At 64.0% G+C, this 45730-nt stretch carries 38 protein-coding genes; 7 read left to right on the top strand and 31 right to left on the bottom strand.

Annotated elements, in window-relative coordinates:
- Positions 1-142: 142 nt before the first annotated feature.
- The 19 genes from larD to ACTQ1Z_RS07600 all read right to left on the bottom strand — a co-directional run bounded on the left by larD (position 143) and on the right by ACTQ1Z_RS07600 (position 20486).
- Positions 143-889, bottom strand: a complete 747-nt coding sequence (larD, locus tag ACTQ1Z_RS07510) for a D/L-lactic acid transporter LarD (RefSeq protein WP_441859940.1) — start codon at positions 887-889, stop codon at positions 143-145.
- Positions 890-999: 110 nt separating this feature from the next.
- Positions 1000-2277: a nickel-dependent lactate racemase gene (gene larA / locus ACTQ1Z_RS07515; protein WP_441859942.1), complete on the bottom strand. Its 1278-nt coding sequence runs from the start codon at positions 2275-2277 to the stop codon at positions 1000-1002.
- A 251-nt stretch (positions 2278-2528) separates the two neighbouring features.
- Positions 2529-3533 (bottom strand): GGGtGRT protein, encoded by a 1005-nt coding sequence (locus ACTQ1Z_RS07520; protein WP_307975502.1) that lies wholly within the window; start codon positions 3531-3533, stop codon positions 2529-2531.
- Positions 3534-3551: 18 nt separating this feature from the next.
- Complete coding sequence (locus tag ACTQ1Z_RS07525) at positions 3552-4286, bottom strand: iron-sulfur cluster assembly scaffold protein (protein WP_441859944.1); 735 nt, start codon at positions 4284-4286, stop codon at positions 3552-3554.
- Positions 4287-4557: 271 nt separating this feature from the next.
- Complete coding sequence (locus tag ACTQ1Z_RS07530) at positions 4558-4836, bottom strand: DUF4160 domain-containing protein (protein ID WP_441859946.1); 279 nt, start codon at positions 4834-4836, stop codon at positions 4558-4560.
- On the bottom strand, positions 4836-5102 hold the full coding sequence (locus tag ACTQ1Z_RS07535; RefSeq protein WP_293814949.1) for a hypothetical protein: 267 nt from the start codon (positions 5100-5102) through the stop codon (positions 4836-4838). The genes ACTQ1Z_RS07530 and ACTQ1Z_RS07535 overlap by 1 nt, the downstream gene beginning before the upstream one ends.
- A gap of 37 nt (positions 5103-5139) precedes the next feature.
- Positions 5140-6813, bottom strand: coding sequence for an NAD(P)/FAD-dependent oxidoreductase (locus ACTQ1Z_RS07540; RefSeq protein WP_441859948.1), 1674 nt, complete (start codon positions 6811-6813; stop codon positions 5140-5142).
- Positions 6807-8174 (bottom strand): aminoacetone oxidase family FAD-binding enzyme, encoded by a 1368-nt coding sequence (locus tag ACTQ1Z_RS07545; RefSeq protein ID WP_441859950.1) that lies wholly within the window; start codon positions 8172-8174, stop codon positions 6807-6809. Before ACTQ1Z_RS07545 ends, ACTQ1Z_RS07540 begins: the two co-directional genes overlap by 7 nt.
- Position 8175: 1 nt before the next feature.
- Positions 8176-9102 carry an Mrp/NBP35 family ATP-binding protein gene (locus tag ACTQ1Z_RS07550; protein ID WP_441859952.1) on the bottom strand — a complete coding sequence of 309 codons (927 nt, stop codon included), beginning with the start codon at positions 9100-9102 and terminating at the stop codon, positions 8176-8178.
- 200 nt (positions 9103-9302) lie between these two features.
- Complete coding sequence (locus ACTQ1Z_RS07555) at positions 9303-10037, bottom strand: HAD family hydrolase (protein WP_441859954.1); 735 nt, start codon at positions 10035-10037, stop codon at positions 9303-9305.
- Between the two features lie 604 nt (positions 10038-10641).
- Positions 10642-12669 carry a class I tRNA ligase family protein gene (locus ACTQ1Z_RS07560; protein ID WP_441859956.1) on the bottom strand — a complete coding sequence of 676 codons (2028 nt, stop codon included), beginning with the start codon at positions 12667-12669 and terminating at the stop codon, positions 10642-10644.
- Between the two features lie 192 nt (positions 12670-12861).
- Positions 12862-14466: an ATP-binding protein gene (locus ACTQ1Z_RS07565; protein WP_441859958.1), complete on the bottom strand. Its 1605-nt coding sequence runs from the start codon at positions 14464-14466 to the stop codon at positions 12862-12864.
- Positions 14467-14470: 4 nt separating this feature from the next.
- Positions 14471-15181 carry a response regulator transcription factor gene (locus ACTQ1Z_RS07570; RefSeq protein WP_320680512.1) on the bottom strand — a complete coding sequence of 237 codons (711 nt, stop codon included), beginning with the start codon at positions 15179-15181 and terminating at the stop codon, positions 14471-14473.
- Between the two features lie 9 nt (positions 15182-15190).
- The gene (locus ACTQ1Z_RS07575) at positions 15191-15880 is read right to left on the bottom strand and encodes a phosphate signaling complex PhoU family protein (RefSeq protein ID WP_441859960.1); all 690 of its coding nucleotides are present in this window, start codon (positions 15878-15880) and stop codon (positions 15191-15193) included.
- Position 15881: 1 nt separating this feature from the next.
- Positions 15882-16676, bottom strand: coding sequence for a phosphate ABC transporter ATP-binding protein PstB (pstB, locus tag ACTQ1Z_RS07580; RefSeq protein WP_441859962.1), 795 nt, complete (start codon positions 16674-16676; stop codon positions 15882-15884).
- 4 nt (positions 16677-16680) lie between these two features.
- Positions 16681-17529 carry a phosphate ABC transporter ATP-binding protein gene (locus ACTQ1Z_RS07585; protein ID WP_441859964.1) on the bottom strand — a complete coding sequence of 283 codons (849 nt, stop codon included), beginning with the start codon at positions 17527-17529 and terminating at the stop codon, positions 16681-16683.
- Positions 17526-18623, bottom strand: coding sequence for a phosphate ABC transporter permease PstA (gene pstA, locus ACTQ1Z_RS07590; RefSeq protein ID WP_441859966.1), 1098 nt, complete (start codon positions 18621-18623; stop codon positions 17526-17528). Before pstA ends, ACTQ1Z_RS07585 begins: the two co-directional genes overlap by 4 nt.
- The gene (gene pstC / locus ACTQ1Z_RS07595; RefSeq protein ID WP_441859968.1) at positions 18616-19518 is read right to left on the bottom strand and encodes a phosphate ABC transporter permease subunit PstC; all 903 of its coding nucleotides are present in this window, start codon (positions 19516-19518) and stop codon (positions 18616-18618) included. Before pstC ends, pstA begins: the two co-directional genes overlap by 8 nt.
- A gap of 29 nt (positions 19519-19547) precedes the next feature.
- On the bottom strand, positions 19548-20486 hold the full coding sequence (locus ACTQ1Z_RS07600; RefSeq protein WP_441859970.1) for a phosphate ABC transporter substrate-binding protein: 939 nt from the start codon (positions 20484-20486) through the stop codon (positions 19548-19550).
- 420 nt (positions 20487-20906) lie between these two features.
- Between ACTQ1Z_RS07600 and ACTQ1Z_RS07605 the strand changes: the two genes are divergently transcribed.
- The 4 genes from ACTQ1Z_RS07605 to ACTQ1Z_RS07620 all read left to right on the top strand — a co-directional run bounded on the left by ACTQ1Z_RS07605 (position 20907) and on the right by ACTQ1Z_RS07620 (position 26491).
- On the top strand, positions 20907-21467 hold the full coding sequence (locus ACTQ1Z_RS07605; RefSeq protein WP_320680583.1) for a MarR family winged helix-turn-helix transcriptional regulator: 561 nt from the start codon (positions 20907-20909) through the stop codon (positions 21465-21467).
- A gap of 98 nt (positions 21468-21565) precedes the next feature.
- On the top strand, positions 21566-23422 hold the full coding sequence (locus ACTQ1Z_RS07610; RefSeq protein WP_441859998.1) for an ABC transporter ATP-binding protein: 1857 nt from the start codon (positions 21566-21568) through the stop codon (positions 23420-23422).
- Positions 23415-25319 (top strand): ABC transporter ATP-binding protein, encoded by a 1905-nt coding sequence (locus ACTQ1Z_RS07615; protein ID WP_441859973.1) that lies wholly within the window; start codon positions 23415-23417, stop codon positions 25317-25319. The genes ACTQ1Z_RS07610 and ACTQ1Z_RS07615 overlap by 8 nt, the downstream gene beginning before the upstream one ends.
- 425 nt (positions 25320-25744) lie before the next feature.
- Complete coding sequence (locus ACTQ1Z_RS07620) at positions 25745-26491, top strand: acyl-[acyl-carrier-protein] thioesterase (protein ID WP_320680574.1); 747 nt, start codon at positions 25745-25747, stop codon at positions 26489-26491.
- Positions 26492-26737: 246 nt separating this feature from the next.
- On the opposite strand, the gene htpG is transcribed toward ACTQ1Z_RS07620, so the two are convergent.
- Positions 26738-28750, bottom strand: coding sequence for a molecular chaperone HtpG (gene htpG, locus ACTQ1Z_RS07625; protein WP_320680572.1), 2013 nt, complete (start codon positions 28748-28750; stop codon positions 26738-26740).
- Between the two features lie 879 nt (positions 28751-29629).
- Between htpG and ACTQ1Z_RS07630 the strand changes: the two genes are divergently transcribed.
- Positions 29630-30340, top strand: a complete 711-nt coding sequence (locus tag ACTQ1Z_RS07630) for a hypothetical protein (RefSeq protein ID WP_441859975.1) — start codon at positions 29630-29632, stop codon at positions 30338-30340.
- 119 nt (positions 30341-30459) lie between these two features.
- Here ACTQ1Z_RS07630 and uvrB read toward each other — a convergent pair whose 3' ends face one another.
- The 9 genes from uvrB to ACTQ1Z_RS07675 form a co-directional block, all read right to left on the bottom strand.
- Positions 30460-32721: an excinuclease ABC subunit UvrB gene (gene uvrB, locus ACTQ1Z_RS07635; protein WP_441859977.1), complete on the bottom strand. Its 2262-nt coding sequence runs from the start codon at positions 32719-32721 to the stop codon at positions 30460-30462.
- Positions 32722-32988: 267 nt separating this feature from the next.
- A complete protein-coding gene (gene coaE, locus ACTQ1Z_RS07640; RefSeq protein WP_441859979.1) occupies positions 32989-33597 on the bottom strand; it encodes a dephospho-CoA kinase in 609 nt (202 codons plus the stop codon).
- Positions 33598-33603: 6 nt separating this feature from the next.
- Positions 33604-34035, bottom strand: coding sequence for a hypothetical protein (locus tag ACTQ1Z_RS07645; protein ID WP_441859981.1), 432 nt, complete (start codon positions 34033-34035; stop codon positions 33604-33606).
- Between the two features lie 205 nt (positions 34036-34240).
- Entirely contained in the window at positions 34241-35437 is a 1197-nt protein-coding gene (rpsA, locus tag ACTQ1Z_RS07650) for a 30S ribosomal protein S1 (protein ID WP_320680562.1), read from the bottom strand.
- A gap of 326 nt (positions 35438-35763) precedes the next feature.
- A complete protein-coding gene (locus ACTQ1Z_RS07655; protein WP_441859984.1) occupies positions 35764-36861 on the bottom strand; it encodes an ABC transporter ATP-binding protein in 1098 nt (365 codons plus the stop codon).
- Positions 36854-37840, bottom strand: a complete 987-nt coding sequence (locus ACTQ1Z_RS07660; protein ID WP_441859986.1) for an ABC transporter ATP-binding protein — start codon at positions 37838-37840, stop codon at positions 36854-36856. Before ACTQ1Z_RS07660 ends, ACTQ1Z_RS07655 begins: the two co-directional genes overlap by 8 nt.
- Before the next feature lie 6 nt (positions 37841-37846).
- Positions 37847-38749, bottom strand: a complete 903-nt coding sequence (gene nikC / locus ACTQ1Z_RS07665) for a nickel transporter permease (protein ID WP_320680559.1) — start codon at positions 38747-38749, stop codon at positions 37847-37849.
- A gap of 5 nt (positions 38750-38754) precedes the next feature.
- Positions 38755-39771 carry an ABC transporter permease gene (locus tag ACTQ1Z_RS07670; RefSeq protein ID WP_320680558.1) on the bottom strand — a complete coding sequence of 339 codons (1017 nt, stop codon included), beginning with the start codon at positions 39769-39771 and terminating at the stop codon, positions 38755-38757.
- 227 nt (positions 39772-39998) lie between these two features.
- Positions 39999-41594: an ABC transporter substrate-binding protein gene (locus ACTQ1Z_RS07675; protein ID WP_441859991.1), complete on the bottom strand. Its 1596-nt coding sequence runs from the start codon at positions 41592-41594 to the stop codon at positions 39999-40001.
- 717 nt (positions 41595-42311) lie between these two features.
- On the opposite strand from ACTQ1Z_RS07675, the gene ACTQ1Z_RS07680 reads away from it, so the two are divergent.
- Both ACTQ1Z_RS07680 and ACTQ1Z_RS07685 read left to right on the top strand, forming a co-directional pair.
- Positions 42312-43772, top strand: coding sequence for a PTS fructose transporter subunit IIC (locus tag ACTQ1Z_RS07680; protein WP_320680553.1), 1461 nt, complete (start codon positions 42312-42314; stop codon positions 43770-43772).
- A 208-nt stretch (positions 43773-43980) separates the two neighbouring features.
- Positions 43981-44433 carry a PTS sugar transporter subunit IIA gene (locus tag ACTQ1Z_RS07685; RefSeq protein WP_441859994.1) on the top strand — a complete coding sequence of 151 codons (453 nt, stop codon included), beginning with the start codon at positions 43981-43983 and terminating at the stop codon, positions 44431-44433.
- A gap of 237 nt (positions 44434-44670) precedes the next feature.
- Here the strand turns inward: ACTQ1Z_RS07685 and ACTQ1Z_RS07690 are convergent, their stop codons facing one another.
- Positions 44671-45429, bottom strand: coding sequence for an SDR family NAD(P)-dependent oxidoreductase (locus ACTQ1Z_RS07690; RefSeq protein ID WP_441859996.1), 759 nt, complete (start codon positions 45427-45429; stop codon positions 44671-44673).
- Between the two features lie 185 nt (positions 45430-45614).
- A complete protein-coding gene (locus ACTQ1Z_RS07695; protein ID WP_441860000.1) occupies positions 45615-45728 on the bottom strand; it encodes a hypothetical protein in 114 nt (37 codons plus the stop codon).
- Positions 45729-45730: the final 2 nt, after the last annotated feature.

A 45730-nucleotide genomic window follows, 5' to 3' on the forward strand; every position in this document is an offset into this window, starting at 1 on the left:
CCACGCACGCCGCCGGTCGCCCGCACGCGCCACGCACGCCGCCGGCCGCCCGCACGCGCCACGCGCCAACCTCCGCGCGCAACAAAAAAGCGCCGCCACCCGCAAGGGGTAGCGGCGCCACGAAGCGTCACGCAAGCAAGCGCTAGAACAGACCGAGGAACCCGTGCACGAACAGCGCGGCCACGGCAGCGCCCACGAACGGCGCAATGCCGGGCACGAGCAGGCCGTACTTCCAGTTATTGTCAGCCTTGTTCTTGATAGGAAGCAGCTGGTAGGCCATGCGCGGGCCGAGATCGCGAGCCTGGTTCATGGCAAAACCGGTGATGCCGCCCATGCCCATACCGACGGCCCACACGATGAGGCCCACGCAGATAGCGAGCATCAGAACGTTCTCGCCAGCGCGGCTCGCGGCGGCCAGAATTGCGGAGATGAACACGAAGGTGCAGATGGCCTCGCAGAAGAAATCACGAGCGAAGTCCGTGCCTTCCTTCGTGGGGTTCGTCGAGAAGATGTTGCGCTGGGCAACCGGGTCAATGACGCCCTCGGAGGCCTTGAACTCGTCGGCGTACATGAGCCAGGCGATGCAAGCGCCCGCGAAGCCACCGAGCATGTCGGCCACCATGTAGGGGATGCAGCTCGCCCAGGGGACGAGACCCACGATGCACTGCGCAAGTACCATGGCCGGATTCATGCACACGGCGCCGCCAAAGACGAACAGGCACACGGAGATGCCGAACGACCACGTCGTGATGGCGAACATGTGGCCGGAACCCTGGTACTTCGTGCCCTTGAGCACGGTGTCGCAGTGGACGCCCACGCCAAAGACGATCATGAGTGCCGTGCTGCCAAACTCGCACAGCATATGGAAAAGCAGATCGTTGCTGATCACGTGCAAAACTCCTTCGAACGTACTTCCTTCTGTTCCCTATCGACAGGCCGCGCCCCCGCGGCCGCATAGGCTAATGCCGGGCAACAACCGCGCCCCCGCGGCCGAATAGGCTAGTGCTGGGCAACGACCACGCCGAGGCCGTCCGGGATGACGGCGACCTTGGCGTCGGCGCCCTTCATCTGGAAGGCGAGCTCGAGGGCCTCCTCGACGGTGTTGACCGGCGTCATGTGCATGTCGCGCAGCATCTGGTGGTCGCAGAGGTCCGTGACCATGATCACGGGGTGATGCGCCAGGATGCGGGCAAAGATCTGGCTCGTCCACTGGTCGGGCAGGGTCTCGTCCTTGGGACGCTCGATGCAGGCACGCTCGAACTCGGCCGGGTCGTTCTCGGCGATGTTCTTGTAGAAGCCCTCGCCGCCGTGACCGTCGGCGCAGCCGGCGACGTCGATGATCACGCCGCCCTCGGGCAGGGTCGCCTCCGCGGCGCACATGCCCTTGACCGCCTGGTAGATGTTCTGATCGAGCGGGTAGCCGCCGTTGGTGGTGACGGCGATGTCGCACGCCACGGGCTCCACGCCGGCGAGCTTCCTCACAAAGTCGCAGCCGGCCTCGTGGGCCTCGTGGATGTCGCCGGCAAACGAGCCGATGACCTCGTGCTTGCCGTTCAAGACCACGTTGAGCACAAAGGCGAGGTGCGCCATCTCGGCCGCGGCGAACATGTCCTCGCTCACGTGGTTGTGGCAGAGGTTGCCGGCACGGGAGTGAGAGTCGTTTACGAACTGACCGTTGTGGTTGTACATGATCGTCTTATAGCTGGCCACGCCCGGCAGCACAGACTTGCGGCTGCCCGAGAAGCCCGCGAAGAAATGCGGCTCGATGAAGCCCTCCGCAAGCAGCAGGTCGGCATCGGCCGCGACCTTGTTGATGATGCACTCGCCGCCGGAGGGCAGCGTGCCGATCTTCTCCATCATGCTGTCGTCGGTAGCGACGTGCATGACAATCTCCTCGTTAGCGACGATGTCCTCGCCGTACTTGTTGACGAGCTCCTCGTGCGTGGAGGGACGGTGCATGCCCGTGGCCACGAGGATGCGCACGCGTGCCTCAGGCGCCGCGGCGTGGATGCGGCGAAGCAGGATGGGCATCGTCACGCGCGAGGGCACGGGACGCGTGTGGTCGGAGCTGATGATGACTATGTCACGCTTGCCCGCGCAAAGCTCCTCGAGCTTGGGAGAGCCATAGGGGTTGTCGAGGGAGTCCTCGACGAGCTGCTCCTGGCTCTCGGACGGCTTGAAATCATTCTGGTGACCCTGCATGAGGCCGGCGAAGTTCTTGTCCTCGAGACGAATGGTCATCGTCTTGTGGTCATACGGCAGTTCGGTCTCGAACATAGTTCGAATCGCTTCCCTTTTTCCTTGCAGACGCGCCTTATGTAAGGCGTGCCCTGTGGTGTAGATACCGCGTTGCAACGGGGTGCCGCTTGGGCGCTGCCTAGGGTACACCGCGCAAGAACTACCGTCCACGACAAATTTGCTACCGTTTGCCAAGTTCAGAAAAAAGAAAACCGCTGCCCGAGAAGCCCGAGCAGCGGTCTCATCTCACGTCAGAAACCTGACACGAGAATGATTCTGTAAGGTTGTCCCTACGCGTTCAGCGCGGCGTTCACGGCGACGGCGCAGGCGACGGTGGCACCGACCATGGGGTTGTTGCCCATGCCGATGAGACCCATCATGTCGACGTGCGCAGGCACGGAGGAGGAGCCGGCGAACTGGGCGTCAGAGTGCATGCGGCCCATGGTGTCGGTCATGCCGTAGGAGGCGGGGCCGGCGCCCATGTTGTCCGGGTGCAGGGTACGACCAGTGCCGCCACCAGAAGCGACGGAGAAGTACTTCTTGCCAGCCTCGAGGCGCTCCTTCTTGTAGGTGCCAGCAACGGGGTGCTGGAAGCGCGTCGGGTTGGTGGAGTTACCGGTGATCGAGATGTCGACGTTCTCGTGCCACATGATGGCAACGCCCTCGCGGACGTCATCGGCGCCGTAGCAGTTGACGGCGGCACGCGGGCCATCGGAGTACGGGATGGTCTCGACAACCTTGAGCTCGCCCGTGTAGTAGTCGAACTGCGTCTTCACGTAGGTGAAGCCGTTGATGCGGGCGATGATCTGGGCGGCGTCCTTGCCAAGGCCGTTCAGGATGACGCGGAGCGGCTTCTGACGGGCCTTGTTGGCATTGAGGGCCAGGCCGATGGCGCCCTCAGCGGCGGCGAAGGACTCGTGGCCGGCGAGGAACGCGAAGCACTCGGTGTCGTCGGAGAGCAGCATGGCGCCGAGGTTGCCGTGGCCGAGACCGACCTTGCGGTCCTCAGCGACGGAGCCGGGGACGGTGAAGGCCTGGATGCCCTCGCCGATCACGGAAGCGGCCTCGGAAGCGGACTTGACGCCACGCTTGACAGCCAGGGCGCAGCCCAGGGTGTAGGCCCACTCGGCGTTCTGGAAGGCGATGGACTGCGTGTTGTGGACGATCTCACGCGGGTTGAAGCCCTTGTCAGTGCAGATCTGCAGGGCCTCCTCGAGGGAGGCGATGCCGTTGTCGGCGAGGCACTTGTTGATCTTCTCAACGCGGCGCTCGTAACCTTCGAACGTAACAGCCATGGTTATATCCCTCCCTTTCTACTCGTGAACCGGGAACGTGCTGGCGACGGAGTGGGTCTCCTCGTCAGTGCGCGGATCGATGTACTTGGCGGCGTTGTCCCACTGGCCGTAGTGGCCCATGGCGCCCTGGATGGCGTCCTTAGCGGACTTGCCGGCCTTGAGGGCGTCAGTGAACTTGCCGAGGTTCAGGAACTCGAACGCGATGATCTCGTTCTTGTCGTTGAGCGCCATGCGGGTGACGTAGCCCTGGGCGAGCTCGAGGTAACGAGCGCCCTTGGCCTTGGTGCCGAACATGGTGCCGACCTGGGAGCGAAGGCCCTTGCCGAGGTCGTCGAGGGAGGCGCCGACGGGCAGGCCGCCCTCGGAGAACGCGGTCTGGCTGCGACCGTAGACGATCTGCAGGAAGATCTCGCGCATGGCGACGTTGATGGCATCGCAGACGAGGTCGGTGTTGAGGGCCTCAAGGATGGTCTTGCCGGGAAGGATCTCGGAAGCCATGGCGGCGGAGTGGGTCATGCCGGAGCAGCCGATGGTCTCGACCAGGGCCTCCTCGATGATGCCCTCCTTGACGTTCAGCGTGAGCTTGCAGGCGCCCTGCTGGGGAGCGCACCAACCCACACCGTGCGTGAGGCCAGAGATGTCAGAGATCTCCTTGGCCTGAACCCACTTGCCCTCCTCGGGGATGGGCGCGGGGCCGTGGTAAGCACCCTTGGCGACGGGGCACATGTTCTCCACTTCCTGTGAATACTGCATGCCTCTCCTTTCTTTGCGCGAGCCGGCACGCCAAGACGGCGAATCCGGCGCATACGGACCACGACACTCCCCGGTGTCGCGGCGTCCATCGTGTTGCGCGCCCGCAAGCGAACGCGACTTCCACAGACGTTGCAATCATAGCGCAGACAAGCCCGCGCGCGAACGTCGCGAGTTGCCCATTTGTAACGTTTCCGCATGTAGAACGCGAGTTGTACAGAGTTGGGCGGTCAACTTTGCATCCTGCGAGCTAACCTGAATAGCCCTGGGCGGCCTATAGATAAAACCCGAGCGAATCCCGCCCGAACGTCTCCATCCATCGCTCACAGATCAAGCCGTGGTTGAACTTGATGACCTTGGCGAGATTACGTAAATCCTTCTCGGGGATGCTGCTGTTGTTGTTGGCAAGGATGCATCCGCCGGAAGACGTGAGCCAGAACTTTGTTGAATTCTTCTCTGGATGCCTCACCGCAACGTGCACGTGGACGGGCTCTCCATTCTCTGAGACCCAAAAGAACAGCACATATCTACCGACCACGAGAACCTTAGGCATTAGGCAGTCAGCCTCTCGCTTGGGTCTGCCTGAGCGAATTCGAAGATAAGCGGCGCGTTGTTTTTTACAAGGGCGTCAAGCTTCTTCATCTCGTCATCCGTGAAGCCCTCAACATCGCTCCAGGTAAAAGCAGGGAGCATGCAGCGCGCAGAATTGAAGCCCATGTCGACCGGACGCTCAATACGAACCTCAACGGTACCGTCCTCGTGCATATCCGAATAGGCAACCTGAGTTTCATCAGGAAGCTGGATGTAATCCCAAAACATGATGCCCTCCTCTCGCTCGTCGCCCACTCACTCAATTCTACCCCGCAAGCGCAGTGATCACGGCATCGGCGACGCGGAGGCCGTCGGTCGCGGCGCTCATGATGCCGCCCGCATAGCCCGCGCCCTCGCCCGCCGGAAAGAGCCCGGCGTGGCTCACGCTCTGGAAGCCGTCGCCGCGCGTGACGCGCACCGGCGAGCTCGAGCGGCTCTCGACGCCCGTGAGCACGGCCTCGGCATCATCGAAACCGTGGAGGTGGCGTGCCATGGCGGGAATGGCCTCGCGCAGGGTCTCGGCGATATAGGGCGGAAGGCACCCGTCCACCTCGCCCCAGGCAACGCCGCGCGGGTAGGTGGGTCTGACGCGACCCGCCGCGCTCGAGGCCTCGCGACGCAGGAAGTCTCCCACGAGCTGCGCCGGAGCGACGTAGCCGCCGCCGCCCATCTCAAACGCCGCGCGCTCGCACTGGCGTTGGAGCTCGATACCGGCGAGCGGGTCGTCGCCGGGCAGGTCGCTCGGCAAGACGTTGGCGAGCAGCCCCGAGTTCGCGTTGGTGCCGGCGCGGGCCGCGAGGCTCATGCCGTTCGTGACGACACCGCCCTCCTCGCTCGCAGCGGCGACCACGTAGCCGCCGGGACACATGCAGAAGCTGTAGGCACTGCGGCCGCTCGGGAGATGTGCCACGAGCTTGTAGGGCGCGGCCCCAAGCGCAGGGTGTCCGGCGGAGGGACCGTACTGCGCGCGGTCGATGTCAGCCTGGAGGTGCTCGATGCGCACGCCCATGGCGAAGGTCTTGCGGTCGAGCGCCACACCCAGGTCACGCAGGAGCTCGAAGACGTCGCGGGCGGAATGGCCGCAGGCGAGGACGAGGGCGTCCGTGCAAAGGCGCTCCTCCACGAGAAGGCCGGACGGTTCTCGGCGCTCGAGGGAGACGGCCTCGACGCGCGGTGAGGTGGTGCCGCCCGCCATGTCAATGCCCACGAGCCTCGTGCGGAAGCGGATCTCGCCGCCAAGCTCGCGAATGCGCGCGCAGATATGATCGACGACGCCTGGCAGGACATCCGAGCCGATGTGCGGCTTCGCGTCCCAGGCGATCTCAGGCGCAGCACCCGCCTCAACGAAAGTATCGAGGACGAGGCGGTGCAGAGCGCTCTTCGTGCCGGTGGTGAGCTTGCCGTCGGAGAAGGTTCCGGCGCCACCCGCGCCGAACTGGATGTTGCTCTCGCAGTCGAGCTCGCCCGTCTCGTTGAAGCGGCGGACGGCCTCGCCGCGGCGGCTGGCGTCGTCGCCACGCTCGACCAGGATGGGGTCAAGCCCGGCGGACGCGAGCGCAAACGCGCAGAAGAGGCCCGCGCAGCCCGCGCCGACCACGACGGGCCGGTGGGCTGGGGACTTCGCGACGCGTGGCGGGAGCAGCGGCGCGCTGTCCTCGACCTGCTGGATACCGCGATCGTTCTTGCGACGTGCGAGCTTGCCGAGGAGGGTCCTCTCCGCATTCGCCCCGCCGCGCAGCGTCACCCGCGCCGTCACCGTGAGGTGTACGTTGTCGCGCTTGCGGGCGTCGACGGAGCGACGGCGCAGCTCGACGCCCGTGACGTCGTCCGGCGCGACGTGTAGGCGGCGGAGGACGGCGACGCGGACGGCGCGGCGCTCGGACTCGGGCGTGCCGTCGAGCCTGGCGAGGGCGATCTTGAGGTTTGAAATCTCTAGCATGCGGAGCTTCCCTTGGCTTTTGAGCTGGACGAACGTGAAGCGCGGTAGCCAGCGGGCACGACGGCATCGATGCCCTTCTCGGCCTCCCCCACAGACGGGCGCGCGGCAATGCCCGTCTCGGCAGCAGCGGTACCGGCGCGAAGACCGCTCGACCACGCCCAGGCGAGGTTGAAGCCGCCACAGTCGGCGTCCACGTCGATGGCCTCTCCGCAGGCGAAGAGCCCAGACGCACCCGCGATGGCGAGGGTGTCCGCGGAGAGCGCGGAGACGTCAATGCCACCGCGGGTCACCTGTGCATGCGCCTCATCCGCAAGGCCGGTCACACGGAAGAGCAGGCCCTTCACGAGCGGCGCCACGCGCCAGGCGAGGCCATCCGCACCAGGGCCGCCGGCAAGGGCGATGAGCTCGGCCGCGATCACCGGATCGAGGATGCCGTCGAGGGCAGTCGCCTCGCCGGGATGACTCGCGACAAGCTCGTCGACCTCCCAGGCGTCCACGTCCGGGGCAAGGTCGAGCTCGACCATGTCACCGGGATGCGCCCTTCTCGACAGGTCAAACGAGACGATGCCGGAGAGCCCGTACGGACGGAAGAGCACCTCCCCCGCCTCGCGAAACACCACGCGGCCCCCTCGCGTGAGGGACGCCACGCAACGGGCGCGACGCCCGTCGAGCGCATCGAGCAACGAGGGCGCCGGCCCCACCGCGGCAAGCGCGCAAAGCACGGGAGACTCGTCCGCGACGGGAACACCCAGCCCGCGCACGAGCGCGGACCCACCGCCAGAGGCGACCACGACGGCGCCGGCGTCAAACGAGGAGGAGCGGCCATCCCAGGCCTGATCGAAGCGAACGCGCCAAGACGCGCCGTGACGCCTGAGCGAGGTGACCTCGCGGGCAGGCGCGAACGTGACGCCAGCACGCGCCGCGCGGGCGAGCAGGACATTGCGCACGCTCGCCGCCTGACGGCTGCGCGGGTAGAGTCTGCCCTCCTCCTCCGCCCAGACGAGGCCGCACCCAACGAAGAAGCCGAGGATGTCCTCGAGCGCGGCAGCAGGATTGCCCATGACGGCGGAAACGAACTCTGGGTTGCGGTAGCGAGCCGGATCGAGCTCGGCGTTCGCGAAGTTGCAGCGGCCGTTGCCCGTGGCGAGGATCGTCCTGCCGCAGGCAAGGTCGCGCTCGAGCACGACGACGGAGGCACCTGCCTCGGCGGCGGTGATCGCGCACACGAGGCCAGACGCACCGCCTCCTATGACGGCGACGTCAATACGCTTGGGCAGAACAACGCCAGCGGCGGCAGCGAGGGCCTGTTCCCGCCCCCTCGCGCGCGCCGCACCGGCGGAAGTCTTGCGGCGAGTCGCCACGCTAGACCTCGCTCGGGGTCACGTCGACGACATCGCCACCCGCCGCCTCGGCCTTCTTCGCCTTGTAGGCGGCAGCGGCGGCAGCGGCTCGCTCGGCCATCGTGGGCTCGCGCGGCTTGGGCTCCTGCTCGGCAACCTCGAGCTCGGGGAGGTCGAGAGCGAAGGCGACGGCGTCAGGCAGGAGACCCTCGGGAAGGGCGTCCTCGAAGGTGCCGTCATCGCAGGCCGCGGCGATGGCGGGGTCGATCGGGAGCGTGCCGAGCACAGGCAGGCCGTAGCCAGCGGCGACCTCCGCGAGCTTGCTCTCGCCAAAGACCGCGATGTGCTCGCCGCAGTGCGGGCAAACCGCGTAGCTCATATTCTCGACGAGGCCGAGGACCGGGATCTTCATCTGGGCGGCCATGTTCACGGCCTTGCCCACGATCATGCTCACGAGGTCCTGCGGGCTCGTGACGATGACGATGCCCTCGATCGGAAGGCTCTGGAAGACGGTGAGCGCGACGTCGCCCGTTCCGGGAGGCATGTCGACGAGCATGTAGTCGATGTCGCCCCACGCGGTGTCACCCCAGAACTGGCGGATGGCACCGCCAAGGACGGGACCCCTCCACAGGACGGGCTGAGACTCGTCCTCAAGGACGAGGTTGGCGCTCATGACCTTGACGCCATGCTTCGAGACGCACGGGAGAAGGTGGCCGTCCTCGACCTGGGCGCGCTTGTCGGCCATGCCAAACATGTGCGGGATGGAGGGGCCGGTGATGTCCGCGTCGAGGATGGCGACGGTCTTGCCGGCACGCGAGAGCTCGCGGGCGAGAATGCCCGTCACGAGCGACTTGCCCACGCCTCCCTTGCCGGAGACGACGCCGATGAGATGGTGCACGCGCGAAAGATCGCCCAGCTCAAACTGGGGAATGCCGTTCTGGTCTGCCATTGGGGCTCCGTTTCTTGGAAACGCGACGACGCGTGGCGCGCCGACGCCGCTTGGAACACGGACTCCATTCTACCCATGCGGCGGGCGCGGGGCGGGGATGGGCGGAGGTGGCAGGCGCCGGACGCGGGACGCGAGGCCAAAGACGGGCGGAGGCATGGGCCGGCGCACGGCCGAACGCGTCGCGTCACCAGCGCCGCTCCCTAGCCCTCGCGGTTGAGCTCGTCGATGATCGCAGGGAGGGCGTCCGCGAGCTCGCTCATGCGACCGCACCAGATGGCACGGCGCGGATGGGTGTGGCCCACATAGGCGGTGCGCATGCCGATGTTCGGACGAGGAAAGTCGCGACGGGCGTCGTTGCCAACCATGAGGCACTCGCTGGGAGCAAGGCCGATCGCCGAGACAAACTCCTCGTAATAGCGCGCCTTCGGCTTGAGGCGCGTCGAGTTACCGGAGTGGCTCACGCGGAGAAACGGCGCATCCTCGATGCCAGCCCAGCCCATGCGAGCGTGAATGCAGCTCTCGGAGAAGCTCGGGTTCGTCGCCAACGCCACGGAAAGGCCCAGCTCGCCAGCTCGCTCGATGGCGTCGAGGCCGCCCGGCATCGGGCGTGCGGCAACCAGGCCGGCGCCGCGGTGCGGCAGGATCTCGCGCTCGTAGTAGCCAATGGCGTCTGCGATGGCCGCATCTCCCACGGGAACGCCGCTCACACGCTCGAACTCCGCATTGAAGACCTCTTGGTTGGTGAGGCCATCGGCACGCGCGTCATTGCTCACGGCGAGGTAGCCACGAGCGTACGCCATGCCAAACAAGAGGGTGGGCGCCCCGGAGATGCTCGAGAGGATGCGCGACGTGTCAGCTACGTAGGCGCTCATGAACGCCGTGAGGTTGATGTCGAGCAGCGTGTCGTCCATGTCAAAGAGGACGGCTTTAATCATGCTTGCTCCTTCTTTCGAGTGAGCCTTCATTCTACCCACCGACACGGTCCCCGCGCCGAACTTCCATACCGTTGCACCCCGCACGACGTGCGCCCGCCCGCGCTCGAACGCCGTCGCGCCCGTTCGCGCTTGCCCTCACGCTCCATTCCCGCGCGCCGCCCATGCTCGAACGCTGCCAAGCCTTACTCATTCACGCGATCGGCTTCGTTCGCGGGCATTTTTGCCGGGTCTGGCGACATGCCTGACAACTTATTTGAGATTCTGCGGCTGAATTCCGAGTTTTGTGACCAGCGCGAAATCGGCCAACTGGTGTTTTATTTGCTGCCGCTACACTCTCATATGAGTTTTGGTGCCAAAAACGGCCAAATCGAGCCGCAGAATCTCAAATTCGTTGTACGCAGATGTCGGCGTCGAGCCAAAACAGGACTCGAAGGACCAGGAGAGCCGCCCGCACCGCCCGGGCAGGACCGCTGCTCGGTCGCCGCCCGGGCAGGACCGTCTGCCATTCGCCGCGCGCGCCCACCCGCGCGCGGCGACAAAAAGCCTCCCCGGCGAAAGCGGCCGGGGAGGCTTGCGTTACGAAATCACAGCGCCACGCGAGCGACTACTTCTTGTACTGGCTCTCGTGCTTGCGGAAGAAGTCGAAGCGCGGGGGGAGCTCGAGGATAGCGTGCTCGGAGGCATCCTCGCCAAGCTCGGCGGCAAGCTCGCGCGGCGTGGCAAGAGCATGCTCCCAGCTGAAGAAGTCCTTCTCCGAGAAGCCCATGTACTCGGCAACGAGCTCGCACCCGGCAGGTACGGCGGGGTGCATCAGCAGGGCCGTCGTGCGAAGGGCGGCAAAAGCGTCCGCGAGGGCGGCCACGTAAGCATCAGTATCATCGCCCGCGGCCTTGCTCGCCGCGTCCCAATGCTTGTTGGCCGCGCGAGTGAACTCCTCCACCGCGGCAAGCGCGCCGTGGAAGTCCATCCCGTGGACCGTACGCTCGAACGCAAGCGTCGCCTCGCGGCATTCCTCGACGACCTCGGCACTCGCCTCCACCGCAGGCAGCTTGCAATCGCACGCCTTCGCGGCGCCGTAGAAGCAGCTGCGAGCGAGGCGGTTGAAGATGTTCGTAAGGAACGCGCTCTCCTTGAGGGCGGGGTCGACGACGCGAGGATCGTCGCACACGAGGACCTCCTCGCCGGTCTTCTTGTCCTTGTAGGAGACGCTCGTGTCATAGACCTTGGGCGAGAAGCTCACGGCCTTGGCGTCGAGCGCGAGCGACAGCCAGTGGGCACGCAGCTGCTCGGCGGTGTAGTGGTCGAGAAGCTCCGCGGCCATCGGCGGCTTGATGGCGCCCGAGCTCGAGGCCTTCTTGTTCATGAACAGGATGTGGTAGTTGGCCACGGGCGTAGTCTGCTTGAGACCCCAGCCCATCGCCTCCCACATCGCGGGCTGCGCCACGCAGTAGAAGTAGATGTTGTCCTGGCCGATGAACTGGAAGACGCGGGAGTCATCCGCGCACCACCAGTCGTGCCAGTCGCGGCTCGAGTAACGGCCATCGGCGCTCTCGGCAAGCGCGGTCTGGACGAAGCTGATCGGCGCCCACAGGCTCTCGGGCCAGCACCAAACGGTGAGGCCGCTCACGCCGTCGATCTCCGGAGCGGCGACGCCCCAGTCGATGTTGCCGGTGATGCGGAACGGCAGCAGGCACTTGCCCGTGCGGAAGCGCACGTGCGCGCTCTCGAGCACCTCGCGCGCCTTGTCGCGCGCCTCCCAATCGGCAAACTCGACGGAGAAGCTGGCCTGGTTGCCCTGAGCCTCGTGCACGGTGTGGACCGGAAGGTCGCCCGCGACGGCGGCGAAGTCCTCGCGCAGCTCGTTCTTGATGTAGATGACGGGGGCGACGAGGCTCTCGCGAACGGTCTTGGTCACGATGTCGCGAACCTGCGGGTCGGTGTCCCACTCGTCCATGAGGGTCTCGAGGGCCTCGGAGAACGCGGGCAGGTCGAAGTACCAGTTGTCGCACGGACGAAGCTCGGGCTTGGTGCCCGTGAGCTGGGAGACCGGATTGATGAGCTCCTCCGGGTCGAACTGGTGCCCCAGGTCGCACTCGTCCGCATAGGCCTTCTCGGACTTGCAACCGCGGACCGGACAACGGCCCTTGACCTGGCGCCCGTTCAGGAAGGTCTTCGCCTCGGTGTCATAGAACTGCAGCGTGGAGCGCTTCTTGAGGGCGCCCACCTCGTACAGGCGGCGAATCCATTCGTCAGAGAGCTTCGCATGGAAGGGCTTTGCCGGCTCGAGGCCGCTGCCGGCAAAGATGTCGAGCGAGATGCCGTAGGCGTCGAGCGCGGCCTTCTGGTTGTCGTGGTGGCCACGGACGTAGTCGGTGATGGTGCCGGAGAACTCGCCGGCCTCCGTGAGCTTGCGGTAGCCCTCCATGATCGGCGAGCCATAGCAGTCCGTGCCAGAGACGAACAGCACGTTCTCGGAGCCGATGCGGTCACGCAGGAAGCGGGCGAAGAAATCCGCCGGCACGAAGACGCCACCGATGTGGCCAAAGTGCAGGTCCTTGTTGCCATACGGCATACCGGCCGTAACGACGGCGCGCGCCGGGAAGTTGGGGCGATTCGTGTTCTCGGAAGCCATGGGTGCCCTTCTCGATAGTCAGTCAACCTGCTGATTATCGCACTTTTGCACGCCCGGGAATGGCGGGAGCGGGGCCGGGCGGCCGAGAGGCGCCGGGTGGGAACGGGGCCGGACGGCCGAGAAAGACAGGGGCGGCGCCCCCGGAGAGACACCGCCCGAATCGAGCGTCCGAGAATGGCAAGCTGCCAGCGACTAGCCGAGCGCCTCCACGAGCGAGGACTCCGGGAAGGTGACGGTCACGGTGGTGCCGACGCCCTCCTTCGACTCGAGCGCGAGCTTGGCGCCATGATAGGCCGCGGCGTGCTTCACGATGGCGAGGCCCAGGCCCGTGCCGCCACGCTCGCGCGACCGGCTCGCGTCGACGCGATAGAAGCGCTCGAAGACCTTGGCCTGCGCCGCCTCGGGGATGCCCAGGCCGGTATCGGCCACGACGAGGCGCGGGCAGCCGTCGACGACGTCGATGCGGGCATCAACCGTGCCTCCGGCGTGGTTGTAACGAATCGCGTTGTCGCACAGGTTGTAGGCGAGCTCGTCGAGAAGCGACGGGATGCCGCGCACGATGACGGGATCTCCGCTGCAAGTGAGTCTCACGCCGGCCGCCTCCGCCACGGGCGCGAGACGATTGCCGACCTCGCGAAGCGCATGGGCGATATCGACGGGCTCGGCCTTGCCAAGCAGCGAGGTATCACCGGCGCGCTCGGACTCGTCGAGCTTGGAGAGGGTAAGGATGTCGTTCACGAGGTCCGTCATGTGGTGCGCCTCGTCCACGATGCGACCGGCGAACTCCGGCACGTCCTCGGGCTTCGCGATGCCGTCGCGAATGAGCTCCGCCGCACCAGAGATGGTGGAAAGTGGCGTCTTGAGCTCGTGCGTCACGTTCGAGGTGAACTCGCGACGCATGAGGTCCGCGCCGCGGAGCTCCCCCATCTGCTCGTCGATACGCTCGACCAGGGGCTCGAGCTCCACGTAGGAGCCCTCCGGGTCAGGATTCGAGGGATCGATGTCGAGGATGGGTTCCACGAGGCGATCGACGATCAGGCGCGACACGGCCCAGCACACGAGCACCACGGCGGTGACGACAGCAACGGCGAGCAGCACGTCATGCCCGAGTGCCGCCTTGATGCCATCGCGGTCGACGGCGAGGCGCAGCACGTTGCCGTTGTCGAGGCGAACGGCGCGATAGATCTCGACCTTGCCAGACGTGGCCGAGTCTCGCTCCGCAGAACCTTTGCCCGTCTCGAGCGCACTGGCAATCTCGGGGCGGTCGGCGTGGTTGGGCATGCTGTCGACGCTGTTCTGGTTGTCATAGAGCACGGTGCCGTCGGGGCCGACGACGGTCACGCGCACCTCGCCGAGGTCAAGGTTGGTGAGGTGGATGATGTCAGACTGCGTGCCGCGCATGCTCGTCTTGACGAGGGCGCACTCGGTCTCGAGCATGCGGCCGGCATCGCTCACGCCGCTCTTCTGGTAGACGAGCGTGGCGATGACGAGAACCGCGACGGCCGCGATGGCGGACACGGCGGCAAGCGAGACGAAGATGCGGCGCGCAAGTGACTTGCGCCCACGGGCCAGACGCGTACGGAACCTCCGTGGGGAGGAGTCGCCGTCGACATCCGCATCCGCGGCAGGTGCGGCGGGCACGGCATCCGGGGCGGGCACGGCGGGCGCGTCCTTATCCACATCATCCTCACCCGCAGGCGTCACAGCCCCGGTGGCACCGCCGTCATCGACGGCATCAGCCACCTGTTCAGGAAGCTCCTCCTGACCCATCATGCCGTTGGTCGCGTCCTCCGCCATGGCACTAGCCCCTCAATCGGTATCCAACCCCACGCACTGTCTCGATGAGTTCGGCGTGATCGCCGAGCTTCTGGCGCAGCGTCTGGACGTGGACGTCGACCGTGCGGCTACCGCCGTCGAAGTCCCAACCCCACACGCGCTGCAGAAGCGTCTCGCGGTTGAACACCACACCGGGAGACCTCATGAGGAACGATAGCAAATCGAACTCCCTGACGGTGAGATTAAGGGGCTTTCCTTCGAGGGAGACCTCGTGCCTGGAGGGAGAAAGGGACAAAGGTCCCAGATTCATGACGTCGGAGACGGCGGCTGAGGCGACGGCGCGCGACGGGGCGCGGCGCAGCAGGGCGCGCACGCGGCTCACCATCTCCATCATGCCGAAGGGTTTTGCGAGGTAGTCATCCGCTCCGCCGTCGAGGGCGGTCACGGTGTCAAGCTCCGAGTCGCGAGCCGTGAGCATCATAACCGGTACCTGGGAGAGGCCGGGCGTCTGGCGGATTCGCTTTAGGATGGTAAGGCCGTCCGTGTCGGGCAGCATGATGTCGAGAAGCACCGCGTCAGGGATGCGCTCGGCGCAGGCGCGCCTGAACGCCGCGTCATCGGGAAGGCCCTTAGCTTCGATGCCGGCCTGCGACAGCGCATAGACCGTCAGCTCGCGGATGTTCTTCTCGTCCTCGACGTAGTAGATCAACTGGTCGCTCTCCATCCGATCCGCCATCACTTTGGGCTACTCCCCATCCATATTGGCGGCGGAGTGGTCCCCGCCGGTAAGGATACGCTCTCCGGTGGCGCGGAACACCGCCCAATCAGCGATGCGCTGCGCCTGGTCACCGATTCGCTCGAAGTACTTGGCAGCCATGAGCAGCTCCGGGAGGCTGCCGGGCGACGGCTGGCCCTGCCTGATGAGCTCGACGACGACCGCCTCGGCCGCGGCGTACATCTTGTCGAGGACGTCGTCGCTGGCGATGACCTTCTGCGCGAGCTCGACGTTCTTGGTGAGGAACGCCTCGATGCTGTCATCGACCATCTTCGCCGCGTGCTCGCTCATGTGAACGAAGGAGTCGGACAGGCGGGTCGTGACGTCGGAGGGCATCTCGGAGAAGACGAAGGCGACGTCGCGCGTCATGGAGTCGATCTGCGCGAGGTCAGAGACCAGGCGGAACGACGCGGACACGAAGCGCAGGTCCTCTCCGATGAGCGGCTGCTGCATGAGCATGATGTCGAGGCAGAGGCTCTCGATCTCCTGACGGAGGCGATCGGCGGACTTCCTACCTTTGAGGACGCCCGTCTCGGCGCCGCGATCGCCGGAGGCGGCAAGGCCCGCAGCGCGGACGTCCGTCGCGGACTTCTCGGCGAAACGCGCGAGCAGGCCCTCCATGTCGCTCAACTGCCTTGTGAACTCGACTCGGGTAGCCATATCAGCTGAACCTCCCTGAGAGATATTCCTGGGTGCGCTGCTCGCGCGGGTTGGCGAACAGCTCCTTGGTGGGACCGGCCTCGATGAGCTCACCGAGGTAGAAGAACGCGGTCTTGTCGGCGACGCGGGTCGCCTGCTGCATGTTGTGGGTGACGACCACGACGGTGTGCTCGCGCGAGAGCTGCTGCATGAGCTCCTCGACCACGAGGGTCGAGATGGGGTCGAGGGCACTCGTCGGCTCATCCATGAGCAGGACGTCCGGGCTCGTCGCCAGGGCGCGCGCGATGCAAAGGCGCTGCTGCTGGCCTCCGGAGAGGCCCAGACCGCTCTGGTCGAGCTTGTCCTTGACCTCGTCCCAGAGAGCAGCCTCGCTGAGCGTGCGCTCGAGGACCTCGTCCGCCTGGGCGCGAGTGAGGCGCATCATGCGGTTGAGGCCGTAGAGGACGTTGTCGCGGATGCTCATCGGGAACGGGTTGGGGTGCTGGAAGACCATGCCCACGTGGACGCGCAGTGCGTTGGCGTCCATCGCAAAGACATCCTTGCCGGAGAACTCAATCGCGCCCTCGTGGTGCACGGTCTCAACGAAGTCGCACATGCGGTTGAACGTGCGGAGCAGCGTCGACTTTCCGCAGCCAGAGGGGCCGATGAAGGCGGTGCAGCGATGCTCGGGGATGTCGAGCGTGATGTGCTTCAAGGCCTGGAAGTCCCCATACCAGAGATTGAAGTCGCGCGCGTCAATGGCGGATGGGGCGTCCGCGATCGAACGATGGTGCGACTGGGTGAACTCCTTCTCCATCAGATCATCCAAACCTTCCGCTGAGGTAGTCTGCGAGGCGCTCGTCGTGCGGATCCATGAAGATGCGCTTCGTGGGGCCGTCCTCGACCATATCGCCCATGTAGAAGAAGGCCGTGCGATCGCTTACGCGCGTGGCCTGCTCCATGTTGTGCGTCACGATGGCGACGCAGATGCCCGAGTCAGCGATCGAGCGAATCGTCTCCTCCACCGCGAAGGTGGAGATGGGGTCGAGTGCCGAGCAGGGCTCGTCGAACAGCACGACGTCCGGGCTCATCGCGAGGGTGCGCGCGATGCAGAGGCGCTGCTGCTGGCCGCCGGAGAGGCCCAGGCCGCTCTGGTCGAGCTTGTCCTTGACCTCGTCCCAGAGAGCAGCCTGGCGAAGCGAACGCTCGACGAGCTCGTCGGCCTCCTCACGGCTGGCGACACGGCCGTGGCGGCGCGGCGCGAACAGGATGTTCTCGCGAATGGACTTGCGGAACGGCGTCGGCTGCTGGAACACCATGCCGATGCTCGTACGCAGCTGGAAGAGGTTCTCCTCGCGCGTGTTGATGTTGCGGCCGTGGTAGAGGATCTCTCCGCCCACGTCGCACTTAGGAATCTCACGGTTCATGAGGTTGAGGCAGCGCAGGAAGGTCGACTTGCCGCATCCGGAGGGGCCGATGAGCGCCGTCACCTGGCCGGCGTCAAAGCCGAGCGTGGTGGGGTGCAGGGCCTCCTTGACGTGGTCATAGCGCACGGTGACGCCACGGGCGCGAAGGAGGTGGTCGGCGGAGGCGTTGCCCTCGGCAGCGGCGGGCGCGACGGCCCCCTCGCGCTGGGCCCCGTCGAGGCCCTCGGTCATGGTCTGGCTCATTCGCTCGTCAGCCTCCTCGCAAGGACCTTGCCAGCGAGACGCGCAAGGACGTTGAACAGCAGCACGCAGATGATCAGCACCGCGGCCGTACCCCAGACGATCTCGTCGTTGCCGGGCGTGGGCTCCATCTTGAGCTTCCAGATGTGGACGGCCAGCGTCTCTGCCGGGCGGAAGATGTTCCAGGGGCTACGCGGGCTCGTGATGGCGGCGCCGAAGTTGATGCGCGCGGCGGCGGAACCAGAGGTGAAGATCAGCGCCGCGGCCTCGCCAAACACGCGACCGGCAGAGATGACGATGCCGGTGACGATGGCGGGCATGGCGGCGGGGAGAAGCACGTTGAGCGTGGTCTCCCAGCGTGTGAGGCCCATGGCGAGCGCGGCGTCACGCTGCGAGCGTGGCACGTCGGAGAGCGCCTGTTGGATGACGCGCACGAGAATGGGGATGTTGAACATCGTGAGCGCGAGCGCGCCGGCGATAATCGAGATGCCCCAGTGGAGCACCACGACGAAGAACAGGCTGCCGAACATGCCCACAACGATGGAGGGCAGGCTCGAGAGGGTCTCGATCGCGGTGGAAGCGGCGCTCGTGATCCAGTTGTCGGGCGCGTACTCCACGAGGAAGATGGCCGCGCCCAGGCTGATGGGCACGCTGATGAGCAGCGTGATGATCAGCATGTAGAACGAGTCGAACAGCTGGAAGGCGATGCCGGGAAGCTCCTCGTCAGACGAGGCGTTCGTGAGAAATCCCGGCTGGACGACCTTCCACAGGCCACGAGCGAGGATGTAGATGACGATGGCGGCAAGCAGCGCCAACACGAGGCCGACGATGACAGTGAGCACGCCGGTCGCGATCTTGTCCTGACGACCGATCTTCGCCGCATGGGCGTCGAGGTCGACACCGGACATGACGTCGGGGCCGGTCGGGGTGCCGGAAGCCCCGGCGGAGGAGGCGCCGCCAGCGAAGGTGCCCTTCTCGGAAACGCCGGGCGTGACGTGGGCGGCCGCGGCGGACACGGCGTCGGATGCCGCGTGGGCGACGGCATCGACGCCGGAGGACATGGCGCCAGTGGCACAGGTCGAGTTTGCGTTAACCATTCGCCTTCGCTCCCCTCTTGCCAATAACGTGGATGATCATGATGAACAAGAGTGACATGCCCATGAGCAGAAGTCCCAGGCTCCAGAGGGCGTGGTACTCGACCGAGCCCGTCGTCGCGTTGGAAAGACCGCTCGTGAGGGCCGTCGTGAGCGTGGCCGCGGGATCAAGCAGGCCGTTGGGCATGGCCTTCTCGACGCCGCCGATGACCATCTGCACGGCGAGCGTCTCGCCGAAGGCGCGCGTCATGCCGAGAATGACCGCGGTGAGCAAGCTCGGGAGGGCGCTCTTGAGGACAACGTGCGTGACGGTCTGCCAGCGGGTGCAGCCGAGGGCGTAGGAGCCCTCGCGATACTGGTTGGGCACGGCGGCGAGAGCGTCGATTGAAAGCGTCGTCACCGTGGGCAGAATCATGACCGCGAGGACGATGGCACCCGAGAGGATGCCGGCGCCGGTGCCCGCCGCGTCGCCGAAGATCGAGCGCATCGCGGCGTTGACCACCGTGAGACCGATGAGGCCATAGACGACGCTGGGGATGCCCACGAGGAGCTCGACCAGAGGCTGGAAGACTTTGCGGCCGAAGACCGGCCTGACCTCGACCACGAAGATCGCCGAGCCCAGGGCAACGGGAAGCGCGAAGAGCGTCGAGAGGATCGTGACGGAGAACGATCCCACGATGAGGGGCAGCGCGCCGTAGCGGCCGTCGGTCGGAATCCAGTTCTGTCCCGAAATGAAGCTACCGAAGTCAACGCCGTCAACGAAGAACGTGGTGAGACCCTGCTCGGCGACCATGACGATGAGGGTCAAAACAACAAGGGCCACGAGGGCCACGCAGGCCCCCGTGAGCCCCAGTCCAACGTTCTCCAGGCTTCGCTTCGGCATAAGCTGCTTTGCCATGTGCGAGTCCTTTGGATGGAGTGTCTAGGCTAGGCGGCGGAGATGGTGCCGGAAGCGTCCTTCTTGACCTTCATGCCGGTCAGAGGGATGAAGCCCTTCTCCTCGACGAGGGAGCCCTGGACGTCATCGGAGAGCATGTACTCGATGAAGGCCTTGGTGACCTCATCGGCGTCCTGAGCGACGTACATGTGCTCGTAGGACCAGATCTTGAAGTCGCCGGACTCGACGTTCTCGGCCTTAGGCTCGACGCCGTCGACCTTGAGGGCCTTGAACTTGGAGTCATCGTAGTAGGAGAAGGCAAGGTAGGAGATGGCGCCAGCGGTCTGCTGGAGCTTCTCGACGACGGTGCCGGAGGAGTCTTCCTCGGCGACCGGCTTGAAGGAGTCGGGCACGGTGGCGCCGGCGAGGACGGCGCTCTCGAAAGTGGCGCGGGTGCCGGAGCCAGCCTTGCGGTTGATGACCTGGATCGGGCCGGCGGTGCCGCCAACCTGGCTCCAGTCGGTGATCTCGCCGGTGAAGATGCCACGGAGCTGCTCGGTGGTGAGGCCGTCAACGTCGACGTCGCTGTTCACGACAGGACCCATGCCCACGACGGCGACCTGGTTGTCGACGAGCTTGGCGGCGTCGGCGGCCTCAAGCTTCTCCTCGGCGAAGATATCGGAACGGCCGATCTGGGCCTTGCCATCCTTGACGTCGGAGAGACCCTGGCCGGAGCCACCACCGGAGATGGTGATGTTGACGTTGGCGTTGGCATCCATGAAGGCGTTGGCGGCGTCCTCGACGAGCGGCTGGAAGCTCGTGGCGCCCGAGCAGGTGATGGAGCCGGAGAGGTCGGCGGCAGCCTCGGAGGAAGCGGCTGCCGTTTTGGCGGCACCGGAGCCACCGCAGCCGACGAGGCCGAGACCGGCGACGGCGGTGAGGCTGCCGGCAAGACCGAGGAACTGACGACGAGACATGTCCATGCTCATGGTTCTCCTTTGTATCTATGAGCGTTGCGGCTTGGCCTCTGGACACCGAGTCTTGTGGCCCGTGGAGGCGTTTCCGCTTTCCAAGACGAGACTCTACGGGCCGGCCCGTGCGCGATCATCGTAATCTGCCAGGCCTTACGAGCGGGTGACGCGCCCTTACGTACTGATGACCCGCGCTTACGTTGCGCTTACAAACGCACAGCCAAGACGCGGCTCATCGCGCGCGGCCGGCTCAGCACGCGCGGCTGACCTAAGCGCGTGGCCGGCTCATCGCGCGCGGCCGACCTAAGCACGCTGAAACTAGGCACGTAAAGTGCATGTAAAAATAATTAGGTTCCAAATCATTAGGTACCTTGACTATTTCTCAGCAGACTCCTAGACTTCTTCCGTCACATTCGAAGAACCGTAGAAAGGAGGCCCATGGAGCAGCAAGATGCGGAGGGCTTCACCCAATGCGGAAGAGTCGAATCCAGACCCCTCCCCACCACGGATGACCCGTTCCGCCCACGTTGGATGGATATCGCAGACCCCTGCGAGCGCCAGTGCGCGCACATCGTGGACATGCTTGGTTTCTGCGGCCACTACATCCACATTCACGGTGGCGGGCGGTCGGGTCGCGCGCCCATCATCTGCGCCCTTCTCAAGCACGGCGACGCCATGCCCCAGCGTGAGCTCATGAACATGTTCGACCTCAAGGCCGGCTCCCTTTCGGAGGTCCTCGCAAAAATCGAGCGCGACGGCCTCATCGAGCGCACGCGCGACCCGCAAGACCGTCGCCAGCTCATCGTTCAGCTCACGCCCGAGGGCCACGCACAGGCGCTTGAGGAGCAGACGCGCCGCGAAGGCTTCCGCGCGGGCGCCCTCACCTGCCTCACCCAGGAGCAGCGCAACGAACTAGAAAACATGCTTGACCTCGTCAAAGAGCACTGGAAGTCGATCGACCCGTATGAGAAGGGGGATTGCCCATGCAGCAAGAACTAGACGCGAATCAGCAGGCACCCGGCACCGGTGCGAGCGCCGCCGGCAGCAAGTCCGCCGTCAAAACGAAGGCGGATTACGGTGCCATCATGCGCAACCTCATGAGCAGCGTCCGCGAGTACAAGCGCTACTCCGTCGCCACGCCCCTGCTCGTGCTCGGCGAGGTCATCTGCGAGATGGCGATCCCGTTCCTCACCGCGTCGCTCATCGACCAGATCAAGGTCGAGGCCACGGTGCCGGAGCTCATGCAACCCGCCGCGATCCTCGTGGCGCTCGCCTTGCTCTCCCTCGCGTTCGGCACGGCCGCCGGCATCACCTGCAGCCACGCTAGCTGCGGCTTCGCCAAGAACCTGCGCCACGACATGTTCTACAACATCCAGCGCTTCAGTTTCGCCAACATCGACGAGTTCTCCTCGAGCTCGCTCGTGACGCGCCTCACCACCGATATCAACAACGTCCAGCAGGCGTTCATGATGATCATCCGCATCGCCGTCCGCTCGCCGCTGTGCCTCATCTTCGCCTTCGCGATGGCAACGGCCATGGGCGGCCCGCTCGCGCTCATCTACGTGGTGCTCATCCCGTTCCTGGCGTTCGGCCTGTTCTACATCATCCACCTCGTCCGCCCCATCTTCTCGCGCGTCTTCCACAAGTACGACGCCCTCAACGAGTCCGTCGAGGAGAACGTCACCGGCATGCGCGTCGTGAAGAGCTACGTGCGCGAGGACTACGAGAAGGCCAAGTTCGCCCACGCCGCCCGCGACGTCCGCGATGACTTCACGCGCGCCGAGAAGCTGCTCGCCTTTAACAACCCGATGATGATGATCACCGTCAATATCACGTGGGTCGTGCTTATCTACCTGGGCTCCAAGGTCATCATCACCAGTAATGCCACCCTCTTCGATGTGGGCCAGCTCTCCGCGATCTTCACCTATGGCTTCCAGATCCTCATGAGTCTCATGCAGCTCTCGATGATCTTCGTCATGGTCACGATGGCGGACGAGTCCGCGCGACGCATCAACGAGGTGCTCGAGGCAGAGCCCACCATCGCGGCTCCCGCCTCCCCCGTCACCGAGGTCGCGGACGGTTCGATCGACTTCAGCCACGTGAGCTTCAAGTACTCCGCCCGCGCCGAGCGCCGCGCCCTCTCCGACATCGACCTCCACATCAAGAGCGGCGAGACCATCGGCATCATCGGCGGTACGGGCTCCTCCAAGTCCACGCTCGTGAACCTGATCGCGCGCCTCTATGATGCGACCGAGGGCACCGTGCGCGTCGGCGGCGTCGACGTCCGCGACTATGACCTCGAGACGCTTCGCACGAACGTCGCCATGGTGCTCCAGAAGAACGTGCTGTTCAGCGGCACCATCGCCGAGAACCTGCGCTGGGGCGACGAGAACGCGACAGACGAGGAGGTCGCCGCGGCCGCCCACCTCGCCTGCGCGGACGAGTTCGTCGACGGCTTCCCCGAGGGCTACAACACCTGGATCGAGCAGGGAGGCTCCAACGTCTCCGGTGGCCAGAAGCAGCGCCTCTGCATCGCACGAGCCCTTCTCCGCCGCCCGAAGGTCCTGATTCTCGACGACTCCACGAGCGCCGTCGACACCAAGACCGACGCCAAGATTCGCGAGGGTCTCGCTACCTACCTGCCCGAGACTACCAAGCTCATCATCGCCCAGCGTATCTCGAGCGTCGAAGACGCAGACCGCATCGTGGTAATGGAGGGCGGCCACATCTCCGACATCGGCACGCACGACGAGCTCATGGGCCGCTGCGCCATCTATCTCGAGACGTACACTTCGCAGAACAAGATGGGCACGGACGAGGCAGACGTCGAGGCCGCCGAGGGCTCGGGCGCCGAGGCGCGCGCCAACGCAACCGCCACGTCCGACGCAACCGTCACGCCAGCCGTAACCGCAACCCCTGCCAATGCCGAGAAGGGAGGCGAGGCCAATGAGTAAGCAGCAGCCCAAGCGCCCGCAGGCCAAGGCCGGCACCGCTCTGCGCCTCATCAAGACGATCTTCTCGTTCTACCCGCGCCGACTCTCCCTCGTCGTCGTATGTCTCGCCATCGCCGCCATCACCAACTCGTTTGGCGCCGTGTTCCTCCAGGGTGCCCTCGAAATCATCTCCACCTACGGGGCGTCTGGCGACTGGGCTTCGGCACAGCCCGAGATCTTCCGCCTCGTCTCTACGCTCGCCCTGGTCTATCTCATGGGCGTCATTGCCTCGCTCATCTGGAACCGCTCAATGGCGACCATCACGCAGGGCACGCTCGAGCAACTTCGCGAGAAGATGTTCAATCGCATGCAGGACCTGCCGATCAGCTACTTCGACACCAACCAGCGTGGCGACATCATGAGCCACTACACCAACGACATCGATGCCACCCGCCAGATGATCTCGCAGTCGCTGCCGAACCTCTTCCAGACCAGCATCGTCATCACCACGGTGTTCATCATCATGCTCTACTACTCCGTGTGGATGTGCATCGTCATCGTCGCCGGCGTCGCGTTCATGGTTGCCATGACGCGCCTGCTTGGCTCCAAGTCCGCCCGCTTCTTCGTGGCACAGCAGAAGGAGCTCGGCGTGGTCGAGGGCCAGGTCGAGGAGATCATGAACGGCCAGAAGGTCGTCAAGGCGTTCTGCCACGAAGCCGCCGCCGAGAAGGACTTCGACCGCTTCAACCAGCACCTCTTCGAGGTCTCCCAGCAGGCCAACATGTATGGCAACATCCTCATGCCCGTGCTTATGAACATCGGCAACCTGCTCTACGTCATCGTCGCGCTCGCCGGCGGCCTGTTCCTCGCCCTCGACGTGCCCAACCTGTCGCTCTCTGGCATGGCGCTCTCCATCGCCGTGGTTGTCCCGTTCCTCAACATGACCAAGCAGTTCTGCGGCCAGATCGGCCAGATCTCCCAGCAGATCAACTTCGTCGTCATGGGCCTCGCCGGCGCCAATCGCATCTTCGACCTCATCGACGAGAAGCCCGAGGAGGACGAGGGCTACGTCACGCTCGTCAACCTGGGCGTCGAGAAGGGCGAGCTCGTCGAGTCCGAGAAGCGCACGGGCCTCTGGGGCTGGAAGCACCCGCACCACGACGGCACCACCACCTACACGCCCCTTCGCGGAGACGTGCGCATGGAGGACGTCGACTTTGGCTACACGCCCGAACACCAGGTGCTTTACGGGGTCTCCGTCTATGCCAAGCCGGGCCAGAAGGTCGCCTTCGTGGGTGCCACCGGCGCGGGCAAGACCACGATCACCAACCTCATCAACCGCTTCTACGACATCGCCGACGGCAAGATCCGCTACGACGGCATTAACGTGAACAAGATCCGCAAGGCAGACCTGCGCCGTTCGCTCGGCGTGGTGCTCCAGGACGTGAACCTGTTCACTGGCACCGTGATGGACAATATCCGCTACGGCAAGCTCGACGCGACCGATGCCGAGTGCATCGCCGCCGCCAAGCTTGCTGGCGCCGATGACTTCATCACCCGCCTGCCCGAGGGCTACAACACGATGCTCACCGGCAACGGCAGCCAGCTCTCGCAGGGCCAGCGCCAGCTCATCTCCATCGCCCGCGCCGCCGTGGCGGACCCGCCCGCGATGATCCTGGACGAGGCCACGAGCTCAATCGACACGCGCACCGAGGCCATCGTGCAGAAGGGCATGGACGCGCTCATGCAGGGCCGCACCACCTTCGTCATCGCGCACCGACTCTCTACCGTGCGCAACTCCGACGTGATCATCTGCCTCGACCACGGTCATGTGATCGAGCGCGGCAACCACGACGAGCTCATCGCCAAGAAGGGCTATTACTACCAGCTCTACACCGGCGCCTTCGAGCTGGAGTAGCGGCGACGGGGCGCGTCCCGGTCACCGGCCACGCCGGTGCAGCTGGGCACGTCCCAGTTTCCGGGCACGTCCCAGTTTCCGGGCACGTCCCAGTTTCCGGGCACGCCCCAGCGAGGTGGCAGGTAGCCTCCTCACCGACAAGTAACGCCCCGTGGCGCGTTCACCATGGCGTCGCGGGGCTTTTTGTTCGACAGGGGCACGGCGGGCCGAGCGGCTGGCCCAGGCGCGTCGCCGCCCAATCGTTCCTCGCCGCCCGGCGGTTTGGTGACGCAGCCGCGGCGCGTGCCGGCGGTAGAGCCCGCCACCCCGCCGGCCAGGACCTGTCACCCGGCGGCCAGGACCCGCCACCCCGCCGGCTTTCCAGCGCGTTAACAAAACAGAGGACAACCCCTGACGGATAAAATACCGGGGAGAATTGGAGTCACATGTATTCGTTCACCAGTCGAGTGAGGTACAGCGAGATAGACGAGACGGGTAAGCTATCCATTCCCTCTCTCGTCAACTACCTGCAGGATTGCACCACGTTTGGAAGCGAGGAGCTCGGACTGGGACCGGCGCACACCGCCGAGACGGGGCTCGCCTGGCTGCTCAGCGCCTGGAAGATCGACATTGCCGAGCTTCCAAGCTTCGGCGATGAGATTCGCGTGAGCACCTGGGCGACGGGCTTCAAGGGCCTGCGCGCCAGCCGTAACTTCACCGTCTGCCGCGCGAGCGACGATGCGGCAGCCCATCCCCTTGTGCGCGCCGATTCGAGCTGGTTCATGTTCGACGCCAACAAGGGCCGCCCCATTCGCATTCCGGAGAGCGAGTCCGCCCCCTACGTCGAGGACGCTCGCAACGACTCGCCGCTCGATCTACCGCCCATCCAGCGCGTGGTTCGTATTGAAGGCGAAGGCCAAGCTTGCGCCCCCATCACGGTAACCGGCGCGCACATCGACACGAATCATCACGTCAACAACGCGCAGTACGTGAGCCTTGCGCTTGGCGTACTTGAAGAGGGCGAGGCCTCCACCCCCTGCGCGCTCGATGTCCACTACAGCCGCGCCGCCAAGCTCGGTGACACCATCTACCCGCACATTCACCGTGAATTCCCCGCTGACGGCAGCATGTCCAGCATCGTCACCCTCGATGACGAGGCCGGATCACCCTATGCCATCGTTCGCCTAGGCTAGCCCAGCACTCGCAACATGTCGACATAACAAGGCGGGGCCTCGCACACGCGAAACCCCGCCGTTTTCATGGCTATTGCATCCGCGGTCTGCAAAGCGGGCGCGCCGACACAGTCCAACCGCGCCCGCGATCCGCGCGCCAGGCCGACGGCAGCCGCATCACCTCGCCGCGCCCGCGGCTCCAGGCAGATCCGACGCCAGCCGCACCACCTCGCCGCACCCACGGCCGCGAACGTGCCCAAACCGAAACTACATCAGCTCGCAGACCCTCTGGGCAAATTCCACCGGATCATCGGGCAGAATGCCCTCGACAAGCAGCGCCTGGTCATACAGCAGGCCCGCGTACTTGGTGAGCTTGTCGGTATCACCAGCCTCCTGGGCGGCCTTGAGCTTGTCGAAGACCGGGTGCTTGGCGTTGAGCTCGAGCACGCGCTGGGCCTTCGGAGCGTCCGCCGCGTCCGGGCCAGCCGCAAGGACCTTCTCCATCTCGAGCGTAAGCGGGCCCTCAGAGGTAATCGCCGCGGGGGCGTCAGTCAGGCGCGCGGACACCGTGACCTTCGTGACCTTCTCGCCCAGAGCGTCCTTCATTGCCTTGAAGAGGTCCTCGTTATCCTTCGTGGCCTCCTCGGCAGCCTTCTTCTCGTCCTCCGTGGCAAAGTCGACGTCACCAGCGGCAACGTTCTTGAGCTCGAGCGAACGATCCTCGACCTCGGGCTCCGCGCCATCGGCGACGGCCTTCTCTGCGGCCTCGCGCGCAGCGTCATCCTCGTAAGTCTTAGGCAGGCCCTTGGCTTCATAGGCACGCATGGACTGGAAGGTAAACTCATCCACGTCAGCGGTGCAGAGCAGGACGTCAAAGCCGTGATCGAGAGCGGCCTTTACGACAGGCATCTTCGCCAGGCGCTCGCGAGAGTCGCCAGCAGCATAGTAGACAGCCTTCTGACCAGCAGGCATGGCCTTCGCATATTCGGCGAGAGTAACCATCTTCTGCTCGCGAGCACTCCAGAAGAGCAGGAGGTCTGCGAGCTCAGAGGCCTTCATGCCATAGCTCGAATAGATGCCGTACTTGAGGCCGCGGCCGAAGTTCTCGAAGAACTTCTCGTAGGCCTCGCGATCCTGGTCACGCATCGCCTCGAGCTCGCTCGTGACCTTCTTCTCGATGCGCTTGGCGATAGCCTTGAGCTGGCGATTCTGCTGCAGCGTCTCACGCGAAATGTTCAGCGTGACATCCGGCGAATCCACGATCCCGCGCACGAAGTTGTAGTAGTCAGGCAGGAGGTCGGCGCACTTCTCCATGATCAGGACGTTGGAGCTATAGAGCGCAAGGCCCTTCTCGTAATCCTTGCTGTAGAGGTCGAACGGAGCCTTGCCCGGCACGAACAGCAGCGCATCATACTCAAGCGCGCCCTCGGCGTGGAAGGTGATGGTGCGCGCCGGATCCTCCCAATCATGGAAGGTGGACTTGTAGAACTCGTCGTAATCCTTCTGCTCGACGTCGCGCTTCTTCCAGATCGGCGTCATGGAGTTGATGGTCTCGAGCTCTGTGTAGTCCTCGTACTCAGGGGTGTAGTCCTCCGGAGCGTCCTCGGGCTTGGGCTTCTGACGGCTCTTGGTGACCATCATCTGGATGGGATGGCGCACGTAGTTGCTGTACTGGCGGATAAGCTCCTTGAGGGTCCACTCTTCGAGGAAGCGACTGTAGCGCTCGCCTTCCGCGCCATCCGTGCCTTCGACGTCATCCTTTAGGATAAGGATGACGTCAGTACCACAGTGATCGCGCTCGGCATCTGAAATGGTGTAGCCCTCGAGGCCGTCGCTCACCCACTCATGCGCGACATCCTCGCCAGCAGCGCGGGTCACCACGCGAACCTCCTTGGCGACCATGAAGGCAGAATAGAAGCCAACACCAAACTGGCCAATGATATCGACGTCGTCACCCTGGTGCTCAGCATTCTCCGCCTTGAACTCCTCAGAACCCGAGTGTGCAATCGTGCCGAGGTTCTTCTCGAGCTCCTCCTCCGTCATGCCAAGGCCGTTGTCCGAGATGGTGAGGGTATGCGCTTCCTTGTCAGGCGTCACGCGAATGGCGAGGCTGTCCTCGTCGAGATTAATCGCAGAATCCGTGAGGCTGCGAAGATAGAGCTTGTCCTCGGCGTCAGACGCATTGGAAATGAGCTCTCGGAGGAAGATCTCCTTGTTGGTGTAAATCGAGTTGATCATAAGGTCGAGGAGCTTCTTGCTCTCTGTCTTGAACTTTCGCATGTGCAGGCCTCCCGAGACGAGCGACGCGGTGAGTTACGACCACACGGGCCGTGGCTCGCAAATCTACTAATGGTTGACTTAGGTTTTATATCCCAAATATGCGCAAGTAATCAGTGAAAGCGTGATTCTGTCGCCATTAGCACTCTGACGACCCGTCGAATCGCACTTCCCAAACCTCCGCGGCAGTCAAATAGCGCGATCCGCCCACAATTTCTTGCGGAATGAGCTTTAGCGGAGCCGAAATGACGTGGCAAAAACGTGTCGCATCAAGTAGTCGCCATCAAGCGAAAAGTAAAGGTGCAGGTAAACGACTTGTCGTATTTCGGTCTACTCAGGGGGTCGCGTTTTAGCCACGTCATTTCGTCTAATTTAGTTTCATGGCGGACGAAACTGGCTCCAGAAGACTCACCATATTGGCAAGTAGCCACCACCCGAGCCCGCAAACGCCCTATAATCACTCGACAAGTCAAAGATCCCCATCGAAAACAAGCGACCTGCGCGCGGCATTGCCACATGCAGATCGCCAGATCGATTGGGGTTAACGTGGACAGGATTCTTTGCTCGATCACAGCGTTTCGATACCATCAGGTTCCGCCGCAGGTCCTCGCCTTATATCCGCCGATGCCGGACACGTTTCGTGACCCTGTCCATCGCAACATATCCTGCAGTCCCGTCGTCACGGATTTGCTCAAAGCGCCAATCCACAAGCTTTCTAGCGCGCGAAAACCCAATAGGACCTCGAAGCTCTATCGCACGCACTCGCTAAGCCGAGAGCTACCGTTCGGCGGCGTTCTTGACACAAACCACAACTTCCAGGTGACATCGCCAGCGCTCACGCTGCTCGGACTTGCGGCGCAGCTCGCTCCTGCGCAGCTGCTCATGGCAACCTACGAGCTTTGCGGAACCTACTCGACTTTCATGCCTTGCGAACGCACGGAGAGCTTGCTTTCCGAGGCGCTCGCACAACGATTCCTCTCCCCCTTCGATGGCTGGCGGCGTGTCACTGGATCTAGCGGAAGCCCGCTTGACCTTTGGAAACGCAGCCCGCTCTTGAGCGTTGAAGAGCTCAAGAAAAACACTCTCCAACTCGAGGGGTTTCACGGCGTGAAGCGTCTTCGCTGGGCCGCTTCTCACATGACCGGGGTTTGCGCATCTCCGTTCGAGGCGCAGGTATCCATTCTTCTCGGCCTTCCCAGGGCGAGCGGGGGCCTCGGCCTTGCGTTCACAAACAACCGGCGCATCGAATTGTCCGGACAAGCACAGGCTCTCTATCAGAAAACTTGCTGCTACGCGGATCTATTCTTCGAGGGTACAGAGACTCGTCGGCCCATCGCGCTCGAATGTCAGGGGGCATCGGTTCACGGCGGAGAGGCCGCATCCCTGAATGACGCGGCGCGAACGGCGGCGCTCCAGCTCATGGGAGTGGAGGTCATCCCCATTACACACGAGCAGATTAGGCAGTCGGACGGCTGGAGTGCCATCAAGCGGCTTCTCGAACTCAAGCTCGGAATCGATACCGGGAAAGCGGCGAGACAGAAGCGCGCCGAGACCAACCTGCGCTACGACCTGTTTGAGAGGTCCATAGCCTAGGTGCGACTGCGGGACGCAGGTGGCCAGGGCACGCGGCATCCAGGGCACGGGTGGCCAAGGTGCGTGGTATCCGGGCCGCAGGTGGCCAGGGCGCGCGGCATCGGCGCCAACCTAACGCCCTACTTTTTCCTCGGTTGGTAGCGTCTGCGAGTGGCGTGGACGCTCCCCTTGCGGGCGCCGGCCTTGAGGCGAGCCATGACCTCGTCTTCCGTAGTTCCCTCTACCTTGCTCCTGAGCTCGACGAGTTGATCGCGCAAATCAGCGGCGCGTTCGAAGTCCATGGCTTCGCTCGCCGCCGCCATGTCGCTCTCAAGCGCCTCCATAATGCGAGTCAGCTCTTCGCGAGGAAGCTTCTTCGCAAGCTCGGCGGCAACAGACTTGGCCGTAGCCTCACTCTTTGCACGCGCGTCGGCGTCAACCCCGGCAAGGCTCTCGAAGGCACCATGGCTTCCTGTGCCATGGCGGTCGCGCGTCTTATCGCCGACCGTCTCCTCTGCCTCGGAAATAAAGCTCGAGATGTCTGCAATCGACTTTTTGACGGTCTTGGGCACGATGCCGTGTTCCTTGTTGAACGCCTCCTGAGCGGCACGGCGCCGGCGCGTCTCATTGATGGCGATGCGCATCGAATCCGTAATGCGATCCGCATACATAATGACTTCGCCGTGAGCGTTACGCGCAGCACGGCCCATCGTCTGAATGAGCGAACGACGGTTACGGAGGAATCCCTCCTTATCCGCATCGAGGACCGCCACAAGCGAGACCTCCGGAATATCGAGGCCCTCGCGAAGGAGGTTGATGCCCACGAGCACGTCAATCTTGCCCATACGCAGGTCACGAATGATGTCCACACGATCGAGCGTCGCAGTGTCCGAGTGCATGTAGTTAACCTTAAGCCCCTCGTCGAGGAGATGGTCCGTAAGGTCCTCTGCCATGCGCTTGGTGAGCGTCGTCACCAGGACGCGCTCCTTCGCAGCAACTCGCGTGCGAATTTCCTCCGTCAGGTCATCGATCTGGCCACGGATGGGGCGCACGTCGATCAACGGATCAAGCAGGCCGGTCGGGCGGATAATCTGCTCGACCGTCTGCTGGCTGACCTGCTCTTCGTAGTCTCCGGGCGTGGCCGAGACATAGACGAACTGCGGCACGCGACTCTCGAACTCATCGAAGCGCAGGGGACGGTTGTCAAGTGCGCTAGGCAGGCGGAAGCCGTGTTCTACCAGCGTAATCTTGCGCGCGCGGTCTCCTTCGTGCATGCCGCGAATTTGGGGCACCGTCACGTGGCTCTCGTCGATGATGCAAAGCATATCCTTGGGGAAATAGTCGATGAGCGTGAAGGGCGGCTCGCCAGGAGCACGGCCGTCGAGATGTCGCGAGTAGTTCTCGATGCCGTTGCAATATCCCATATTCTCAAGCATCTCAAGGTCATACCCCGTACGTTCGCGCAAGCGCTGGGCCTCGAGGAGCTTGTCGGCTTCCTTGAGCTGGGCCAAGCGCTCCGTAAGCTCTTGGTTGATGGTATCGAGTGCGTGGTTGATCTTGGGGCGCTCCGTGACATAGTGACTTGCCGGCCAGATGGGCACCGCGTCAAACTCACGCAGAATCTCGCCCGTGACCTCATCGATCTCGGCGATAACCTCGACTTCATCGCCAAAGAACTCGATGCGGAGAGGATGCTCCGCATACGGCGGAAACACGTCGACGCGCTCCCCGCGCACGCGGAAGCAGCCGCGAGCAAGATCGATATCGTTGCGGTCATACTGAATGTCTATTAGCGAATGGATGAAATCGTCGCGTTCGAGCGGCTCGTCCTTTGAGACGTTGGGGGCAAGGCCCGCGTAGTCCTCCGGGCTACCGATACCGTAAATACAGCTCACCGACGCAACGCAGATAACATCGCGACGCGAGAGCAAGCTTGCCGTGGCCTGATGGCGGAGCTTCTCGACTTCTTCATTGATCGAGGCGTCCTTCTCGATGTAAGTATCACTCTGCGGAACGTAAGCCTCCGGCTGGTAGTAGTCATAGTAGGAGACGAAATAGACTACGGCGTTATTGGGGAAAAGCTCGCGCATCTCACTTGCAACCTGAGCCGCGAGCGTTTTATTGGGCTCCATGATGAGCGTAGGCTTGTTTACGGCCTCAATTGTCTTGGCCATGGTGTAGGTCTTGCCGGAACCCGTAACACCGAGGAGAGTCTGGTAACGAAGACCATCCTCGATGCCCTTCGCGAGCTTAGCTATGGCCTGGGGCTGGTCGCCCGCCGGCTCGAACGGAGAGACAACCTCAAGGGGCGCGCCGACGCCCTCGACGCCAAAACGACGGAGCTCGGCGCCAACATGACCCGTGACCCGCGGCTGATTTGAAGTTGCCTCCTGCGCTCCCATGCTTCCTCCGCTACGTACAGCTGTTCGATATTGCCATTATACACATACGAACTAAGCCGATACGGGTCAAAGCTCTAGATCCGGAGGGGCCATCCCGGCACCATCGAGCAACACCACCGGCGCGGGGGCGTCCAAGCGTTCAAGCAACGCCACCGGCAAGAAGGGGCGTCCAGGCGCTATCGAGCAGCGCCGCCGGCGCGAAGGGCATGCCGCCAGCACAACAACCGCGCCAGGACAGCAACATGCCCGGAAGCCAATGCAGGTTCGCTACTCCCCCATAACCTCGAGCCACCACGTGCCCACAGCAGCCTCTAACGCCGCAGCGTCCCCGTCATTTTCGATCACATGCGTGGCGTGGGCGCGAAGATACTCGTCACTTGGCTGACGCGCCGCGCGAGCGTCGAAATCCTCCCCCGTCATACCGCGACCAACGGCCCGCTTGCGACGAAGCGCTAGTGGTGCCGTCACGACAAGGACATCATCCGCAAGAGGAAGCAAGTCCTCCACGCGATCGAGCAGGGGCACCTCGACAATCGTCAGCTTTGGCTCGGCCCCAGAACAGCTCGAGCTCGTAAGGATGGCGGCGAGGCGCTCGCGAATGGCAGGCATCTCGATCGCCTCGAGGCGAGCCGTATCCTCCGGCGTGGCAAACGCGCGGGCAGCCAGCTCGCCTCGATTCAGCTCGCCCGTATCCCTGTCAACCAGATCATCACCGAACTCTGACGCAATAGACTCCAGAACGGGGCTGCCCGCCTCGAGGACCTCGCGGGAGACCTGGTCGAGATCGCATAGCCAGGCACCGCGATCATGCAGCAGACGGGCAACGGTTGACTTACCCGACGCGATACCGCCAGCTAGAAACGTCGTATGCGCCATGATCGACTACGCCTTGCCATCAAAACGCGTGTGGCACTTGGGGCAGGTAATACGAACCTTGCCTTTGCCGCGAGGAATACGGACGCGCTGGCCACAGCTGGGGCAGGCGAGGTGAACGTAGTTCTTGGCCTCACGAAGCTCAGCAGCAGGGTTCGCAAGGAACGAAATCACAGGACCAGCCGCTTTAAGGGCCTGCGAGTTCTCACGGCTTCGGGCAGAGACATCCTTTGACGTGATGCGGAACCATGAATAGCCGAGAAGAACCAGCGCCACGACCGAAACCCAGGTTGTACGCGCAAACAAGTCGATGATGACAAGAATCACGGCAAGCGTCGTGCAGGCGCCAGACAGCTCATCCGCGCCGTTGCGCCCACGAGCCCATTCAAGAATCTTACGCTGCGCCTCTTCCATCTTGTTGCCGTTCGTACCGTTTGCCATGAAAACCTGCCTTCCCTTTCTTCGAGAAACAATTCTACCCGGCATTGCGGACACTAACCGCACGAGCGGGAATCGCAACGCCGCCGCAACATCAAGCCCATCGCGCGGCGAACTGGTGGCAAGCGAGACCCACTATCGCACACAAAAAGGGCCGCCCACTTTCGTGAGCGGCCCCGCAATCGAGCTAGTTACCTAAGCGCGAGATTTACTCGGCGTCGGTGGCCTCGACGGTCTCAGCAGCCTCGGTAGCCTCAGCGGCCTCCTCGGGCTTGTCCATCGGCTCAACCTCGACCTCGAAACCGAGGGTCTCAGCGGCAGCCTTCATGGACAGGGAGATACGACGACGATCGAGGTCGATCTCCATAACCTTGACCTGGACCTTGTCGCCAACCTTGCAAACCTGGGCAGGGGCGTCGACGTGCTGCTTGGCCATCTCGGAGATGTGGACCAGACCCTCGATGCCGTCGCCGAGGTCAACGAAGGCGCCAAACGGGACGAGCTTGGTGACAACGCCCTCAACGATGGCGTCGACCGGGTACTTCTTGACGAGCGTGCGCCAAGGATCCTCGGTGGTCTGCTTGAGGCCAAGGGAGATGCGCTCGCGGTTGAGATCGACGTCGAGAACCTGAACCTCGACCTCCTGGCCGACCTTGACGACCTCGGAGGGGTGGTTGACGTGGTTCCAGGAGAGCTCGGAGATGTGAATCAGGCCGTCGATGCCGCCGAGGTCGACGAAGGCGCCGAAGTCGACGATCGAGGAGACCGTGCCCTTGAGGCGCATGCCCGGCTGGAGCTTCGAGAGAATCTCGGAGCGCTCGGCCTTGCGAGCCTCCTCGAGGACAACGCGACGGGAGAGGACGACGTTGTTGCGGTTGCGGTCCATCTCGATGACGCGGGCCTCGATGCGGGTGCCCATGTAAGCGTTGAGATCCTTGACGCGACGGAGGTCGACGAGGGAGGCGGGCAGGAAGCCGCGCAGGCCGATGTCGAGGATAAGGCCGCCCTTGACGACCTCGATGACCTCGCCCTCGACGTTCTCGCCGGCGTTGAACTTCTCCTCGATGCGGTTCCAAGCACGCTCGTACTCGGCACGCTTCTTGGAGAGGACCAGACGGCCGTCCTTGTCCTCCTTCTGGAGAACGAGGGCCTCAATGGTGTCGCCCAGGTTCACGATGTCAGCGGGGTTGGCGTCCTTGCGGATGGACAGCTCGCGGACGGGAATAACGCCCTCAGACTTGAAGCCGATGTCAAGCAGGACCTCATCGCGCTCAATCTTGACAACGGTACCCGTGACAAGATCGCCCTCGTCGAAATCGGTAATGGTACCGTCGATGAGGTTGTTCATCTCCTCGTTGGACACGTCATCCAGCGAGAAAACGGACGAGTTCTGAATCTCACTCAAAGGTGGACCCCTTTCGAAAACGGGGCCCCGATGCTCATGCGCATCGCCTGCAGCAGCTCCGGGCCAGATGCTCGCCCACAGCCACCGGCTTGGATTTACATCGCTCGGGGGCCGACAGATATAGTGTGTGAGCGTCCGACTCACACGTCTTGATAGGATACCTTGCACGCCTAGCCATTTCAAGCGTAAGTGGCAAGTCTGCTCGTAAATTTACGAAAAGTTGGCCTTCTCCGCACGCGCCCGCCACACGCACACGCCCGCCCTCGCACCGCACGCACGCGCCTGCAAAAAACGGGGCCCGCACGTCCGCGCGGACCCCGCAGCTCCTACTCTCCCAGGCCGTTCGGGCCCATGCCTCCAGGAATGGTATCGGCGTCGCGGCCATACGCCGGCTGCGCTGAAATCTCCTGGATCTTGGTCGCCTCCGCGATGACGCCGTCGGCAAGGACGTTGTCGTAGCGATGGCAAGCACACCAGTGGCCCGGCGACACCTCGCGAAGCTCCGGCGCGGACACGTCGCAGCCGCCCACCTTGGCGAAGCAACGGCTGCAGAAACGGCAGCCCACGGGCGGGTCGATCGGACTCGGCACGTCGCCCTCGAGGATGATGCGGCGACGGCGCATCTTCGGGTCGACGGAGGGAATTGCCGAAAGAAGCGCCTGCGTGTAAGGGCAAAGCGGGTGGTGGTAGAGCTCGTTCTTCTCGGTAATCTCCATGAGGTGGCCAAGATACATGACACCCACGCGGTCGCTCACGTGCTTCACGACGTTCAGGCCATGGGCGATGAACAGGTACGTGAGGCCCATCTTCTCCTTGAGGTCGTCGAGGAGGTTCAAGACCTGCGCCTGCACCGACACGTCAAGCGCCGAGACGGGCTCGTCACACACGATGAGCTTGGGGTTCACGGCAAGCGCACGCGCAATGCCCACGCGCTGGCGCTGGCCGCCGGAGAACTCGTGCGGGTAGCGGTTGCGCATGGACGCCGGAAGGCCAACGAGCTCGAGCAGCTCGTCCACGCGGGCATCGACCTGGTCCTCGGGCAGAATCTTGTTCGTGCGGATGGGCTCAGCAATGATGCTGCCGACCGTCATGCGCGGGTTCAGGCTCGCGTAGGGATCCTGGAAGATGAGCTGGATGTCACAGCACAGGCGGCGGCGTTCCTTGGGCGACATCGCCGTGAGGTCCCGGCCCTCGAACGTTATCGTGCCTGAGGTCGGGGCGAGCAGGCCCACCAGCATCTTGCCGATGGTCGTCTTTCCACAACCGGACTCGCCCACGAGGCCAAGCGCCTCGCCGCGACGAATCTGGAACGAGACGTCATCGACGGCCTGAACGAAAGACGTCGGCTTGCCAAAGAAGTTCGTGTCGGCGACGAAGCTCTTCGTCAGATGCTGGACGTCGAGCAGTACCTCGTCGTTATTCATTGGCACTCCCCTCCTCGTCATAGAAGAAGCAGCGGACGGTGCGGCCCGGCTGGCCGGGAACCTCGCGAAGCTCCGGGCACTCCTTGCGGCAGCGCTCGCGGCAGCGATCGCAGCGGTCCGAGAATGGGCAGCCCGTAGGGCGGTTCAGCGGCGCGGGGATCTGACCGCGAATGGTGTAGAGACGCTTGGCGTCGTCGTCCTCGAGACGCGGGATGGATTCGAGAAGTCCCAGCGTATAGGGATGAAGCGGCTTCTCGAAGAGCTGCATCACCGTCGCCGTCTCGACGACCTGCCCCAGGTACATGACGACCACGCGATCCGCCACCTCGCTCACGACGCCGAGGTCATGCGTGATGAGCAGCACGCCCATGTTAAAGTCCTGGCGCAGTTTGTAGATGAGGTCGAGGATCTGGGCCTGGATCGTCACGTCAAGCGCCGTGGTGGGCTCGTCGGCGATGAGGAGCTTGGGGTTGCACGAGAGCGCCATCGCGATCATGACGCGCTGGCGCATGCCGCCCGACATCTGGTGCGGATAGTCACGCGCGCGGTCCTCGGGGCTGGGAATGCCCACGAGGCGCAGCATCTCGACGGCGCACGTCCACGCGGCCTTCTTGTCGAGGTCCGTGTGAAGACGAATCGCCTCGACGATCTGGTCGCCCACGCGGTAGACGGGGTTGAGCGACGTCATCGGCTCCTGGAAGATCATCGAGATCTTGCCACCGCGAACCGCTTGCATCTCCTTCTCAGAGAGCGCGAGAAGATCCTGGCCGTCGAAGGTGATCGAGCCGGCGGCGACGTGGCCGGGGCTCTGCAGCAGACGCATGATGGAGAGCGACGTCACGCTCTTGCCCGAGCCAGACTCGCCCACGATGGCAACGGTCTCGCCCGCGTCTACGGAGAAGGTCACGTCGTCGACGGCGCGCACGACGCCCTGGCGCGTGGGGAACTCGGTGCGGAGGTCTTTGACTTCTAGCAGCATGGGCACCTACCTCTTCCTTGCCTTGGGGTCGAATGCGTCGCGGACACCGTCGCCCAGCAGGTTGAACGCGAGCACCGTGAGGGTGATCGCCATGCCGGGGAAGAGCATCGCATGGGGCGCCGAGAAGATGTAGTTGCGGCCGCGGCCCAGCATGTCGCCCCACTCGGCCGCTGGCGGCTGGACGCCCAGGCCGAGGAAGCCGAGGGCGGCGCAGTCGAGGATGGCGCTCGAGATGCCGAGCGTCGCGCGGACGATGATCGATGGCATGACGTTGGGCAGGATGTGGCGCACGATGATCGTGGCGTCGGTGTCACCGATGACGCGCGCGGCGGCCACGTAGTCGCTCTCCTTGACGGCGAGGATCTGGCTGCGCACGATGCGTGCGTACTCCGGAATCGACACGAGGCCGATGGCGACGACCGCCTTCTCGATGCCCTTGCCGAACGCCGCCATGAACGTGATGGCGAGCAGGATCGAGGGCACGGCAAGCATGATGTCCATGCAGCGCATGATGACCGTGTCAACCTTGCCGCCCTTGTAGCCCGCGATGGCGCCGAGCGCGACGCCCACGGTGAGCGAGATCGCGACGGACAGCACGCCCACGGCGAGCGTGACCTGCGTGCCGACGAGGATGCGGCTGAACATGTCGCGACCCTGCTGGTCGCAGCCGAAGATGTGCTCTGCGCTGGGCGTGGCGAAGGATTGCGAGAGGTCCTGGGCATACGGATCGCACGGCACGATGCCCGGGAAGACCTTCGTGACGATCGCGATAACCACGAGCAGCAGGATGAACACAAGGCTCACCATCGCCGCCATGTTATGGGACAGGGAATACCAGACGTCCTTCCAGAGGGATTCCTTCTCCTCCGGAGTCGTCTTGGCGGAAGCGCCCATTGTTGCCTCTGCCATGGCGATCACTCCTCTCCCTGCGTGTACTTGATGCGGGGGTCGAGCAGGGCGTAGATGATGTCGACCACCAAGTTGATGACGACGAAGATCACGCCGATGAGCAGGACGACGCCCTGGACCACGGGGAAGTCGCTCTTGAGGATGCACTCGACCACGTACTTGCCGATACCGGGCCAGGCGAAGACCGTCTCCGTGAGGAGGGCACCGCCGAGGAGGCTGCCGAGCTGGAGGCCGATGACCGTGGAAACCGGCAGCATGGCGCAGCGCAACGCGTGATGCTTCGTGACCTTGCCCTCGGGCAGGCCCTTGGCGCGGGCGGTGCGCACGTAGTCCTCGTTCAGCGTGTCTAGCATGCTCGAGCGGGTCATGCGCGTGATGATGGCCATGGAGTACATGGACAGTGCACACGCCGGCATGATCATGTGGATGACGGCGTTGCCAAACGCCTCGAAGTCACCGGAGAGCAGCGTATCGAGGATGAAGAGGCCCGTTCCGCCAACCGGTTGCATGATCGGGTCGATGCGGCCGCCGGAGGGCAGGATGTGCAACGTTCCCGTGAACAGGATGATGAACAGGATGCCCAGCCAGAAGATCGGCATAGAGACGCCAACGAGGGCGAGCAGCGTGGAAAACGCGTCGACGAACTTGCCCTTGTGCGTGGCGGAGACCACGCCGAGTGCCACGCCGACGACGCTCGCGATGATGATGGCGACGATGGCCAGTTCGATCGTGGCGGGGAAGCGACTCATGATCTCCGTGGTCACGGCCGTGTGCGTGTAGTACGAGCTACCGAGGTCCCCGTGAAGCGCACCTCCAATAAAGTCGAGGTACTGCTTCCAAATAGGGTCGTTCAGGCCCTGGGAGTCGCGCCAGGCGTCCATGGCCTCGCGCGTCGCGTGCTCGCCCAGGACGACAGGGGCGGGGTCGGCGGCGAACACGCGCATGAGCAGGAACACGACGACGGATAGCCCGATGAGGACGGGAATCGCCTGGAGCACTCGCTTTGCGACGTACTTGATCAACGCTTTCCACTCCTTTCCTTATGCGATGTGGATGGTCTTCTCGGCTAGACGGCGAGGCAGGGCAGGCGGCACGCCGGCACGGCCCTGTCGGCGGTAGCGCACCCGACGGCGGTGCACCCGGCGGCACGGCGCCCCGGGCCCCGCTAGAGCCGTCGCGGGAGTCCGGGGCCTTCCGCTCCGGACTCCCGCGGGATTGCGCTCAGACGCCTCTAGCGAAAGGCCCTGCCTTAGGCCTCCTTAACGGCGTCGTACAGGAACGCGACAGCCGTCGGGTGGAAGTAGAAGCCAGAGACCTTCGGGTTATAGCCCAGGATGTTCTGGGAGTGCGAGATGAGCAGCCACGGCTGCTCCTCGGCGACCATCTGCTCGCACTGCAGGTAGATGGCATCGCGATCGCTGCCGGAGGGCGTGACGAGGCCCTTGTTGATGAGCTCGTTGTACTCGTCGCTCTTGAAGCGGGCGACGTTCATGGACAGGCTCGGATCAGAGAGCAGGTTCATGAAGTTGTCGGGGTCGCCGTTGTCGCCGTTCCAGCCGTAGAAGCAGATGTCGTAGCTCTCGGTCTGGATCTTGGTCTTGTAGGTCGTCCAGTCATAGGTGTCGATGGTGACGTCGACGCCGGCCTCCTTGAGATAGCCCTGGATGGCCTCGGCGAGGACCTGGCCGCCCTTGCCGTTATACGGACGCGGGTTGGAGTAGGTGATGCACTTGACGGAGGTGATGCCGAGGGCCGCGAGCTCGGACTTGGCGGCCTCGGGGTCATACTCGGTCTGCTTGACGTCCTCGTCGTAGGGAGCCATCCAGGTCGGCATGACGGAGTTGGCGACGGAGGCGTAGCCGTTGTACAGGGAGTCAACGAGCTCCTGGACGTTGACGGCCTTGGCGAAGGCCTTGCGGGCGTCCTTGTTCTTGAAGATCTCGGACTCGGTGTTGAACGCCATGTAGTTGATGTTCATGCCGTCGGCCTTGTAGATCTTGGAGCCACCCTGCTCGACGGTGTCGACCACGGCCTCGTCGATGCCATCGATGATGTCGGCCTCGCCGTTGTTGAGGGCGGTGACGCGAGAGGCAGCCTCGGCGATGAAGGTGAAGATGATGTTCTCGGTCTTGCCGGCCTTCTCGGAGTTCCAGTAGTCCTCGTTGCGCTTAAGGACGATGTTGGAGTTCTTCGTCCAGCTCACGAACTTGTACTGGCCGGTGCCGACGGGGTTCTCCATGGCCGTGTCGAACGCAGACGGAGCGACGATCGGCGAGGACATGCACATGGCGATGTTGGCGAGAAACGGCGTCGACGCGGCGCGGAGTTTGATGACGAGCGTCGTGGCGTCGGTGGCCTCGACGGACTCGACGCCGGTGCCGTCCTCCTGGGAGCCGAAGTTGAAGGAGGCGTAGGGCATGTCGTCGGTACGGTTAGGCTCGAGCTGGCGATCGATGCAGGCCTTGACGGCCTCGGCGTCGCAGTCGGTGCCATCGTGGAACTTGATGCCCTCGTGCAGCTTGAAGGTGTAGGTCAGGCCGTCATCGGAGACCTCGGGGAGCTCGGCGAGGCCCGGGACAACGGTGCAGGAATCCGTCTCGTACTGGAGGAGGTTCTCGTAGATCTGGACCATGACCTTCGCGGACTCGCCGTCATCGACGTACGCGGGATCGAGGCCGCGGGGCTCGGCGCCCTGGGAGAAGGTGATCGTGTCGGCGTATTCGCCGGAGGCGGTGGTAGCCGAGCTGCCGGCACGCTTAGAACCACAGGCGGTCAGTGCGCTCGCGGCGCTCGCAGCGGCGACGAGCTCGAGGAAGTTCGTTCGAGAGATGGCGTTCTTGTCCATGTGCGCTTCCTTACCCTAATCAATCTTGCGGTCTTTCGCTGGATTCGCGTCCGTGCCCAGGTGGACGCATGGGGCTCGCGCCCACGGTGGACGCGCGGGGATGGCGGCAGACCGGACGCGAGCGATGAGTGCGCGAACGGCGCTGCCTCGACGTCCGGGCGACCATACGAGACTCGACACCTGGGCAGGCGCGAGGCTTCGCAAGCCCCATCCATGCGATGTGAGATGAATTTACAAATTGCGCCCGCGAAAACGGGATTTGAAGCGATTTATTGGCGAAGTCTTATCCCCGAAGCAATATCGATGCAATCTGGCTGAAACAAATCGCCCAAGAAAAACTTTATTCCGCTACAGTGGTCCGGATTAGGACGAACGGGGTGCGCCAACGATCGACACCGCGCTCGTAACCGACCCCCAGCGGCGACAGAGTCTCGTCTGCGCGTTTGACGGAAAGTCGAAATATTTCTTGACTTTCTCTTCGGTTTTACTTTTCCCAGCAAACGACTAGGGTTAACGGTTTAACCATTTCTAACGTTTCCCAAGGTAGAACAACGTTTACCGACAAATTCTTGTCGCGAATTCGTCCACGGGATACCTTCTTTAGCGGCCGATACTCCAATCGGCCGCACCATCCGTGGCACCAAGTCCGGCACCAGGTCCGGACGCCACACCCCTTTCCAGAGGACCAGTGCAAACCGGTATATGAAGGAGGAGAACGTGAAGATCGTAGGAGTAAGCGCCTGCACCGTCGGCATTGCGCACACCTACATGGCTAAGTCCGCCATGGAGGAGGAGTGCAAGAAGCGCGGTTTCGAGTGCAAGATCGAAGCGCAGGGAGGCATGGGCATCGAGGACGAGCTCTCCCAGGAGGACGTCGACTCGGCTGACCTCGTCATCCTCACGACCGACGTGGGCATCGAGGGCGAGGACCGCTTCGAGGCCAAGAAGGCCGAGGGCCGCTTCCACAAGGCCGGCACCGCCGACGCCATCTCTGACGCCGCCGCCGTGATCGATGCCGCCATCGCCGCCGCCGGCATCGACGTCTCCGCGTTCGCCGTCGCCGAGAAGGCCGCCGAGCCCGCCAAGGCCAGCGCCGCCCCCGGCGGCCCCAAGCCCGCTGAGAAGAAGTCCATCTTCGCCGAGCCCGGCAAGACGCTGCTCAACGCCTTCAACACCGGCGTGAGCTACTTCATCCCCATCGTCGTCATCGGCGGCGTGTTCCTGGCCTTCTCGCTGGCCTCCGGCACCGCCGGCGCCAACGGCATGGAGGTCACGAACCCCTTCATGGTGTCGCTGAACACCATCGGCATGGCCGGCATCTCCATGATGATCCCGGTGCTCGCCGCCTACATCGCCTACTCGATGGCCGGCAAGCCCGCCCTCGCCCCCGGCTTCGTCCTTGGTTACCTGGTTAACAACGCGGTGACCACGCCGAACGGCTCCGCGGTCTCCACCGGCTTCCTGGGCGCCATGATCATGGCCGTCATCTGCGGCTACTTCGTCCGCTGGATGAAGACCTGGAAGGTCAACGACACGATCAACACGATCATGCCGATCCTGATCATCCCGATCCTCACCTCGCTCGTTCTGGGCATGGCCTACATCTACATCCTGGCCACGCCGCTCGGCTTCGTGATGGACTGGCTCACCGCCGTCCTCGGTAGCCTCCAGGGTGGCTCCGCCGTCGTCCTCGGCCTCGTCATCGGCGTCATGACCGCGTTCGACATGGGCGGCCCCATCAACAAGACTGCCTCCACGTTCACGATGGCCCTCATGGCCTCCAGCATCTACGGCCCCAACGGCATGTTCCGCGTCGCCGTCGCCGTCCCGCCCCTGGCCTGCGGCATCGCTTCCCTGATCGCCCACAACAAGTTCGATGACGCCGACCGTCAGATGGGCGTCTCCGCCATCTTCATGGGCTGCATCGGCATCACCGAGGGCGCCATCCCGTTCGCCGTCAAGGACCTCGCCCACACCCTGCCGGGCATCTGCATCGGCTCCGCCGTGGGCGCCGGCCTGGCCGCCTTCCAGGGCATCGACTGCTACGTCCCGCACGGTGGCTTCATCGTCGCCCTCGCCACGAGCAACGTCGGCCTGTTCTGCCTCGACATCGTGATTGGTGCCCTCGTGGGCGCCGCGATCCTCGTCGCCATGAAGCCGAAGCTCGAGCAGAAGTAAGTTAACTCTCTGCACCTTTTGGACCCTGTCGGCTCACCGGCAGGGTCCTTCTTTGGTTAAATATCCTGTGTTATACTGCCCCGCCGGTCGGGCGCGCGAGGCACCGCAGCCGCTCGCGCGAAGCAGCAACCCAGCAAGCCAGGCAGCAGACCCGCCAGCCAGGCAGCAGCAGCCCACCGGCAAGACACGTGAAGAAAGGTATGCACCGATGGCTTTCGTCAACGACAAGAACGTCCTGCTCCACCAGAATGCCGCCAACAAGGACGAGGCACTCCGCACCATCGCGAACTATGCCGCCACGCTCGGCATCACCGACGACGCCGATGCCGTCTACGACGCTTTCCAGGCTCGTGAGGGCATCGACAAGACCGGCATGGTCGATGGCTTCGCCGTGCCGCACTGCAAGAGCGACGCGGTCAAGGATGCCGCCGTCATCATCTTCAAGAACGAGCAGCCCGTCGAGTGGCCGAGCCTCGACGACAAGCCCGTTGACATCGCCATGGCGCTTCTCATCCCCGAGGGCGAGGCCGGCACCACCCACCTGCGCCTTCTCTCCAAGTCCGCCGTCCTGCTCATGAACGCGGACTTCAAGGCGACCCTGCGCGGCTCCGATGACGCCGCCCAGATCGCCCAGGCGCTGAACGAGGGACTCGGCCTGTAAGGTTTTGGGCAAGCGCCCATAGCACGCGTTAACAGCAGCGGGTCCGGAGGAATCCCCTCCGGACCCGCTTTTTCATGCGTATCGTGCGAGCTTCGCCGGCGACTCGCTCCGAGTATCTCGCGTGGCGGTCGGCCAGGATACCTCGCACATGACGGTCGATCCGGGCACCTCGCGCGTGACGGCCAATCCGATAGCCCGCGTATTACGATCGGTCCAACGGCCCGCTCGAACAACTTTCTAAAGCATAGCCCCGAAGTCGCTCACGAGAATCTGGCCGGTGAGGGCGCGCGATTCGTCGCTTGCCAGGAACAGCGCGATGTTGGCGACATCCTCCGGCATGCAGGGCTGCGTGCGGAGGTTGGAGTGCGTGGCCATGGCGCCCATCATGTCGGCGTCCATGTCGGCGGCGGTGGTGCCGGCAACCATCGGGGTCACGATGGTGCCCGGGCAGATGGCGTTGCAGCGGATGCCCTCAGCCTGGAAGCGCAGGGCGGTGTGCTTGGTCACGCCGATGACGGCCGCCTTGGTGGAGACGTAGACAGCGCCGCCGCAACCCTTCTCGCCCGCAACCGAGGCGATGTTCACGATGGACGCGCCGGCGGACATACGCTTGGAAGCAGCGCGCATGCAGCGCATAGTGCCCTTCTGGTTGGTCTCGATGATGCGGTCGAGGTCCTCGTCGGTGAAGCGGTCAACGGGCTTGAGACCGGACTCGAGAATGCCAGCGTTGTTCACGAGGACGTCAATCCTGCCGTACTTCTCCTCCACGGCAGCCATGAGGCGCTCGGGATCATCGGCCTTGGAGATGTCGGTGGCCATGACGAAGGTCTTGCCGCCGGCAGCCTCGATCTCGCCCGCGACCTCCTCGAGCGCGGCCTCACGACGGGCGGTCATGACAACGGTGGCGCCTTCGGCGGCGAAGAGCTTGGCGATGGCGGCGCCCACGCCGGAGTTAGCGCCCGTAACGACGACGACCTTGTTCTCGAGCCTGTTCATGGTGATTCCCCTTTCGTTTCCGCGAATGACGGAGGGCACGTTAACGCATGAGGCGCGCCGAGCGCGCGACGCTTCGGCATGCGGCCCACCGGTCGTCGGCAGGCGTTGGCGCAAACGACGCCCCGGTCCGCGACTGACGCATGCATTTCGCCCCGAGAGGCGCGTTCCGCGCGCCGGCCCGAGAGCTAGCTGTTATGTGCCAAGACATTGTTTACACCGACTATGCGTGACATCGGAGGCAGGCCCCCGCACGCGCTGTGCGGACGGTCCCAATTGTAGCGCTCGATGAAGGAGGCCAGGG

The sequence above is a fragment of the Parolsenella sp. LCP21S3_E11 genome (assembly GCF_052118165.1).
Taxonomy (GTDB): domain Bacteria; phylum Actinomycetota; class Coriobacteriia; order Coriobacteriales; family Atopobiaceae; genus Parolsenella.

Bases quoted from the DNA above. Each gene is read 5' to 3' on its own strand.
- ACTQ1Z_RS07645 (WP_441859981.1), bottom strand. From the start codon at position 34,035: ATGGCAAACGGTACGAACGGCAACAAGATGGAAGAGGCGCAGCGTAAG.
- ACTQ1Z_RS07610 (WP_441859998.1), top strand. From the start codon at position 21,566: ATGAGCAGCGTCCGCGAGTACAAGCGCTACTCCGTCGCCACGCCCCTG.
- ACTQ1Z_RS07615 (WP_441859973.1), top strand. From the start codon at position 23,415: ATGAGTAAGCAGCAGCCCAAGCGCCCGCAGGCCAAGGCCGGCACCGCT.
- ACTQ1Z_RS07600 (WP_441859970.1), bottom strand. From the start codon at position 20,486: ATGAGCATGGACATGTCTCGTCGTCAGTTCCTCGGTCTTGCCGGCAGC.
- ACTQ1Z_RS07550 (WP_441859952.1), bottom strand. From the start codon at position 9,102: ATGGCAGACCAGAACGGCATTCCCCAGTTTGAGCTGGGCGATCTTTCG.
- pstC (WP_441859968.1), bottom strand. From the start codon at position 19,518: ATGGCAAAGCAGCTTATGCCGAAGCGAAGCCTGGAGAACGTTGGACTG.
- ACTQ1Z_RS07570 (WP_320680512.1), bottom strand. From the start codon at position 15,181: ATGGCGGATCGGATGGAGAGCGACCAGTTGATCTACTACGTCGAGGAC.
- larA (WP_441859942.1), bottom strand. From the start codon at position 2,277: ATGTTCGAGACCGAACTGCCGTATGACCACAAGACGATGACCATTCGT.
- ACTQ1Z_RS07685 (WP_441859994.1), top strand. From the start codon at position 43,981: ATGGCTTTCGTCAACGACAAGAACGTCCTGCTCCACCAGAATGCCGCC.
- ACTQ1Z_RS07530 (WP_441859946.1), bottom strand. From the start codon at position 4,836: ATGCCTAAGGTTCTCGTGGTCGGTAGATATGTGCTGTTCTTTTGGGTC.
- ACTQ1Z_RS07620 (WP_320680574.1), top strand. From the start codon at position 25,745: ATGTATTCGTTCACCAGTCGAGTGAGGTACAGCGAGATAGACGAGACG.
- ACTQ1Z_RS07690 (WP_441859996.1), bottom strand. From the start codon at position 45,429: ATGAACAGGCTCGAGAACAAGGTCGTCGTCGTTACGGGCGCTAACTCC.
- ACTQ1Z_RS07575 (WP_441859960.1), bottom strand. From the start codon at position 15,880: ATGGCTACCCGAGTCGAGTTCACAAGGCAGTTGAGCGACATGGAGGGC.
- ACTQ1Z_RS07655 (WP_441859984.1), bottom strand. From the start codon at position 36,861: ATGAATAACGACGAGGTACTGCTCGACGTCCAGCATCTGACGAAGAGC.
- ACTQ1Z_RS07605 (WP_320680583.1), top strand. From the start codon at position 20,907: ATGGAGCAGCAAGATGCGGAGGGCTTCACCCAATGCGGAAGAGTCGAA.
- ACTQ1Z_RS07560 (WP_441859956.1), bottom strand. From the start codon at position 12,669: ATGGCTTCCGAGAACACGAATCGCCCCAACTTCCCGGCGCGCGCCGTC.
- ACTQ1Z_RS07525 (WP_441859944.1), bottom strand. From the start codon at position 4,286: ATGCAGTATTCACAGGAAGTGGAGAACATGTGCCCCGTCGCCAAGGGT.
- ACTQ1Z_RS07565 (WP_441859958.1), bottom strand. From the start codon at position 14,466: ATGGCGGAGGACGCGACCAACGGCATGATGGGTCAGGAGGAGCTTCCT.
- pstA (WP_441859966.1), bottom strand. From the start codon at position 18,623: ATGGTTAACGCAAACTCGACCTGTGCCACTGGCGCCATGTCCTCCGGC.
- ACTQ1Z_RS07675 (WP_441859991.1), bottom strand. From the start codon at position 41,594: ATGGACAAGAACGCCATCTCTCGAACGAACTTCCTCGAGCTCGTCGCC.
- coaE (WP_441859979.1), bottom strand. From the start codon at position 33,597: ATGGCGCATACGACGTTTCTAGCTGGCGGTATCGCGTCGGGTAAGTCA.
- ACTQ1Z_RS07555 (WP_441859954.1), bottom strand. From the start codon at position 10,037: ATGATTAAAGCCGTCCTCTTTGACATGGACGACACGCTGCTCGACATC.
- ACTQ1Z_RS07630 (WP_441859975.1), top strand. From the start codon at position 29,630: ATGGCAACCTACGAGCTTTGCGGAACCTACTCGACTTTCATGCCTTGC.
- pstB (WP_441859962.1), bottom strand. From the start codon at position 16,676: ATGGAGAAGGAGTTCACCCAGTCGCACCATCGTTCGATCGCGGACGCC.
- ACTQ1Z_RS07585 (WP_441859964.1), bottom strand. From the start codon at position 17,529: ATGAGCCAGACCATGACCGAGGGCCTCGACGGGGCCCAGCGCGAGGGG.
- ACTQ1Z_RS07520 (WP_307975502.1), bottom strand. From the start codon at position 3,533: ATGGCTGTTACGTTCGAAGGTTACGAGCGCCGCGTTGAGAAGATCAAC.
- ACTQ1Z_RS07540 (WP_441859948.1), bottom strand. From the start codon at position 6,813: ATGCTAGAGATTTCAAACCTCAAGATCGCCCTCGCCAGGCTCGACGGC.
- uvrB (WP_441859977.1), bottom strand. From the start codon at position 32,721: ATGGGAGCGCAGGAGGCAACTTCAAATCAGCCGCGGGTCACGGGTCAT.
- ACTQ1Z_RS07535 (WP_293814949.1), bottom strand. From the start codon at position 5,102: ATGTTTTGGGATTACATCCAGCTTCCTGATGAAACTCAGGTTGCCTAT.
- htpG (WP_320680572.1), bottom strand. From the start codon at position 28,750: ATGCGAAAGTTCAAGACAGAGAGCAAGAAGCTCCTCGACCTTATGATC.
- nikC (WP_320680559.1), bottom strand. From the start codon at position 38,749: ATGGCAGAGGCAACAATGGGCGCTTCCGCCAAGACGACTCCGGAGGAG.
- ACTQ1Z_RS07660 (WP_441859986.1), bottom strand. From the start codon at position 37,840: ATGCTGCTAGAAGTCAAAGACCTCCGCACCGAGTTCCCCACGCGCCAG.